General features: G+C 63.4%; 50 protein-coding genes and 4 pseudogenes (2 of these 54 only partly in view). 28 read left to right on the top strand and 26 right to left on the bottom strand.

Translation table 11 applies throughout. The features are described 5' to 3' along the window. Positions 1-120: the 3' portion of a lactonase family protein gene (locus tag AB4118_RS26970; protein ID WP_441492622.1), read on the top strand. It extends 921 nt beyond the left edge of the window; the window shows 120 of its 1,041 coding nt (coding positions 922-1,041); its start codon lies off the left edge, out of view; the stop codon is at positions 118-120. 1,467 nt (positions 121-1,587) lie between these two features. Here AB4118_RS26970 and AB4118_RS26965 read toward each other — a convergent pair. The 5 genes from AB4118_RS26965 to AB4118_RS26945 all read right to left on the bottom strand — a co-directional run bounded on the left by AB4118_RS26965 (position 1,588) and on the right by AB4118_RS26945 (position 7,241). Then, positions 1,588-3,393: an ABC transporter transmembrane domain-containing protein gene (locus AB4118_RS26965; protein WP_441492621.1), complete on the bottom strand. Its 1,806-nt coding sequence runs from the start codon at positions 3,391-3,393 to the stop codon at positions 1,588-1,590. Between the two features lie 415 nt (positions 3,394-3,808). Beyond that, the gene (locus tag AB4118_RS26960) at positions 3,809-3,997 is read right to left on the bottom strand and encodes a hypothetical protein (RefSeq protein ID WP_441492620.1); all 189 of its coding nucleotides are present in this window, start codon (positions 3,995-3,997) and stop codon (positions 3,809-3,811) included. Between the two features lie 499 nt (positions 3,998-4,496). After that, positions 4,497-4,841 (bottom strand): hypothetical protein, encoded by a 345-nt coding sequence (locus tag AB4118_RS26955; protein WP_441492619.1) that lies wholly within the window; start codon positions 4,839-4,841, stop codon positions 4,497-4,499. 443 nt (positions 4,842-5,284) lie between these two features. Next, on the bottom strand, positions 5,285-5,746 hold the full coding sequence (locus AB4118_RS26950) for a CBS domain-containing protein (RefSeq protein ID WP_441492618.1): 462 nt from the start codon (positions 5,744-5,746) through the stop codon (positions 5,285-5,287). A 292-nt stretch (positions 5,747-6,038) separates the two neighbouring features. Continuing rightward, positions 6,039-7,241: an MFS transporter gene (locus AB4118_RS26945; RefSeq protein WP_441492617.1), complete on the bottom strand. Its 1,203-nt coding sequence runs from the start codon at positions 7,239-7,241 to the stop codon at positions 6,039-6,041. A 123-nt stretch (positions 7,242-7,364) separates the two neighbouring features. Here AB4118_RS26945 and AB4118_RS26940 point away from each other — a divergent pair, with 123 nt between their 5' ends. Continuing rightward, entirely contained in the window at positions 7,365-8,273 is a 909-nt protein-coding gene (locus tag AB4118_RS26940; RefSeq protein WP_441492616.1) for a LysR family transcriptional regulator, read from the top strand. Positions 8,274-9,376: 1,103 nt separating this feature from the next. Here the strand turns inward: AB4118_RS26940 and AB4118_RS26935 are convergent. The 8 genes from AB4118_RS26935 to AB4118_RS26900 all read right to left on the bottom strand — a co-directional run bounded on the left by AB4118_RS26935 (position 9,377) and on the right by AB4118_RS26900 (position 16,766). Next, positions 9,377-10,168 carry an amino acid ABC transporter ATP-binding protein gene (locus AB4118_RS26935; RefSeq protein WP_441492615.1) on the bottom strand — a complete coding sequence of 264 codons (792 nt, stop codon included), beginning with the start codon at positions 10,166-10,168 and terminating at the stop codon, positions 9,377-9,379. 82 nt (positions 10,169-10,250) lie between these two features. Further along, positions 10,251-11,072: a transporter substrate-binding domain-containing protein gene (locus AB4118_RS26930; protein WP_441492614.1), complete on the bottom strand. Its 822-nt coding sequence runs from the start codon at positions 11,070-11,072 to the stop codon at positions 10,251-10,253. A 47-nt stretch (positions 11,073-11,119) separates the two neighbouring features. After that, positions 11,120-11,770 (bottom strand): amino acid ABC transporter permease, encoded by a 651-nt coding sequence (locus tag AB4118_RS26925; protein WP_441492613.1) that lies wholly within the window; start codon positions 11,768-11,770, stop codon positions 11,120-11,122. A gap of 10 nt (positions 11,771-11,780) precedes the next feature. Then, the gene (locus AB4118_RS26920; protein WP_441492612.1) at positions 11,781-12,449 is read right to left on the bottom strand and encodes an amino acid ABC transporter permease; all 669 of its coding nucleotides are present in this window, start codon (positions 12,447-12,449) and stop codon (positions 11,781-11,783) included. A 108-nt stretch (positions 12,450-12,557) separates the two neighbouring features. Further along, positions 12,558-13,319: a 3-ketoacyl-ACP reductase gene (locus tag AB4118_RS26915; protein WP_441492611.1), complete on the bottom strand. Its 762-nt coding sequence runs from the start codon at positions 13,317-13,319 to the stop codon at positions 12,558-12,560. Position 13,320: 1 nt separating this feature from the next. After that, entirely contained in the window at positions 13,321-14,094 is a 774-nt protein-coding gene (locus AB4118_RS26910) for an enoyl-CoA hydratase/isomerase family protein (RefSeq protein WP_441492610.1), read from the bottom strand. Then, positions 14,091-15,683: an acyl CoA:acetate/3-ketoacid CoA transferase gene (locus tag AB4118_RS26905; RefSeq protein WP_441492609.1), complete on the bottom strand. Its 1,593-nt coding sequence runs from the start codon at positions 15,681-15,683 to the stop codon at positions 14,091-14,093. Before AB4118_RS26905 ends, AB4118_RS26910 begins: the two co-directional genes overlap by 4 nt. Positions 15,684-15,707: 24 nt before the next feature. Then, positions 15,708-16,766, bottom strand: a complete 1,059-nt coding sequence (locus AB4118_RS26900) for a LacI family DNA-binding transcriptional regulator (RefSeq protein ID WP_441492608.1) — start codon at positions 16,764-16,766, stop codon at positions 15,708-15,710. Positions 16,767-16,936: 170 nt separating this feature from the next. Between AB4118_RS26900 and AB4118_RS26895 the strand changes: the two genes are divergently transcribed. Together AB4118_RS26895 and AB4118_RS26890 are read left to right on the top strand one after the other, a co-directional pair. Further along, positions 16,937-18,100, top strand: coding sequence for a dihydrodipicolinate synthase family protein (locus AB4118_RS26895; RefSeq protein WP_441492607.1), 1,164 nt, complete (start codon positions 16,937-16,939; stop codon positions 18,098-18,100). A gap of 15 nt (positions 18,101-18,115) precedes the next feature. Then, positions 18,116-19,270, top strand: a complete 1,155-nt coding sequence (locus tag AB4118_RS26890; RefSeq protein ID WP_441492606.1) for an acyl-CoA dehydrogenase family protein — start codon at positions 18,116-18,118, stop codon at positions 19,268-19,270. 252 nt (positions 19,271-19,522) lie between these two features. Here the strand turns inward: AB4118_RS26890 and AB4118_RS26885 are convergent, their stop codons facing one another. Further along, positions 19,523-20,731, bottom strand: a complete 1,209-nt coding sequence (locus AB4118_RS26885) for an extracellular solute-binding protein (RefSeq protein WP_441492605.1) — start codon at positions 20,729-20,731, stop codon at positions 19,523-19,525. 330 nt (positions 20,732-21,061) lie between these two features. Here AB4118_RS26885 and AB4118_RS26880 point away from each other — a divergent pair, with 330 nt between their 5' ends. Beyond that, positions 21,062-22,201, top strand: coding sequence for an AGE family epimerase/isomerase (locus AB4118_RS26880; protein ID WP_441492604.1), 1,140 nt, complete (start codon positions 21,062-21,064; stop codon positions 22,199-22,201). A gap of 548 nt (positions 22,202-22,749) precedes the next feature. Here the strand turns inward: AB4118_RS26880 and AB4118_RS26875 are convergent. From AB4118_RS26875 to AB4118_RS26850, 6 genes and pseudogenes are all read right to left on the bottom strand, one after another. Then, a pseudogene (locus AB4118_RS26875) lies at positions 22,750-23,024 on the bottom strand (transposase); the annotation flags it as partial. An 87-nt stretch (positions 23,025-23,111) separates the two neighbouring features. After that, on the bottom strand, positions 23,112-23,471 hold the full coding sequence (locus AB4118_RS26870; RefSeq protein WP_441492603.1) for a DUF7957 family protein: 360 nt from the start codon (positions 23,469-23,471) through the stop codon (positions 23,112-23,114). Between the two features lie 47 nt (positions 23,472-23,518). Then, positions 23,519-23,677, bottom strand: a pseudogene (locus tag AB4118_RS26865) (IS6 family transposase); the annotation flags it as partial. Between the two features lie 162 nt (positions 23,678-23,839). Beyond that, positions 23,840-24,249 (bottom strand): annotated as a pseudogene (locus tag AB4118_RS26860) (universal stress protein). Positions 24,250-24,513: 264 nt separating this feature from the next. Next, entirely contained in the window at positions 24,514-24,741 is a 228-nt protein-coding gene (locus tag AB4118_RS26855; protein ID WP_441492602.1) for a hypothetical protein, read from the bottom strand. 7 nt (positions 24,742-24,748) lie between these two features. Further along, positions 24,749-24,976, bottom strand: a complete 228-nt coding sequence (locus tag AB4118_RS26850; RefSeq protein WP_441492601.1) for a helix-turn-helix domain-containing protein — start codon at positions 24,974-24,976, stop codon at positions 24,749-24,751. A 741-nt stretch (positions 24,977-25,717) separates the two neighbouring features. Between AB4118_RS26850 and AB4118_RS26845 the strand changes: the two genes are divergently transcribed. The 8 genes from AB4118_RS26845 (at position 25,718) to AB4118_RS26810 (ending at position 33,675) form a co-directional block, all read left to right on the top strand. Further along, on the top strand, positions 25,718-26,434 hold the full coding sequence (locus AB4118_RS26845; RefSeq protein ID WP_441480493.1) for an IclR family transcriptional regulator: 717 nt from the start codon (positions 25,718-25,720) through the stop codon (positions 26,432-26,434). Positions 26,435-26,576: 142 nt separating this feature from the next. Beyond that, positions 26,577-28,172: a hypothetical protein gene (locus AB4118_RS26840; protein ID WP_441492600.1), complete on the top strand. Its 1,596-nt coding sequence runs from the start codon at positions 26,577-26,579 to the stop codon at positions 28,170-28,172. Further along, positions 28,169-28,879 carry a hypothetical protein gene (locus AB4118_RS26835; RefSeq protein ID WP_441492599.1) on the top strand — a complete coding sequence of 237 codons (711 nt, stop codon included), beginning with the start codon at positions 28,169-28,171 and terminating at the stop codon, positions 28,877-28,879. Before AB4118_RS26840 ends, AB4118_RS26835 begins: the two co-directional genes overlap by 4 nt. A 12-nt stretch (positions 28,880-28,891) precedes the next feature. Next, positions 28,892-29,857, top strand: a complete 966-nt coding sequence (locus AB4118_RS26830; RefSeq protein ID WP_441492598.1) for a dipeptidase — start codon at positions 28,892-28,894, stop codon at positions 29,855-29,857. 12 nt (positions 29,858-29,869) lie between these two features. After that, the gene (locus tag AB4118_RS26825) at positions 29,870-30,931 is read left to right on the top strand and encodes an ABC transporter substrate-binding protein (RefSeq protein WP_441492597.1); all 1,062 of its coding nucleotides are present in this window, start codon (positions 29,870-29,872) and stop codon (positions 30,929-30,931) included. Beyond that, complete coding sequence (locus tag AB4118_RS26820) at positions 30,928-31,803, top strand: ABC transporter permease (protein WP_441492596.1); 876 nt, start codon at positions 30,928-30,930, stop codon at positions 31,801-31,803. Before AB4118_RS26825 ends, AB4118_RS26820 begins: the two co-directional genes overlap by 4 nt. 1 nt (position 31,804) lies before the next feature. Further along, positions 31,805-32,590, top strand: a complete 786-nt coding sequence (locus tag AB4118_RS26815) for an ABC transporter permease (protein WP_441492595.1) — start codon at positions 31,805-31,807, stop codon at positions 32,588-32,590. A gap of 17 nt (positions 32,591-32,607) precedes the next feature. Continuing rightward, the gene (locus tag AB4118_RS26810) at positions 32,608-33,675 is read left to right on the top strand and encodes an ABC transporter ATP-binding protein (protein WP_441492594.1); all 1,068 of its coding nucleotides are present in this window, start codon (positions 32,608-32,610) and stop codon (positions 33,673-33,675) included. A 491-nt stretch (positions 33,676-34,166) separates the two neighbouring features. Here the strand turns inward: AB4118_RS26810 and AB4118_RS26805 are convergent, their stop codons facing one another. Beyond that, positions 34,167-34,628: an Lrp/AsnC family transcriptional regulator gene (locus tag AB4118_RS26805; RefSeq protein ID WP_441492593.1), complete on the bottom strand. Its 462-nt coding sequence runs from the start codon at positions 34,626-34,628 to the stop codon at positions 34,167-34,169. A gap of 60 nt (positions 34,629-34,688) precedes the next feature. Between AB4118_RS26805 and ehuR the strand changes: the two genes are divergently transcribed. The 13 genes from ehuR to AB4118_RS26740 all read left to right on the top strand — a co-directional run bounded on the left by ehuR (position 34,689) and on the right by AB4118_RS26740 (position 48,268). Then, on the top strand, positions 34,689-36,143 hold the full coding sequence (gene ehuR / locus AB4118_RS26800) for a MocR-like ectoine utilization transcription factor EhuR (RefSeq protein ID WP_441480484.1): 1,455 nt from the start codon (positions 34,689-34,691) through the stop codon (positions 36,141-36,143). Positions 36,144-36,277: 134 nt separating this feature from the next. Next, a complete protein-coding gene (gene eutB / locus AB4118_RS26795) occupies positions 36,278-37,306 on the top strand; it encodes a hydroxyectoine utilization dehydratase EutB (RefSeq protein WP_441492592.1) in 1,029 nt (342 codons plus the stop codon). After that, positions 37,303-38,316 (top strand): ectoine utilization protein EutC, encoded by a 1,014-nt coding sequence (gene eutC / locus AB4118_RS26790; RefSeq protein WP_441492591.1) that lies wholly within the window; start codon positions 37,303-37,305, stop codon positions 38,314-38,316. Before eutB ends, eutC begins: the two co-directional genes overlap by 4 nt. Then, positions 38,313-39,491 (top strand): ectoine hydrolase DoeA, encoded by a 1,179-nt coding sequence (gene doeA / locus AB4118_RS26785; protein ID WP_441492590.1) that lies wholly within the window; start codon positions 38,313-38,315, stop codon positions 39,489-39,491. The genes eutC and doeA overlap by 4 nt, the downstream gene beginning before the upstream one ends. A 4-nt stretch (positions 39,492-39,495) precedes the next feature. Continuing rightward, positions 39,496-40,509 carry a N(2)-acetyl-L-2,4-diaminobutanoate deacetylase DoeB gene (gene doeB / locus AB4118_RS26780; RefSeq protein WP_441492589.1) on the top strand — a complete coding sequence of 338 codons (1,014 nt, stop codon included), beginning with the start codon at positions 39,496-39,498 and terminating at the stop codon, positions 40,507-40,509. Between the two features lie 105 nt (positions 40,510-40,614). After that, the gene (gene ehuB, locus AB4118_RS26775) at positions 40,615-41,466 is read left to right on the top strand and encodes an ectoine/hydroxyectoine ABC transporter substrate-binding protein EhuB (protein WP_441480479.1); all 852 of its coding nucleotides are present in this window, start codon (positions 40,615-40,617) and stop codon (positions 41,464-41,466) included. Positions 41,467-41,545: 79 nt separating this feature from the next. Beyond that, positions 41,546-42,211, top strand: a complete 666-nt coding sequence (gene ehuC / locus AB4118_RS26770; RefSeq protein ID WP_441480478.1) for an ectoine/hydroxyectoine ABC transporter permease subunit EhuC — start codon at positions 41,546-41,548, stop codon at positions 42,209-42,211. Positions 42,212-42,221: 10 nt separating this feature from the next. Then, entirely contained in the window at positions 42,222-42,914 is a 693-nt protein-coding gene (ehuD, locus tag AB4118_RS26765) for an ectoine/hydroxyectoine ABC transporter permease subunit EhuD (protein WP_441492588.1), read from the top strand. Next, positions 42,911-43,690, top strand: coding sequence for an ectoine/hydroxyectoine ABC transporter ATP-binding protein EhuA (gene ehuA / locus AB4118_RS26760; protein ID WP_441480476.1), 780 nt, complete (start codon positions 42,911-42,913; stop codon positions 43,688-43,690). The genes ehuD and ehuA overlap by 4 nt, the downstream gene beginning before the upstream one ends. A 135-nt stretch (positions 43,691-43,825) precedes the next feature. Then, on the top strand, positions 43,826-45,334 hold the full coding sequence (locus AB4118_RS26755) for an NAD-dependent succinate-semialdehyde dehydrogenase (RefSeq protein WP_441492667.1): 1,509 nt from the start codon (positions 43,826-43,828) through the stop codon (positions 45,332-45,334). 35 nt (positions 45,335-45,369) lie between these two features. Further along, entirely contained in the window at positions 45,370-46,752 is a 1,383-nt protein-coding gene (locus tag AB4118_RS26750) for an aspartate aminotransferase family protein (protein WP_441492587.1), read from the top strand. Positions 46,753-47,391: 639 nt separating this feature from the next. Further along, entirely contained in the window at positions 47,392-47,820 is a 429-nt protein-coding gene (gene parS, locus AB4118_RS26745) for a type II RES/Xre toxin-antitoxin system antitoxin (protein ID WP_441480474.1), read from the top strand. A 1-nt stretch (position 47,821) separates the two neighbouring features. Next, positions 47,822-48,268 carry an RES family NAD+ phosphorylase gene (locus AB4118_RS26740; RefSeq protein WP_441492586.1) on the top strand — a complete coding sequence of 149 codons (447 nt, stop codon included), beginning with the start codon at positions 47,822-47,824 and terminating at the stop codon, positions 48,266-48,268. Positions 48,269-48,512: 244 nt separating this feature from the next. On the opposite strand, the pseudogene scpB reads toward AB4118_RS26740, so the two are convergent. From scpB to AB4118_RS26715, 5 genes and pseudogenes are all read right to left on the bottom strand, one after another. After that, positions 48,513-49,051: pseudogene (gene scpB / locus AB4118_RS26735) on the bottom strand (SMC-Scp complex subunit ScpB). A gap of 242 nt (positions 49,052-49,293) precedes the next feature. Continuing rightward, entirely contained in the window at positions 49,294-50,907 is a 1,614-nt protein-coding gene (locus AB4118_RS26730) for a hydantoinase B/oxoprolinase family protein (protein ID WP_441492585.1), read from the bottom strand. Then, complete coding sequence (locus AB4118_RS26725) at positions 50,907-52,958, bottom strand: hydantoinase/oxoprolinase family protein (RefSeq protein ID WP_441492584.1); 2,052 nt, start codon at positions 52,956-52,958, stop codon at positions 50,907-50,909. The genes AB4118_RS26730 and AB4118_RS26725 overlap by 1 nt, the downstream gene beginning before the upstream one ends. Before the next feature lie 18 nt (positions 52,959-52,976). After that, positions 52,977-53,816, bottom strand: a complete 840-nt coding sequence (locus AB4118_RS26720; protein ID WP_441492583.1) for a PfkB family carbohydrate kinase — start codon at positions 53,814-53,816, stop codon at positions 52,977-52,979. Between the two features lie 34 nt (positions 53,817-53,850). Beyond that, positions 53,851-54,864 (bottom strand): SIS domain-containing protein, encoded by a 1,014-nt coding sequence (locus AB4118_RS26715; protein ID WP_441492582.1) that lies wholly within the window; start codon positions 54,862-54,864, stop codon positions 53,851-53,853. Positions 54,865-55,074: 210 nt separating this feature from the next. Between AB4118_RS26715 and AB4118_RS26710 the strand changes: the two genes are divergently transcribed. Together AB4118_RS26710 and AB4118_RS26705 are read left to right on the top strand one after the other, a co-directional pair. Then, positions 55,075-55,821, top strand: a complete 747-nt coding sequence (locus AB4118_RS26710) for a GntR family transcriptional regulator (protein WP_441492581.1) — start codon at positions 55,075-55,077, stop codon at positions 55,819-55,821. 67 nt (positions 55,822-55,888) lie between these two features. Then, positions 55,889-56,969, top strand: partial view of an NAD(P)/FAD-dependent oxidoreductase gene (locus AB4118_RS26705; RefSeq protein WP_441492666.1) — the 5' portion only. Its footprint extends 245 nt past the window's final position; the window shows 1,081 of its 1,326 coding nt (coding positions 1-1,081); the start codon lies at positions 55,889-55,891; the stop codon falls past the right edge of the window.

The raw sequence follows: 56,969 nt of genomic DNA, 5'->3' as shown, positions 1-56,969 counted from the left end.
GGACAGTCGACCGACCACGCTACAGTTTATGTGATCGACGAGAGCGGCGGGCTCACTGTTACCGACCGAGCCATCGTGGGGAACAGCCCGGATTGGGTGGAGATGGTTGAGTTGGCTTGAGGTCAGCTAGGAGAAAAGGCAGGGTCCTCGCTTGGACGCGAACGCGGGGCCTTCTCAAAATCCCTCATGTCATACTCTGCGATTGCATCCGTGAGGACAGTGAGCTCTCGCTCTCCGTCGCTGCCAGGCTCATAGCGAAGCAGCGCCGCGGCCCGCTTTACTGCAAGGCTGCGATCCTCGTCATTCGTGATCTCGAAACCATTCTCACCTTGCAAAGCTGCCCCTCCTGCAAGAACTCGTGATCTGAAACCTAGACCGACTTGCGAATCAGCCTTCACGATCACCATGGATTGCGGTGGCTTTCGGGCAGCGCGATTTACGCGACCGGCCGGCAACTCGTCGTCATACGAACCAAGCCATCATCCAACGGAACTGAGCCTGAAAGGCTTTATTCCTAACCCGAACGGCGGACGACCTTCTCACGCGGGTGCGGTGTGAGACCGCCGCCTAGAAACTCCAGGGGCAGACAGACAGGCAAAACGGGCTCCAGCCTACCCAAGTCGGCGCTGCGTGATACTCAGCTTGTTGGTGTCCGAGTTCGCGAACCCGTGCGGTCGCTCTCCATCCTATCGTGCAGATCGAGCTTGAGAATTTGGCCCTCGCATCCACACATGAGAAAGTTATGGCGCAGCGCCAAATGAGGACGGCGGGCACCCGAGTGCTCCAGAGCTACGACCTCGGTCCGATCTGGCTATAGTTTGCCGCAAACGATTGGCGCCGAATAGCAAGACGCCTGCGGCAGCCTCGGGCATCCTGCTGTGATGCGCAACTCGCCCAGGCCCCACGACCTCAACGTCCCCTTTCTGCCGCGATATCGCTGGCGGCCAATTCCGGTCGTGACTGTAATTCCGATGATCGTCATCTGGCTTATGGTCTTGTACTGGACCGTACCGTTATAGTCTTGCTCGAAAGCTGAGGGCCAGAATTCTGGCTTCGCGAGACCTCCACAAACGCATCAGGCTCGCAGGTACAGCTCCACAGGGCTCGCCCGGCCTTGTTTATACACAACGGATTTCGAACAGATTGGCTTTGCTAGAACACTCGCGACAGGACCAATCTTCATCAACAAGCTGGAAGCGCTTCAGTTCTTGGAAACGATTGTTACGAACCATTTATTATTGCGGCTGGGGACGCCCGTCCGGAGCGGAGTAGCCCTTACTTCGCCCGTCGCAGATCCATAGTTTGATCTCATTGCCAAGATCGTCGCCTTCCTTTTCACGACTAGCAGCATACTCCAAGCGCTGTTCCCTCTCCAGCTTCTCTAGGTGCTTCAACCATTCGGGGTAGCTGGCTTTCGTCATCTCGTTTCCCCTTCGCGCCCAACAATCGAGACTGCAAACTTCTGATGAGGCCGATATGATTTGGTCCTTCGAGGTTCCCGAACTTCGGTCTTTGCCAAAAATTCACGTTGGTCAGACCGACGAATTCCTCGGCCCAATTCTGGTTATACCGTTGCCAGGCCGCCCCCTACTCTGCCGCACTCAGGAAAGCTGTTGCTCCGGTATGGAACTGCAGTTTGGCCACGCGCGCATACACGCCGCCGTTAGCCACAAGGCTCCGATGAGTGCCTTCCTCAACGATCCGCCCCTCGTGCATGACTAGAATCCGGTCGGCTTTGAGCACGGTCGCCAGGCGGTGGGCGATGACGATGGTCGTGCGGCCTCTTATCGAGCGTTCGACCGCAGTCTGCACTAGCATTTCGCTTTCCGCATCGAGCGCGGAGGTGGCCTCGTCGAGCAACAGGATGGGGGCGTCGCGCAGGATGGCCCGGGCGATCGCGATGCGCTGACGCTGGCCACCGGACAGCATGACGCCGCGCTCGCCTACCTGGGCCTCGAGGCCCGTCTCCAATCTGGCGACGAATTCGTCGGCGACCGCTTCGCGAGCCGCTTGTTCGATCTCTGGGCCAGATGCCTCGGGCCTGCCAAAGGCGATATTCTCCCGCGCCGAGGCCGCGAAGATCGTTATGTCCTGCGGGACCAGGGCGAGGCGGCTACGGACATCCTGCGGACTGGCCTCGCGAATATCGACGCCGTCGATCAGAATTGAGCCTGCCTGGGGATCGTAGAACCGCATCAGTAGGGAGAACACCGTACTCTTGCCTGCGCCGGAGGCACCGACGATTGCAACCGTCTCGCCGCACCCAATGGAAAAGCTCAACCTGTGCACAGCCGGCAGCTCCGGGTGTGCAGGGTAGGAAAACGACACCTCACGAAACTCGACGAGCCCCTGGGCCGGTGCCGGCAGAGGCTTCGGATTGGCAGGTGCCGTAATTGCTGGCTCCTCAGCAAGGATTTCGGTCAGCCGCTCGGCTGCACCGGCCGCCTGGCTGAGTTCACCCCAGACCTCGGAAAGAGCGCCGAGCGCGCCGGCAGCGAATACCGAATAGAGCAGGAACTGGCCAAGGGTGCCAGGCGAGAGCGCTCCCGCAAGTACGTCGCGCGAGCCGAACCAGAGCACGGCGACAACAGAGGAGAAGATGGTAAAGATCGCAAAGAAGGTCAGGAAAGAGCGAGCAAATACCGATGACCGTGCGCCCCTGAACGCGGTTTCGACGGCGCCCGAAAAGCGCTCCGTCACCAAGCTTTCGTTGGTGAATGCCTGCAAAGTCCTGATCGAACCGATTTGCTCGCCGGCATAGGCCATGGCGTTGGCCAGCATGGCCTGAGCCGTCCGCGACTTCCGCCGCACCGATCGCCCGAAGCCGACGAGGGGAACGACGATCAGCGGAATCGCGACGATGACCAGACCCGACAGTTTCGGACTTGTAACGACCATCATCGCGATGGCGCCGATTAGGAGAATAACGTTGCGAAGTGCCACCGATGCCGTTGCGCCGATCGCCGATTTCACTTGCGTGGTGTCGGCGGTAAGTCTGGTAACGATGTCGCCCGATCGAGTCGCGTCGAAATAGGAAGGCGAAAGCCGCGTGACATGGGCGAAGACATCCCGGCGGATGTCGGCGACGACGCGTTCGCCAAGCGTGACTACGAAGTAATAGCGGCACGCCGATGCCAGCGCCAACACTGCGGCGATGGCGCCCAGCACCATGAAATAATTGGCGACCAGGGAGGAATCAAATGCTGAGAAGCCTCGGTCGATCATCCGGCCTACCGCCGGCGGCAATGCCAGCGTCATCGCAGCCGCCAGCATCAGGGAAACAACAGCGCCGGCAACCATCGCGCGATAGCGGGTGACATAGGGCAGTAGATCCCGCAGGGGCTTCAGCGAACGCCCCCGCGCCCCTTTGGCGGTACTACTGGTCGCTCCCATACCGTCCCCCCACCCTGGCATCCCTAGATGTGCCTCGTTATTCTACGAACCGAAGCGCTGTGTTCATCCGACCTATGTCTGAAAGAGTGTGGGACCTTTGTGTCCCGATAGCGCGGCTTCGTCTCGTCACGCCATTCGCCTTGAAGAAATCCGGCGCGGTTTCACGCAGGCCGTGGGGACGATCACTACAGCCTTTCGTCCCTTGCAGCCTGCCTTGCGCAGGCGGAGACTTCCGCGCGAACTCCTCAGCGCCTGAAAGTGGCCCGCCATAGTGGCGCTCGGGCATCTATCCCAATGACAGATCGATCGACGAACTCTTCGTCCGCCTCCGTGCCAAGCGCCGATTTCTCCTGAAGACTTCGGTCAGACGGTTTTTCGGCTTCGGCGGCCTATTCGCCCCAGCGCAAGGAACGCCTTATTCCATCGCCTCGCGCTGTTTCAGCAGCTGGTTCAGCAGCTCTTGTTGATGGTTGATCCTGTTCGCGATTGCTTCTTCCGCAGCAGATCCAGTGGTTGCGGTGGCTCGTTCCATCAGATCGGCTATATTTCTTCGGGCGACCGCAATCTGGTTATCAAGATTCTGCTTGGACCCATTATCAGGCATTGGCTCATTCCTCAGTGGGATCTAGCGTCGATTACCAGAGGTGATGCAGCAAAAACGTTTCGGGCTATACTCAACAAATCATTCGGGGAACTTGCCCGAATTAGCGGAAACAATCTGATATAGAATGCGATATCGCGCCAAATATTTGCTGATTTCTGCCAACGGAATTGAACGTCCTGCATCCGGGCAGCAAGCAACCTATGCGATCATCGTGCGAATGATGCCAGCTACCGGCGCCCGTGACTTGCCTAAGCAAGGTCTCGCCGCGGAAGCAGCTGAGCAAGCGGTCGAAGCATAGGAAAACCATAGCCGCTATGCTGCGGATCGCCAGGATCTCTACCTAGAGTGCGCAGATAACGCGGACGGCAGGCCCCCGGGGCGGCGTACGTGCAGTGGGCCGCGACCAGCGACGCCGCGATGCTGCATGGTGATTGAACCTAGACTGCGCCAGCCGCTCGCCTACCAGTGCAAGCACGGGTTCTGTAGATGGCACGGGCGCTCAGTCGTCGGCGTCGTGCCCGTGTTCGTGACGGTGGGCGTAGCGCTCGGCCGGGTCTTCTTCGTCCTCGTCCGGGATGTCGTCTTTGTTCAATAGCCGCTCAAGCCAGAGCAGCGCGGCGGCCTTGGCCTCCTCGACGCTGTCCTCGGCGCAGACCGCCCGACGGTTTTCCTGATCGGTGCCGATAAAGCTCCCCTCGGAAAACCGGCTCGGCCTGATTACAAACCAAGCCTTGTCCGGCTGGTCATTCGGGTCGGTGTGCCAAAGGCTGACGCCATCGACGCTGGTCTCGTACCAGGCCACCTTCTTCGGAGTCTCCGGCATATTCCCGTTCCAATGGGCCATGGTCGGATGTCCTCAAGTCGAGAGGTAGATGACAATGCCGGATTCCTGGAATTGCCCCACTGGTCATGCCATCGCCCAGCGACCCATGGCGATTGGCGGTTCAAGGCGCGACGCTAGTCAACGACAATAGTCGTCGTCGTCTTCCTCGTCGTCATCCAACTTGTGGTCGCCGTCCCGTGCAGTGAAGTCAGCCTCAAGTGCCGCTTCCGCGCATGCTGTTTATCGGCACAGCGCAGTAAACAACTCGTCGCACATATCGGGCGTCACGACCATTAACAGAAGCAGCATCGTGAGTGCGCCGACAGCCGTTCTGGGCTGTGTCGACGATCAGCAGAGTCGGATGCCGCCCCACATCATCAGGATGAGCGCAGGCGCCAATTCGCCTTCGCGCGAGAAAGCCCGCTTGCGCGATCTCGCGCTGCTCACCCTGACTGTCGTCGCGATCAGGCCCCATGGAAGCTAGCGGGCCAAGGTGCCGAGGCGTGACGCGATGCGTCGCGTGCAACAAGCTGCGATACCTCAGCGAACAGGTCCATCGGCGCTCTCAGCGCCAAATCCGACAGGGAGAGGATACCGATCATCCGTTTCTCTCTGTTCATCACCGGAACATGATGGATCTGCTCCTCCGCCATGCGGCGCGTCGCATCCCTGACGTCATCGTCCTCGAAGCACCAGGTGATGCCCGCCGTCATGACCTTTCTCGCCTTTGTAGTGTTGGGATCGGCCCCTTCGGCGCAGCCTCGGCAGGCAAGGTCTCTGTCCGTGATCATTCCGATAAGGCGATCATTTTCTCCCACCGGAAGGCACCCGATTTTCGCGTCGCGCATCTTGCGCGCGACCTCGGTCAGCGAGATGTCCGGAGAGATCCATTCTGCATGTGCGGTCATAGCGTCACGAACGAGCATGATAACCTCCTGCTCTGCGCGGCTTCGAGTCTGAGGCATGTCGCTCTCTGAAGGGATTGCCTGGTGGTCTCCACGCTGCGCCGGAATGCGCTGCGCCAGCCGAGCGCGCTATTCAGAAAACTGCCTTGGGCGCCGAAAGCGTGGTCCGGGAAAGGACTCTGGCGAAGGCCTGCCCCAGGGAGTGGCATGCTCGTGGATGATAACGGATCATCACGGGGCGAGCCAGCATAGTGTGCGGTGACCAGGCAATTCGGCGCAGCCAGGGCCGACAGCAGGGCCAGCGGACCAGTCCTTACTCGGGGCCGCCGATCCAGTCGACCAGCAGAGCTGCGAGGCCGAATACAGCGCCGGCGGAGCAGACAGCTGGCCAACCATTCCAGGCCCAAGCGATGCCGGCCAGCATCGATCCGGTGGCGCCACCGATGAAGAAAATGCCCACGAACAGCCCATTTAAGCGTCCGCGCGCCTTGGGCTGTAGTAGGTTGATGGCGCGGCGGCCGAGCGTTTGGTCGCCGGTTACGCCGATGTCGAGCAGCACGGCGCTGACGACCATTAGTCCCAACGGAACCCATCCGGTTGCGGTCGCGGCTGCGGCGGAGCCTGCCCACGCCGACAGCGCCATCGCGCCGATCAGCACGAGGTGGCAGGCGAGAGTGGCGGAGCGCGTCAAACCACGATCTCCAGCGCGGCCGAACAGCGGCGTGACTGCAGCACCTCCGACGCCCGCCAACGCAAACAGCGCAATGCCGCGCTGGCCGAGGTCGAAGGGCGACTGTGCAAGGCGCAATGCCACCGCCGTCCAGAACAAGCTGAACGCCGCCATTACCAGCGCCGCTGTCAGGGCGCGCCGTCGAAGCATCGGTTCGTCGCGCAAAAGGCCGAGCAGCGAGGCGATCAGCGCGCCATAGGATGTTCTCGCTACCGGGAGCCGTCGCGGCAAGCTGAAAGCGAGGACGCAGGCGAGCAGAATCAGAGAAGCAGCGCTGAGGCCATAGAAGGCTCGCCAGCCCCAAGCATCGGCGACCAGGCTGGCCAGCGGACGCGCCAGCAGGATGCCGACCATCAACCCGCTCATGACGTCGCCGATAACGCGACCATCCTGTCCAGGTGGGGCCATGGATGCGGCGATCGGCACAAGGATCTGAATCGCGGAACAGGCGGCGCCCAGGACGAACAGCACTATCAGCAGCGCGCTTGCCGTAGGCGCCAGTGTGGCAATACCAGCGGCCATTGCTGCCGCGATTAACATACGCAGGATTAGGGCGCGATTCTCGGCGAGATCGGCGAGCGGCACGAGGAAGAATAGGCCGGCGGCATAGCCAAGCAGGGTGGCCATGGCGACGAGGCCGAAGCCTGCGGCATCGGCGCCGAACGATGGCCCGATTAGGCCAACTAATGTCTGCGGCGCGAACAGATTGGTGACGATGATGCCGACAGCGGTGGCAAATAGCACAGTCTGCGGGCCGGTAATTGTGGCGGCCGGCAAATGCGTCATTTGTCCGTCTTTCGTTCCTCGCATGGTCGATCCTCAACATTCCGCATATCGTTTTTTGCTTTTATGCGAAACCGTCACCATGCTACAATTCAATAAATTCGATAATGATTATGCGGGTCTATTATGAACATTCATGACCTCGAAGCCTTTATCGCCGTGGTGGAAACCGGTTCGATCGTCGGTGCGTCAGCGAGACTTAATCTTACCCAGCCGGGTGTAACCCGCCGCATCCAGAACCTTGAGGACGCGCTGGCAACGGCGTTGCTCGACCGCCAGTCGAAGCCGCTGAAGCCGACAGCCTCCGGCCGTGAAGCCTATGAACATGGCCGGCGCGTGCTACGTTCGCTTGAGGATTTGAAGGCCGGCGTGTCGCCAGAGGGCGAGGTCAGGGGCGAGTTCCGGCTGGGCATTATGCCCTATCTCTCCGATGCCGCGCTGGCGATGCCGCTCGATGGCCTGCGCGCCGCGTTCCCGCAACTGACTTTACGCATCACCTCCGGCTGGTCGCCAAGGCTGGTCGAGCAGGTGGCGCGCAGCGAGCTCGACGCAGTGGCGGTGTGTCTCGCGGAGGGTTTGGCGCCGCCGCAGGAACTGATCTGCGACGATCTCGGCGCGCAAACAGTGCTGCTGGTTGCGTCATCCGACCTTGGTGTACCGCGGGAAGCCGACCTTGCCACGCTGTCGCAATTTCCCTGGGTGATGAACGAAAATGGCTGTGGCTTTCGTGCCTATATCCGCCAGAGCTTCGAGGTGGCGCGGCTGCCTTTCCAAGTTGGGGTGGAGGCTCTCAGTGTCGATCTCAGAATGTCGCTGGTGGCGCGCGGCCACGGCATCGGCATAGTCACCCCGGCCGCCTTCGCCGACGGCCGCTGGCGCGAGGGAGTTGAGGTCATCGACTGCCCAAACTTCAAGCCGCAAGTGCGCGCTTGGTTGCTGCACCGCCCCCCGGCAGGCAGGCTCGCGCGGCCGATTGAAGTGTTCCGCAATGCCTTGATCGAAGGGCTTCAGCTTCCGATGCCGCTGTTATCGTAACACGGTGCTCAGAGCAGTGCTTCACGAGGCCTTATCAGTCCCCGATTGGCGCCTTGTGATCGAAGCCGTATAAGTATACTTGCCGGCTCCAAACTTCAGTTTATTTTCCATCGCGGATTGATGCGGTCATTTCCGCTTGGCAGTGCGTTTGACTCGCGAGATCATTGCTCCGCGGCTTATGTTGCTTTGGGTCTGGGGAAACGAGCGTCATCGCCATGCTTTATGCCCTTATCGGGCTTACGGCCCTGTTTGTCGTGGCTGTCTTCGCACACGCGGGGGACAAGAGCCCGCTTCAACGCCGGCTTTACGATCAGCGGCACCGCAGCACCGAGCAGGCGTTTAGACGGAGGAGCCGTATTTGACATAATTAGTGCCAGTTGTCGGCTCGCGCTGGTGGACGTCCTAGGCAACGATAGGCGGCTGTTCCTTCGGCCAAAGCCGCCAGATATTCGTAAGATGAGTTGACGATCTTCGTCTCAAACGCGCGAACCCTCGACTCGGGGATCTCAGAGCGGACGGATCATGGTCCCCGATAGCGATCCAGGATGGACACCGAACCTTCGACCGATTGTCACCCAAACAATTGGTGCCCGTATCATCGGTTCCGATCACGCCGCGGCATCAGTAGTTCACCTAGCCTCGCTCCCCCGCCAAAAATTCTTGGGAGGCGAGCGATGTCGGAAAGGCTCTCCACCTTGCCTCAAATGAACGGTTTCACGGGCGAACTGGTCGAGCCATTGACCAGCAAGGCGGTGTTCCAGTCTAGCTTGGCACACCGATATGCACGGCGCGCTCGAACCAAGAAGATCCTGCGCTCGCTGAGCGATGAGCAACTCCGGGACGATGCGCCGCTGCCCCGGCGGGACGGTCCGGGACATGTGAGCACCGTGTTGTGGCCGGAGCTGACGGGTAGTCGAACTGGAACGCCAAGAGACTACAAGTGCAAGCGCGCTGTCGACGGATAATGATCGCCCACTTAAAGCGCGGGCCAGCCCAATCTAGCAACTGGGGCTCCAGCACGTTCCCCATTAGTTGCCTCCCCCTCAAGCACCGAGCCTCTCCCGAGGTGAAGCTGCCAGGCGAGAGATCGCCCTCAGCGGAAGTCAGTGCTGATTAGAATGAAGAATCTGGCCGAGAAATTGTCGCGTGCGTTCATTTCGAGGTGTTGAGAAAAATTCTGCAGGCGGCGCGACCTCGACGATCTCGCCTGCATCCATGAAGATTATCCGGTCAGCAACCTTGCGGGCGAAACCCATCTCATGAGTGACGCAGATCATGGTCATGCCGCTTTCGGCGAGTTCTACCATGACGTCGAGGACCTCGCTGACCATCTCCGGATCGAGCGCCGAAGTAGGCTCGTCGAACAACATGATCCTCGGGTTCATGCATAACGACCGCGCGATTGCAACGCGTTGTTGCTGGCCACCCGAGAGCTGGATCGGGTATTTCGCGGCCTGCTCGGGGATATGGACGCGCTCCAAGATGATGCGAGCGTTCGCCTCGGCCTCCGGCCTCCTGATCCCGCGCACCTTCATTGGCGCTAGCGTGCAATTTTCCAACACCGTCAGATGCCCGAACAGGTTGAAGCTCTGGAACACCATGCCGATCTCGCGGCGGATGTTCTCGATGCCGCTCAGATGCGCGTGTACGCTCGTGCCATCAATGATAATCTCGCCGCTCTGGTGTTCCTCGAGCTGGTTGAGACAGCGGATCAGGGTCGACTTGCCAGAGCCCGAGGGTCCACAAATGACGATGCGCTCGCCGCGGTTGACCGTCAGGTCGATGTTCCGCAGAACCTGGAAGTCGCCATAGAATTTGTCGACCTTGCGCATCTCGATCATAACGTCGCCCGCGGTGCGGGACGCGCCGGTCTTCTCTGTTGCGGGCATCGTCATGAGCTTCATCTCGTTTTGACCAGAGAATTTGGCGCGCCCGACCCGAGACCGGACGCGCCATGTCACGCGTTTGGGCAGGTTCTCAGAAGGTCGGCATCGGCGGAAGCTTGTTCAACGGAATGCCGAACCAGCGCTGGTTGATGGCGCTGAGTTCGCCGTTCTTCTCGATATCGGCGATGAATTTGTTGGCGAACTCGGCGAGCGCAGTGTCGGCCTTGCGAAAGGCCATGCCATTGGCCTGCTCGCGCAGGGTCAGCTTCGGCTCCATGTTGAGCTGTGGATAGTCCTTGTTGAGTTGCGCGAGGATGGTGTTACTCGCGCCCATGGCCTGGACCTGACCTGAGATCAGGGCCTGCAGCGCCGTGGCATCGTCGTCGAAGCGCTTGAGTGGCGTGCCCTGCGGCGCGATCGCGCTGATGGCCGTGTCCTGCGTCGAGGCGCGCGCGACACTGATCGTCACCGGCTTCAGGTCCTCCGGAGTCTTGATGTTCAGGCTCTTGGGACCCAGCACGTAAATGGTGAGCGTGCTGTAGGGATTGGAGAATAGCACCTGCTTTGAGCGCTCGGCGGTGATGCCGAACGTGGCAATCAGCACGTCAATTTTGTTGGTCAGCAGATAGGGTATGCGGTTTGGCCCGGTGACCGGGACGAGTTCGAGCTGCACGCCAAGCGCCTTGGCCATCAGCTTGGCGACGTCGGCGTCGTATCCGGCCGGCTGCTGCTGGGCGTCGGTGCCGCCGAAAGGCGGATAGTCGGTCAGTACGCCAACCAGCAGCTTGCCGCGCGCCTTGATCTCCTCGGGCGTGGCTGCGCTCGCCGGGGCGGCGCCGAGAGTTGCGGCGGCGACGCCGGCGAGAAGCAGCGCGCCGAGGCTGCGGCGCAGGATGGACTTGAACAGTGACATGGGACGTTTCTCCTCGGGTGGACTTGGTAGGCCTTGCGTCGCCGCGCTTAGCGCGCGGCGACCAGGAGCTTTTGCTCCATTCGCTTGCTGTAGGCCGATAGCGGCCGGCAGATCAGGTAGTAGATCAACGCGACGAGCGCGAAGATGGTAAAGGGCCGGAAGGTGGCGTTGTTAATCACCTGCGCCGCCCGCGTCAGTTCGACGAAGCCGATGATCGAGGCGAGCGAAGTGCCCTTAATCAGCTGAACGAGGAAGCCGATCGTTGGCGGAATGGAGATTCTGACCGCTTGTGGCACGACGACCAGCGCCATCTTCGGCCAGTAGCGCAGACCGAGTGAGGTCGCCGCCTCCCATTGCCCGCGCGGCACGACCTCAATAGCGCCGCGCCAAATCTCGCCCAGGAAGGCGCTGGCATGCAGCGACAAGCCGATCGCGGCTGCGGTCCAGGGATCGACTGACCAGCCAAACAGACCGGGCACGAAGAACGCGAGGAAGAGCTGCATCAACAGCGGCGTGCCCTGGAAGACCTTGATATAGCCGTTCGCGACCAGCCTGAGCCATTTGAACTCACTAGTTCGAGCGAGCGCGACAAGGGCGCCGCCAATCGCGCCGCCGACAAAGGCAACGACCGAGAGCAGCAGCGTCCAGCGCACCGCGGCGATGATGTAGAGGATCTCGTTAGGTCCGAGTGTGCGCATCGTCTGAAACCTACCGGGTTGGCTTGCGCAGGAGGGTGCGCTCGATTCCGGCGAAGGCGCTCCAGAAGAACAGCGACAGGCCGAAATAGATGCAGGTCACAACGAAATAGACCTCGAAGCTGCGGAAGGTGCGCGACTGGATATCGCCCGCGACCGCCGTGAGCTCGCTCGCCGCGATCGCGGAGCAGACGCTCGAATTTAGCATCAGCAGGATGAACTGGCTGGTCAGCGAGGGATAGACCGCCTGGATCGCCGGCTTGAGGACGATGTAGCGAAAGATTTGCAGCGGCCGCATGCCGAGCGACTTGCCGGCCTCGACCTGGCCCTTGTGAATGCTCTCGATGCCAGCGCGGATAATCTCGATGCCGTAGGCGCCGACATTGACGACGAGCGCGATGAGCGCCGCCTCGTTCGATGAAAGTTTGATGCCGAGCGTAGGCAGACCGAAATAGATCATGAAGATCTGAATCAGGAACGGCGTATTCCGGATCAGCTCGATATATTCGTCGATGAGCCAGCGTAGCCATCGCGGACCCGAAGTCTTGCCGAGCGCCCCCGCGACCGAAACGACCATGCCGATCGCCATTGCAAGTGCCGAGAGCACGAGCGTGTTGATCAGTCCCTGCAGTAACTCTGGCCACGCCGCGAAGACGTCGGCGAAATCGAATTCATAGCTCATGCAAAACACCCGATGCGGCGGGTGACCAAGCGTCCAGCCATCCGTCTCCTCCTATGCCCTCACCGGCCGGTTCGATATCGGCTCTTTGTCTTACAACCATTGCGCCAATTACAGACGCGGGATCATCAATCCACCATCAGCATTGATCACTGTGCCCGTCGCGTAGGCGAAATTGCCGCTCGCCAGACCGACCACGCAACGCGCCACGTCCTCGCCCTCGCCCCAGCGCCCGGCTGGTATCATGCCGTCCGCGATACGGGCATCGTATTTGGCCGCGACCTTCGCGGTCATGTCGGTGCGGATCACGCCCGGTCGGACCTCGAAGACCGGGATGCCTTCGGGCGCGAGCCTGACCGCGAGCGCCTTCGCCCACATCGAGAGACCGAGCTTCGAGACGCAATATTGCGCCCGGTCGATCGAAACCAGCTCCGTGCTGGCCGACGTGATGAAGACGATCACCGGCCGCTCTGCCTTGTCCGCGAGCATCGCCTTGGCGACTTCCTGGCTCAAGAAGGCGGCGCCGCGCAGGTTGACATCCATGACGACGTCGAAGCTTTCCGGCGTAATCTCCAGCATGTCACCGCGAACCGGCGCGCCGATCCCGGCATTCGAGACAAAGAGATCGAGCCGGCCGAAAGCCCGCTTCACATCCGCGTTTAGGGCAGCATGGCTTTCGACTGCGGCGACGTCATGCTTGAAGAACCGCGCCGCGGCGCCGGCCTCCTCGAAGAGCTTCAGCGCCACGGCGACCGCCTCGTCCTCGACAACGTCGGTGAAGGCGATGTCATGGCCTGCCCTGGCGAGCGCGACACCGATCGCGCAGCCGATGCCGCGCCTTGCGCCGGTAATTAGTGCGACGGGGCGGGTCATCTTATTCCCCTCGGTAGAGCGGTGTGCGCTTTTCCTGGAAGGCGGCGACACCTTCCTTGACGTCATCAGTATAGGAGACGAGCGAGCTCGCCAGCGTCTCCATGATCGCTGCCCGGTCCTCGTCTTCCGCGGCGTTGATCAACTGCTTGACGATGATGTTCGCGACCGGACCACGGGCCGCGACGCGCTCGGCCATCGCTGTCGCGGCCGCGAGCGCCCCACCCTTCTCCACGACCTGATCGACGATGCCGAGAGCAAGCGCTGTCTCGGCGGTGACGACCTCGCCCGTCAGGGCAAGGCGACGCGCGACACGCCCGCCCAGGCGCTTGACCAGGCGTTGGGTGCCTGACCAGCCCGGAATCATACCGAGGCCGCTCTCGGGCAGGCCAATCTTGGCCTGAGCTTCACAGATGCGGATATCAGCGGTAACGGCGAGCTCCAGCCCGCCGCCGAGTGCGTGGCCGTTCATGGCGGCGATAACCGGCGGTTTCATCCGCGCGAGCTTGTCGAAGACACGGTGGCCAGAACGCACCCAGCCCTGCCCCATCTCCAGTGCCGAAAGCTCGCCCCAGGCGACAATGTCGCCGCCGGCGCAGAAGGCCTTGCCTTCACCCGTAAGGATCACCGCGCGCACCGTTCGATTGGCATCGATCCTATCGGCGAAGCTGCCGAGCAGCCCAACCATGACGTCGTCGAGCGCATTGAGCTTTTCTGGCCTGGCGAGCGTGATCGTCGCGATGCCGGAGGCGATGTCGAGGCGGACGGAGTCGCTCATGCTGCCCTCATTGGAACTTCAAGGCCGATCAACGCCTCGTCGAACAAGGCCGCATCCATCAGCTTTGGCGGCCGCGGCACCAGAAGCGGAAACTCGCTCTGGGCGAGGATGTCACGCTCCAGATCCACGCCGGGCGCGATCTCCGTGATGACGATCCCCTCCGGCGTCAGCCTCATCACACAGCGTTCCGTGATGTAGGTCACCTCCTGCCCCTGTGCGACTGCGCGCGGCCCTGAGAAGGAGATGTGTTCGACGGCCTCGACGAGCTTCTTCACCCTCCCCTCCTTCTCGATAACCAGCTTGCCATCGGCGATCGCGAGCTTGGCCGCGGCGCTAAAATAGCCGGAGAAGACGATGCGCTTGGCCCGGGCGGTAATGTCGATGAAGCCGCCTGCGCCGGCCGTGACATGCGGCCTGACCCCGAGCTTGGAGACGTTGACACAGCCCTGCCGGTCGATCTGCAGGAAGGAGAGCAGCGACATGTCGAAGCCCGCCCCCTGGAAGTAGGTGAACTGGTAGGGCGACGGCACGATCGCCTCCGCATTGGAAGCGCAGCCAAACTGGAACTCGAGCAACGGCACGCCGCCGACGGCGCCCTGCTCGATCACCCAAGTCACCGCGCCGTGCTGCCCCTCCTCGATCAGGATGCGCGGGACGTTTGCTGAGATGCCGAAGCCGATATTGACCGCATCGCCATGGCGCAGTTCCTGCGCCACGCGCCGCGCGATGACCTTGGCGACGTCGAAGGCCGGCGTCTCGAAGCTCGACAGGGGCCGCGACACCTCGCCCGAGATCGCCGGATCATAGGCCGTCTGCGTCGTCTGCATCTGCTCGGGCGCGACAACGATTGCGTCGACCAAAATGCCGGGCACGAAGACGGCTTGCGTCTTAAGGCTGCCGGCGGCGACCACGCGCTTCACTTGTGCAATGACAATGCCGCCATTGTTGCGAACCGCCAGCGCTTGATCGAGCGGGCCGAGCAGGCCTCCCTCATGCTCGTAGGAGAGGTTGCCGCGTTCGTCGGCGGTCGTGGCGCGGATGATCGCGACCTGAGGTACGATGCTCCGGAAATAAAGCCAGTCGTCGCCATCGAAATCGACGCGGCTGACGATCGGCTCAGCCGCGGCGCGCGCATTCATGGCACAGCCCTGATGCCTGGGATCGACGAAAGTGTCCATGCCGATCTTGGTCAGCACGCCCGGCCGCTTGGCGGCGGCCTCGCGATGCATGTCGAACAGTATGCCGCTCGGGATGTTGTAGGCCGGTATCTGGTCGCCTGTGACCATCTTCCAGATTTCCGGTGGCTCGGCCGAGGACGGGCCGGACGGATAGGAGCCACCCATAATCCGCGCCAGTAGGCCCGACTTCGCCAGATGGTCGATGCCCTTGATGCCCCACATGTCGCCGGCTGCGATCGGATGCAGGGTCGTGAGATTGCGCGGATGGCCGCAGGCGTCGAAGCGTCGGCCGATTGCCGCCAGCACGGCGTCGGGACAACCCAGACCGGACGACGAGGAGACAGTGACAATCGCCTCGTCCGGGATCAGGGCCGCGGCTTCGTCAGCGGAGAGAATGCGAGGAAAGGCCATGGTTTTGTCTCTGGATGTGAATTGTCAGCCGGCGGCGGCCAGTGCGCGCTGATAGGCGCCACAGGATTCTCGGATGACGAGGTTGGCGGGGCCTATGTAGCTCTCCGATTCCGCGGCTGAATCGGCGATCTGCTTCAGCAGCAGCGCGGCGGCGCGCTCGCCGAGCCCGACGGGATCAACAGCGACGGTGGTCAGTGCTGGCGAGACATGACGCGCCTCGCTGGTGTCGTCGAAACCGACGATCGCGATGTCGCGCCCGACAACGAGACCGTGCCGCGCCGCGGCGAGCATCGCGCCGATTGCGACGACATCGTTGTAGCAGACCACCGCTGTAGGCCGATCATTTAGCGATAGTACAGCGCTCATTGCACCGAAGCCCCCGTCGCGTGTCGGCATACTTTCAAGGTTGAGGGTTGGATCAACTTTGCGGCCGGCCGCCTCCATAGCCGCGAGAAAGCCGCCGTGCCGCTCCTGTCGGACGACCATCGAATGCATGCCGCCGAGATAGGCGATGCGCTCATGGTCAAGATTGATGAGATGGCGGGTGATCCGGCTGGCCCCGGCGACGTTTTCCGGCACGACGTGGCTTACCTCGGCGCCCGGAAGGCGCCGGATCGCCACCACGAGCGCAGTATCGGCTGCTTTGACCCAATCGAGATGCTCAGACCGCGTGTCCAGCGCCGGACAAAGGATGATGCCGCCAGCACCATGCTCGCGCATCATCCGCATCACCTGGTCCTGACGCACCACGCTTTCGGCTGTGTTGGCCATGAAGGCGACATAACCTGCCATCTGCAGGACCTTTTCGACGCCAATCGCAAATTCGGCGAAGAATGGGTTCGAGAGGTCGTTGAGGACCAGGCCCACGATGCGGGATTGCGCATTTCGGAGGTTGGCAGCGCCGCGGTTGTAGACATAGCCCAGCTGGTCCATCGTCTGCAGAACCTGCTGCCGAGTCTCGCGCTTGACGGTGCCGCGCCCGGTCAGGACGAGCGAGACCGTCGATTTCGAGACGCCGGCGGCGTCCGCGATCTCGATGATCGTCACCTTTCGCTTGCCGCTTTTCGACTTCGGCATCGGCATCGTTTCATCCCTGAACCGTCTGCGTCACTTCTTATTATGGAACGTTCCATTATCATACTTGCGCGAGTGAGGCAATCACCCTCTTTCAAATGATTTTATGCATCTATATAAGGTTATTGAGGCGTTCATGAAATGGAACGTTCCATTAAACCGCACTCCCGGAGGAAGCGATGGCTGAAATTTCCCTGCCCCGTGCGGACGGCAGCAGCGAGCGCTACCCGTTGGCGGCGCCCTCCCCTTATCCCCGCACCGCTTCCGCAAACGGGGTTCGCACCGTCTATGCGGCAGCCCATGTCGTGGCCGACCCGCTGAAGCTGCAGGAGCCCTGGCGCGTCGCGGCGGTGGACTGGGACGCCACTCTGGCTTTCCGCCACCATCTTTGGGGCCTCGGCTTCAAGGTTGCGGAGGCGATGGACACATCCCAGCGCGGCATGGGGCTGGATTGGCCGAATGCGGCTGAGCTGATCACCTGCGTTCTCGCTGAAGCCAAGGCGACGCCCGGCGCCGATCTCGCCTGCGGCGCCGGCACCGACCAACTGGATCCGCACGCGGCGCGCAGCCTCGACGACGTGTTACGCGCCTATGAGGAACAGATCGCCCATGTCGAGAAGCACGGTGGCAAGATTATCCTGATGGCGAGCCGCGCGCTCTGCCCCGTCGCGAAAAGCCCAGACGATTACCTCGCGGTCTACAGCCGTCTGATCGGCCAGTGCCGCGGCAAGGTGATCCTGCACTGGCTCGGCGAGATGTTCGACCCCGCGCTCGAAGGCTACTGGGGCAGCCGCGACTTCCGGCAATCCATGGAGACGGTGCTAACCTTGATCCGCGAGCACGCGGCCAAGATCGACGGCATCAAGGTCTCGCTGCTCGACGCCGGCAAGGAGATCGAGATGCGGCGCCTCCTGCCCGAAGGCGTCGTCATGTATACCGGCGACGACTTCAATTATGCCGAGCTGATCGCCGGCGATGAGCAGGGCTTCTCGCACGGGCTGCTTGGCATCTTCGATCCGATTGCGCCGGCTGCGGCAGCCGCCTTCGCCAGGTTGGAAGCTGGTGACAGAGCCGGCTTCCACGCTATCCTCGACCCGACAGTCGCGCTCTCTCGCCGGCTCTTCGAGGCCCCGACACAGCATTACAAATGCGGGGTGGTTTTCCTCGCCTGGCTGAATGGCTTCCAGAAACATTTTCGGATGGTCGGCGGCGCCGAATCCGCCCGCGGCATCCTGCACTATGCGGATCTCTTCCGCCTCGCCGACCAGTCCGGGCTCTTCGTCGAGCCGGAGCTTGCCGCACGCCGCATGGAGCATCTGTGCGCCCTTAACGGCGTCGCCTGAGGAAAGGGCCGTACCATGCACGCTCCATTGCTTGACACCGAGATCTACGAACAAATTCGCGAAACCGCCCGGCGCTTCGCGGAAGATGTCGTCAGGCCCGCCGCTGCCGATCTTGACCGTGACGAAACCTTTCCGGCCGAGATCTACCGCCTGATGGGCGAGATCGGCCTGTTCGGTATCACCGTGTCGGAAGAGCATGGCGGCTCCGGCCTCGACACGTTCGCCTATGCAATAGTGATGGAGGAGTTGTCGCGCGGTTATGCCTCGATCGCTGACCAGTGCGGCGTCGTCGAGCTGATCGGCACTCTGCTCACCCGCTACGGCACGCCCGAGCAGGTGAAGCTCCTGCCGGACATCATTTCCGCGAAGACCCGCATCGCTTACTGCCTGACCGAGGCGGAGGCCGGCTCCGACCTCTCTAATGTCCGCACCACCGCACGCGAGACCGCCGCCGGCTACGTCATCGATGGCAACAAGCTATGGATCCACAACGCGCCGGTCGCAGATCTCGGCTTCGTCCTAGCCTCGACCGACCCTGCCGCGGGCCATCGCGGCATGAGCATCTTCTTAGTCGATCTCCATGCATCGGGTGTCTCGCGCGGGCCGAAGGAGCACAAGATGGGCCAGCGCGCCAGCCAGGTCGGCGCACTCAACTTCGACGGCGTCGTGGTGCCGCGCGAGGCGCTGCTCGGCCCGACGGGGCGCGGCTTCCACATCATGATGAGTGTACTGGAGAAGGGCCGCGTCGGCATCGCTGCGCTCGCGACCGGCATTGCGCAGGCCGGGCTGGAAGCGGCTCTGGGCTACGCGCGAGACCGCCGTCAGTTCGGCAAGCCGATCCTCGACAATCAGGGACTGCAATGGATGCTGGCGGACATGGCCAAAGACATAGCAGCCGCCCGTGCCCTGACAGAGAGAGCCGCATTGCTGATAGACCACGCCAGACCCGCGACCGCTGCCGCGTCAATCGCGAAGTGCTTTGCAAGCGATATGGCAGTGGCGCAGACGGCCAATGCCGTCCAGATTTTCGGGGGCGCCGGGTATATCCGCGGGTTTGAAGTTGAGCGGCTCTATCGCGACGCCAAAATTACCCAGATATACGAAGGTACTAACCAGATTCAACGAACTATTATCGCCAAGGAACTCATTAAGAACGGGGCCGCGGCTTAACTCCTTGCCAACGACTTGCCGAGCTCACTTGGCATGATTGGCTGCAAATCGGCGGCCCCGAACAGAAATAGCATCTCAAGCCGGCGGCCGGCTACTCCGCTCCTGACCGCGGGAGCCGGGTAGCTGACCTTCGGCGACGCAATTACGGTCGGCGGACGACCCCAGGTCGCAGTGCTCTGGGTTAGGCCGCAAGCAGCAAGCAGAACGGCGGCCTGGTGGCGCGGAGGAAGGGCGCGCCACCGTCCTCCCTGCCTATTTCGTCCGTTTGGCGCCGATTTCCTCGTCCCAACGCCGAAACGCGAGGACCATCTTGTCCGGCGTCAGCGGCACCTCGATCGGGTTGTTGGCGATCAGGTCGGCGTATTCGGGGCGCCCGAATTCCTCGATCGCCTTCTGGCTCTCTGGCGGCGCCATCGAGAGCGGCACATCCTTCACGGCCGGCCCCGGATAGAAGTAGCCTTCATCATAGGTGAACGCCTGCTGCTGCGGCGTCAGTGCGAAGCTGATCAGGTCGAGCAAGACGGCGAGCTTCTCGCTCGAGACGCCTTTCGGGATGTACATATACTGGGCATCCGAGACCCAATGGAAGCCCTTGAGCGCCTGGATCTTCGCTTCCTTCGGCACGATACCGAGGACGCGCGGGTTGATGTCCCATCCGGTGGTGGAGATGATAATGTCGCGCGAGCCGTCGCCGAACTCTTTCATGGTCGCGGCAGTGCCCGTCGGATAGTACTCAATGCCGTTGCCGAGCTCCTTCAGATAGGTCCAGGTTTTGTCCCAGCCATTGGCCGGATCCTTCGGGTCCTTGTCGCCGAGCAGATAGGGCAGGCCCATGATAAAGGTGCGGCCCGGGCCAGAATTGGCCGGTCGAGCATAGAGAAAACGGTTCGGGTTCTGCTTGGTGTAGGCAAGCAGTTCGTCCGCCGTGGTCGGCACGGCCTTAACGCGTGCCGGCATGTACTCAAGCAGCGGACCGGAGGGATAGTAGACCATGCACATGCCCTGGCCGGAACCGAGGTTGTGCATGTCGAGCGCCGGCTTCATCAGAACTTTGGCTGGGTCGGGGAGTGAGGCGGCATGCTCGGGCAGCAACGTCACCCAAAGTTTCTGCTCAATACCCGCGGCGAGTGCGTCGAGGCCGCCGATGACAAGGTCTATATCGACGCGATTGGCCTCCTGCATCGCCTTGATCTTGCCGGGCAGTTCCGGCGCCGGTGCTTTGACGAAGGTCATGCGCGAGACGAGGTTGGGCTTGGCCGCGCGATAGTTCTCCAGCGGCTTCTGTAGCAGGGCGAGGGCGCCGCCGACATCGATGATGTTCAGCGCCACCGGCGACTTCGGCAGCGGCAGGCTCTGCGCCAACGCGCCCGTGGCACCGGTAGCGCCCAGCGTCAGCGAAGCCACGCTACCCTCGACAAATTGTCGGCGCGATGGGCCGGTTTTGTTGGTCTGGTCTGTCATTGGTTCCCCTCCCTGGCATTGCCACAACTTCACTCGATCAACTCGAGTGTAGGTTCCCGCACCACGAGACCGGGCACGAAGATTAGACTCCTTGGACCGGGGCTTAAGCCCTCACTTCTGGCAACAATACCTGCTGAAGCGGTGGGCCGCATCAGGTCGATGATGTCGAATTGGCCTGTCTTGAACTGGCGCGACAACGGAGCTGCGAATAGGGAAGTCTCTGATCGCTTGCTCCCGCTGTGTTGCGTCGCTAAGGCCATCAAAGGCGCTGGTAGAACGTTACACCATACCGGTTGGCAGACAATCTGGATTTAAAGGTGGGGCAAACATATGGTCGGGGTATCGGCAGAAGAGCTTTCGGCCTGGCTTACTGGGAGCCTACTGCCGGCTTGGCTCGCGCGGGCCTATGATCCGGAGCGCCGAGGCTATGCCGAATGGGTTCAGCCTAATGGAAGCATCATTGAAAGTGAGCGGCGCACGACGCTGGTTACGGCGCGAACGCTATACGTCTTCAGCCATGCCCATCTTCTCGGCGTACCCGGGGCGCTCGAAGCGGCGCGCCATGGCCTGTCCTTCCTGCTTAGTGCCTGCCGGGACAGCGATGGCCGGTTCATACATGCCTGCACGACCCAAGGTGAGATCATTGACGGCAAATCCGATTTGTACGATCTCGCCTTCGTCATCTTCGCGCTCGCCTGGTGCGCTCGTGCAATCGGAGAATCCGAACCGCTCGACCAAGGGGAAGCGGTGATGCGTTTTATCGAGACAGCCCTAGTCTCACCTTCCGGCGGCTTTCGCGAGGATACGCTCGGAACCCTGCCGCGCCGCCAAAACCCGCATATGCACCTGCTCGAAGCCTGCCACGCCATGGCGCAATCGTCCGGCGAAAAGCGCTGGCTTGAGCGCGCCGAGAGGATCGTGTGCCTGATGCAAGGGCGCTTCGCCGCGGACGGAACGCTCGGCGAGTTCTTCGACGACGAGTGGAAGCCCTTTGCCGGCGAGCAGGGTCGGATTCGCGAGCCCGGTCATCATTTCGAATGGACCTGGCTGCTCTATCACCACGAGCGCCTGACCGGTTCGGGCACTGCCCGGATGAGCGCACGGCAACTCTTCGCCTTCGGTGAGATGTTCGGCGCTGAAGCCGCCGGCAAGCCGGTGATCAACGAGGTCGATCAAAAAGGCGCGGTGCTCAACGGCGGGGCCCTGCTCTGGCCGCAGACTGAGTATCTCAAGGCGCTGGCGGCACGGCTCGAATTCGAGGATGACAACGACGCGACAAATCGGCTCAACGGCCATTTGCGCCTGATGTTCGAACGCTTCGTCGACGCGGATACCGGACTGTGGAGCAATCAGATCGATCGCCAAGGCTGGAGGGTGGCCGAGCCGATCCCGGTACGCGTACTCTACCATTTAGTGCTCGCAGTTGCAGATGTCTGCAGGGTGAAGCAGTCGCACAGTGCGAAATCGTGACCACGCGCACTATGTGTCCACCGATGAGAGTCGGCCGGCCCGGGACCGGCACCAAGCCGAGTTTAAGAGTGTTGTATTCGCCGACGGCCCGCAAGCCGAAGAGTAGGCCGGATACATATGAGCGACTTCCACCAGCCGAGAACGCTCGGGCGCGGCCGAGGTGAACGCCAAATATGACGGTGACTTGCCGCTCTCATTTTACAGATTTGTCCTCGAAACCTCGACGGAGATCACTTAAGCGCCGGGAACGTGATCAACTTTGCTCTGGCTCACGCTGCCCGAGCCGATCCCCCTTGTGTGGCAACCAGAAGGGGCGCATCTGCCGCCCGCGAGTTTCGGCCCGGAAAATCGCATCCATCAGAAATGCGATAACCTGCGGACTGGGATCCGGCTGTTGACGCCACCCACGACCTGATCCTCGCCTATGTCCCGCGCAGCGTCTGCAGTGTTCCCGTGCTGCCCGATACGCAATGGGCGAAGACCTTGTACCTCACGCTTGAAGGCGTGATGTTGGCACTTATAGAGCTTGCTCCCCGGTATCGAGCGCGTTTGTCGAACGTCAGGTCGGCGACGGCGCGGCGCAGCCGGGCGCTCTCCGCCTCGAGTTCGTCCATCCGCTTCACCTGATCCCTCTTCAGGCCGCCGAATTCACGGCGCGAGCGATAGTAACTCACCTCCGTCACGCCGATCGAACGGATCGCGTCGGCGACGGACTGGCCCTGCGAGACCAGCACATCGACCTGGCGCAGCTTCGCGACGATTCTTCAGGCTTATGGGCTTCTTCGCCATGGCGGGTACCGGCCAGGTCATCGTCGCGACCCATCACCGTCACTTGATTGATATCGCCCACCGGACGTGTTCCGAGGTCACCGTGCATGAGCTCCCGGCCTAACTTCGGGCTCCTCACCGCTTACTTCACGAAGTCTCTTCGGATCTCGCCGCCCGTCGCGGGATCAATCACCAGGCAATAGCCGCTCAGGCTGAGCGCCAGAATTCCGGCCTCACTTAGGCTGGTCTCGACAAACGTATCAGGCATGCTCGGTAAAGCTGCCCGCCACAACGCTCGGCCGGTTTTACCTATACAGAGCAAGTTCTCGAAGAGATTCGCCTTGCTGGAATCGGGCTCTATCAGAATGATGCATCGTTCGAGGCCGATGGGTATCGCCGACTTAATTGGGGCACCTCGATACAAGCCTTTCACCGCCAAGGATCCATCGCCGTTCCTTATGACGATGAAATTACCATTCGCTGTGAAAACGATCTCACCCATTGACTGCCACTCACGTCGCGACTGCGCCTCGATCGCGAGTATAACGCCCAGCGCCGCACCGTCTCATAGGAGACGACAATGCCACGCTCCAACGACATCTCTTCCGCCAGGCGAAGACTCAGGGGAAAGCAAAAATACAGCCACACCGCACGGACAATGATCGCTGGTGGAAACCGATGGCGCTTGTAGCTGCAGGGCGGACTCATGCCCGCGCTCTACACCGCTTACCGCCCCGCCGAAGTTAACGTGACAACGCCTCTGAGCACGTTGTACCCGCCTACTGAAACAGCGAGCTCAACGCTGCTGGCTCGCGGGATCAGAGACGCAGAGGAGGCACTGCGGATCGGAGCTATGGCAGGGAGGATCCACTACCGGATCACCAGTACAGGAATAGTCGTACTTGCCAACACCGCTGAAGTTTGGCTCCCGAGCACGACCTTCTGTACGCCACGCCGGCCGTGAGAGGACATCACGATGAGATCACAGCCCTTGAGCTTGGCAAATCGAACGATTGCCGCGGCTGGGGAAACATCGATCTCCTGTTCCAGATCTACCGAGACGCCGTGTTCGGACGCGCGTTGCTCAATGGAGGTAATGCGCTCCTTCATTAAAGCATCAATCTGCTGGCGGGCTGCACGCGCCATCTCCGGGCGCAGGGGCTCCGAAACGGTCAGCACGTGACTTTCGCCCCGAGCGGTTTGGCGAGCGCCAAGCCATGTTCGAGACCCTTGCGGGCGAGTTCGGGGTCGTCTGTGGCGATCAGAATGTGTTTGTACATTTGCCTCTCCGGTAGGAATTGCGCCGGCATCCTGGATGACATTGATCCGAAGACAATCGATCGCCGCAGTTACAAAAACCACAGTATCGAGCAGTTACAGCAGCACGAGGACTAGCAGGGTCACTATCAAAACCATCAGGTCGACGGCTATAACGACCATCCATTCCAGCCGTACTCCCACCAGCCGGTTCCACCGGGGCCTCAAAGCCGCAGATCGGAGAGAAACCTAGAAGTGGCTGGAGGCGCTCTGCTTGGCCTGAATGGCTATGCCAAGTTCCGTTCAATTGCGGATCGCGCAGCCTTGAAGGTCGCTTCTGCGTCCGGCACAGCGCCTTGCTGCTGTTCAAGAATGAGAAGGGCGATTTCGTAGATCTCCCTTATGTCGGCGGCCTGCAAAACGCCTTTTTGCACCAGGCAACGCAGGAGGCCGGCCATGGTTGCGGTGGAGACGAGGTTTGCTGCGGCGATGCCATGCGACGAGGCAACGGACATCGCGCGCTCATTGGGCCGCTGGATGTGCAGGTTCCGGCACGGTGTAACCGTCCGCTGCGTACAACGTAATTTTGTTACGCAACGTGCGGATGGAGATGCCGAGCAGAAAGGCGGCATGGGTGCGGTTGCCGCCGGTTTCCCGCAGCGTGGCGAGGATCAGCTGGCGTTCGACAAAGGCAACTGGCAGGCCGACGAACTGATCCACGACGGATCGCACAGCATCGAGCAGTTGCATGGTCACGGTCCTTTCCGAGCCCCCCAACCCTGATGGACACCTTAGAATGGCGCCCGCCGCGGTTAAGAAGCGGTAAATCGGCATGGGGCGGTAAGAGTGGACGCCGAGGGGATCGGCGCTCTCCGCCTCCCGTAGAGCTCCTGCCTGATCGTTATGGTCGGATGTTCACTGCAATAACCCGCGTGGGCAGTGGGGTTGCACGTGCGATCGCGATGGGCGCACGACCATCCGGCCGCCGCTGGTGCATCAGAAGCCTGGTGGACGCGCTCAACCGTTGCCCTGGCCATCGTATGCGCCGATGTCGCCGGCTGTTCCGGCCTGATGAGCGCCGACGAGGAGAGGACCTTTACTCGCGTACCGACGCTCATCAGCAAGATGGTTCAGCCGAGGCAGCGGAAACAAGGCGCACCGTCAAGACCATGCGCGACGGGTTCCTGGCGGAACTTACCAGCGTCATCAAGGCGGCCGAGTGCGCGGCGGAAGTCCGACAAAAATGCGCTGTGGCTGACCGGGACACGCGTTTCCGGAGGGATCCATGTGGCGACGTCATCGCTCAAGGGGCGACGTCTTCGGTGACGGCGTCAACATCGCGGCGCGTCTTCAGGAAGCTGCCGAACTGAGCGGATCCTCGGTTCCCGCGCGGTCCGCGGCGCGGATACCGAAGTGGATCGGCGCTGGCCTTGACACAGATCAAAATTGTATGATGCTATTAACATACATCGTATTCATATAGAAGACAACTTGGCTGTTCGCTCTCTCTCCACCACGCTCAAGACGCTCGCGGTCTGCGATGTCATCGCGGCATCCCCGAAGCCAATGCGACTGCCCGATGTCGTCAAGGCGACAGGCGACCAGCGCGCCGCGGTCTATCAGCGGCTGCGTACGCTGGTGGATGCAGGCTTTCTCGAGCAGACGGTCGAGGGCGCGTTCCGGCTAGCGCTACGCTTTCAGTTCTACGCAGTGCGTGCCCTCGAGCAGGCCAATCTCGGAGAACGGACGACAGAATTGCTTCAGGAGATCGTAGCCGAGAGCGGCGAAACGGCGACGATTTCAGTGCTCGACGGCTATCATGCGGTCATTATCAACCGGGTCGAATCGCATCAGGTACTGCGTGCCGATCTCCGGGTCGGCGCACGCATGGCGCTGGGCGCTAGCGCGTCGGGCTCCGTGCTCGTCGCCTTCGGCTCGCTGGAAATGCGTGAACGGCTGCGCGAGCAGGGCATCGCGCTCCCTGACGACATCGCGCTGGCAGAGGTTCGCGAACGCGGCTTTGCCCTCTTCGCACCGACGGACCCGCAATTCGTCGCGGCGGTTGCTGCACCGGTTTTCGACGCGGCCGGCCAATGCATTGCCGTCATCGCGATCTCCGGCCCGACCACGCGGTTCGATCACGCGAACTGCGCGCCGATTGCGGTCAGCGCGGCGCAACGCTTCAGCGCTCAATTCGGGAATGCATGACATGTCGGCCCTGCCATTCTCCCTCGCCTCCAAGCCCGGTCCCTGGCAGCCGCGGGCCCTGATGCGATCCCCCTCCACGCTCATGCGACCGGAGATATTGGCCGCGATTCAACCGTCACGGATCAGTGCATCGCGGACCCTGATGGCTCGCGCCTCACATCAGCGCTGGCAGATCACCTGTCAGGATTTCGATATCGACGCGCGCGGTCGAGGCACGGCGCGCTACGGCATCGAGGCCGATGGCTGGCACTTCACCTTCCCAATCTTTTCGTTCGAGCCCTCAGGTCGCGAGCGCACTGGCCGCATCATCGGCCGGTCCTGGGACATGATGGGCGGTTTGATCGAAGGCAAACTTTCGGCCGCCGGCATCGAGCAACTTAGACAGGAACTGCCGAAGCTCTATGAGGGCCGCGCTACCCCGCAGACCTTGACCTGGGCGCGCTCGAACCGCTCGGGACGGCTGTTCGACCTTGCCGTCGACCATCTCGCATCCGGGCAACAGCCGCCCATCGCCGAGCTCGGCCGCACCTGCTACTTCATGCGCAACACCGGCATCGACGGCAACGGCACCTTCGGCACCAAGTCCTTCCTTGCCTTCGCGCCGGACCATCCGCTGCGAGCCTCGCTGCAAGCGCAAATGCTCACCGCCTATATGATGCGCGTCTTTGCCGGCGATCTCGTCCAGCATTTTGCGCGGATGAAGGGCGGCCCGGCGGCAGTGGCGATGCAGCCCGAGTTGCGCCGCTTCCTGGGTGTCGGCAACGGCTCGGCGCTGGGGCTGATGTTCTTCGTCAATAACCATCCTCGCCTGATCGACCGTTGGCTGACGATCCACGAGGAGGCCATCGCCCATGGCCGGTTGCTGCGTGTCGGTCCCGATGCTGCCCCGCTGGTTCAATTGGCGGCACTGCTCGACAAGGCAATCCTGGCGCGGCGCCAGGATCGGGCCGAATATGAAGCCTTCGCGCCAAGCAGCATCGTCGCTGACGACCTCGCCATCATCCGCCGCGAACTCGGCCAGTTGATCGAGCGCGTGCGCGCCGGCTGCGCCGAGGCGACCCCACTCGTCGACTTCACCGCTTCGCTCGACGGCCGCGTCAATCGCGAGGCCCACGAAACGCTACTGTCTCTCATCATCGAACTCGTGCCCGAAATCGCCGATGGCCTGGCACAAACTCTCGTGATCGATGAGGATCTCGCCGGCCGCCCCGAAATGCCGATCGGACGGCTACAAGAGATCCTGAGGGCCGATTACAGCTGGGCCTTCGATCTCGATCTCGTCTCCGAGCGCTCACAGCGCTACGTCTGGTACAAATCGCGCACGGCCGAGGAGCCGCGTCGTGGACCACGCGAAGAGATCGGCGCGGCTCATAATCTTGGCCTCGATCTGCCGCGCCTCGTCGTTGCACTCGATCGCGATCTCGCTGCCGCCGATCCCCGCCTCAGCGTCGCGCGCTTCCTCATGGCGCACCCATTGCACCGGCAGATCGTGATCCGCATCCAGGCGCTTGCTGGACTGCCCTATCATTCGCCGCATGCCGACATCATGGGCGAGGACTTCGTTCCGGCGCATATCACCCGGCTCTTGAACGTCGGCATCCACGGTATCGACAAGGCCCGCGACTTCCTGAACCGCAATCTGCGCGGCGTGATCTTCCACGGCGCCCCGACCCCCGAAGATCTCGCCTCGGGGAGCGCCGCTTCCCATTGGTTCTATCCCGCGGAGCCTCAGGCATGATGCTATCCGAAACGCTGATCCTGTCCGTGCGCGAACTCCGGCTCATTCTGGAGCGACTGGTTCAGGCCGCCGGCACGCCCGCTGGGCTATTACCCTCCGTGCGCGATTGCGCATTCTATTCCGCCGTGCTGCCGGGGCCAGGTCTGTCTGGCATCGCACAGCAGATAGAGCACGTGCGTGCGAGCGGCGTTGCCCCGCTCGCCGATGTCAGCACTGACGGCGAATTGACGATAGACTGCGGCGGCCAGCATGCCTGGATGGTGGCCGAGACGCTGCTTGACTTGGCTGTCGAGCGCTTTCGGTTGACCGGCCGGGGGGAGGTTTTGGCGCTCAATCTCACAGAGCCCCCCGAATTGCGCGTCGTATCGGGGCTTGCTGAGCGTTTCGGCCTCGCGGCTATCGTCGAGCCGAAGGGCAACGGTGCCCAAGTGTCGTTGATGGACCGCCCCGCGGCGAAGCGCCGTGCCATCGACATGGTTCGCCATGACGGCCTCTCCGCTGCGGCGTCGAGTTGGTGGCCGCTCTACAAGGCATCGCATGATGCCCTGATGCCCGATTCCTTCGAGAGCCGCCGACATGCTGGCACCGTGCGGGTAGAGGCAGACGGACGCGTCGTTGGTCGCAATGACGAGGACGAGACCGATCTATCGATGCTGACCGCCGATCCGTCCCGGCTTCAGCCCAATCCTGTTTCCTCCGCTTCGTAAAGGCGCGCCCCGATGCTGATAGACGGTTTGCAATGTGGTTTCTTTGACCGCGGCGTATTCGAAGATCTCAAGGCCGGCGGGTTCAGTTGCGTCACACCGACGCTCGGCTTTTGGGAGGGCGCGATCGAGTCCTTTGATTCTGTCGCGAAATGGCGCGATCTCGAGCGCGCCAATGCTGATCTGATGACGATCGTGCGGAAGACGGACGACATTCTCGCGGCCGAGCGCGATGGCAAGGTCGCGATGTTGCTGGGTTACCAGAACACCAATCTGCTCGATGGCCGGATCCGTTATGTCGAGCTCTTCGCCGATCTCGGCGTCAAGGTCTTGCAGCTGACCTACAACAACCAGAACGAGCTCGGCTCTAGCTGCTACGAGAGGGTCGATCCTGGCCTTGCACGCTTTGGCCGTGAGGTTGTCCGGGAGATGAACCAGTGCGGCATGCTGATTGATCTCTCACATGTCGGCGACCGGACCACGCTCGATACGATCGAATGGTCGCAGAAGCCGGTCTCGATCACCCATGCCAACCCGGCCTCCGTCTTCCCGCACAAGCGCAACAAGACGGATGCAATCATCAAGGCACTCGCTGAAAAGGGCGGCGTCATCGGCTGCGCAGCCTATCGCAACATAACGCCGGAGCCGGCCTGCGACAGCGTCGATGCCTGGGCCCAGATGGTGGCGCAGACCGTCGAGATTGCCGGTATCGACCATGTCGGCCTCGGCACCGACTTTAGCCACCATTCCAATCAGGTCTACCTCGACTGGATGCGCTCGGGCCGCTGGACCCGCTCTGTGCAGTACGGCGCCGCCTCGGCGGCCAAGCCCGGCCCCAGTGAGAAGCCGGCCTGGCTCAAAAGGATCAGCGGCCTGTCCGATGTCGGACCGGCGCTGGCGCGGGTCGGTTTCCACGCAGCCGAAGTCGAGAAGATCACCTCCGGCAACTGGCTTCGCCTCTATCGCGCAACGATCGGTTGAGAGGACAGCACCATGGCTAGGACCGTACTGACTCCACCGCGGACCACGCGCCGCGCCCTGCTATCGATGCTTGGGAGCGGCATCGTCGCGATGCCCTTCATCCGGAAAGCCCGCGCCGCCGACACCCTCTATATCAACACCTGGGGCGGTCCCTGGGAAGAAGCAGCGCGCGCGATACTCTTCAACCCGTTCACGGCGGAGACCGGAATCGAGATCCGCACGATCGCGCCGGTCTCCTTCGCCAAGCTGGCGGCGCAAACGCGGACTGGTATCTATGAATTCGACGTGACGACGCTCGGCGTCGCTGAACTCGGCCGCGCCAATCACGCCAAGCTGATCGACACCTATGACGAGAGCAAAATTCCGGCGTCGTCGCTCTGGCCCGGCGCGGTGACACTGAACGGCATCAACTCCCATGCCTTCGCCAACATCATCGCCTACCGCCGCGATAAAATATCCAATGGCGGCCCGAGGAACTGGGCGGATTTCTGGGACACGACCAAATTTCCGGGTTCGCGCAGCCTGCAGAACTATCCCGCACGCGTGCTTGCCTTCGCATTAATGGCTGATGGCGTCGAGCCTGCGAAACTGTTTCCCTATGATCTCGACCGCGCCTTCAAGTCGCTCGACAGGATCAAGAAGGATGTCCGCGTCTGGTGGAGCCAGAGCCCGCAATCCCAACAATTGCTGCGCGATGGCGAGGTCGAATTGATCGGGATGTGGAACACCAGCGCGCAGACGATGGTCGACCAGAAGCAGCCAATCGAACTCGTCTTCGACCAGGCCGTGATCGATGTCGCGACCTGGGTGGTAGCGCGCGGCTCTCCGAGGGCGAAGAACGCTTGGCGTTTCATCGAGTTTGCCGTGGGGCCAGAGCGGCTCGCGCAGTTCGCGCAGAAGAACAATTACGGCCCGATGAACCCCGCTTCGTTCAAATACCTGTCGCCCGAGGTCATCAGCCATATGCCGACCTCCCCCGAGAACCTGCCGAAATCCGTCATCCTCGATGCCGAGAAGCTACTGCCTCAGCTCGACACAATGGCCAAGCGCTTCGAACAATGGCTCTCGACTTGACCCTATCCCCCCCTGCGCAAGGCCGCGCCTGGAGCGCGGCTGGATGGGGCAAAGCCCTGTTCCGGCCGCCCTTCCTGCTCTATGCGCCGGCGACCCTGTTCCTGGCAGTGTTCTTCCTCGCACCGCTGGGCCTCGTCGTCTGGATGAGCGTGAGCGAACCGACGGTCGGCTTCGACAACTACGCTGAGTTCTTCGCCTCGAAATACGATCTCAACGTCCTGATGCGCACCTTCCAAACGGCACTGATCGTCACGATCACCAGCCTCGTCTTCGCTTATCCCGTGGCTTACGTCGCGGCCCGAAAGGGTGGCGCAGTCGGCTCCTTCCTACTTGGCATCGTGGCGCTGAGCTTCTGGACGAGTTTTCTTGTGCGAACCTATGCCTGGATGGTGATCCTGGGTGCGCGCGGGCCTGTTGTCGGACTCCTGGTCGCGCTTGGCGTCACCCCGCCGCCGCGTCTGCTCTTCACCACTTTTGCTGCGACCTTCGCCATGGCTCATATGTTGGTACCGTTCATGGTCCTGGCGCTGTATGCCGTCATGAAGCGCATCGACGAGGTGTATATGCGTGCGGCAGCCAGCCTCGGCGCCCGGCCGCTCAAGGCATTCCTGACGGTTTATCTGCCGCAAAGCCTGCCCGGCGTCCTCAATGGTGCGACGCTCGTCTTCATTACCTGCCTCGGCTTCTATGTAACGCCGACGCTGATTGGCAGCCCGCAGGACAAGATGATCGCCGGCCGCATCGGCCAGCAAATCGAGCAGCTTCTCGAATTCGGCGCGGCTTCAGCAACCTCGATGGTCCTGCTCGCCGCGGCGGTGGCGCTCTTCGTGGTCTATGATCGCCTGTTCGGCATCGAAAAGATGTGGAGGTGAGATGTCGCGCTCCACGGTGATCATCGCGGTGGCCGTCGCGATCCTGCTAGCCGGGCCGATGTTCATCGTCGTGCCTATGTCCTTCAGCACCGCGCCATCACTTGAGTTTCCGCCGCCTGGCTACTGGCTCGGCTACTATCGGCACTTCTTTTCCGATCCCAACTGGACCGGTCCGGTCTTGAATAGCTTCCTGATCGGGCTCGGCACCATGGTCTTGGCGATGCTGCTCGGCGCTCCCGCTTCCTTCGCGCTAGTGCGCTATCGGTTTCGCCTCCGGGCGCTGTTCCGGCTCATCGTGATGATGCCGTTGATTGTGCCGCATATCGTAATGGCACTGGGCTATTATAGCTATTTCGGTTCGCTCGGGCTGGTCCAGAGCATGACCGGCGTGATCCTCGCCCATGCCTGTCTGTCGATCCCGGTCGTGGTGTTGACCTTGACCTCGGCGCTGGTCAATTTCGATCGCCGGCTTGAGAACGCCGCGGCGAATCTGGGCGCCCGGCCGCTGACGACCTTCCGGTTGGTGACGTTTCCGATCTTGCGCCCGGCCTTCTTCGTGGCTGCGCTGTTTGCCTTCATCCATTCCTTCGACGAGGCAGTGATCGCGATCTTCATCTCCGGTCGCGACAGCGCGACCTTGCCTCGCCAGATGTTCAACAGCTTCCAGATGGAAGCCGACCCCGCCATTTCCGCCGCATCCTCGCTGCTGCTGGCTGCCGTTCTGGCCGCGCTCGGTGCGCAGTTCGCCGCCCGGCTCGTGCGTAAGCAACGGCCTGCGCACTCCTGAGACGCTGGAGCCTTCCGATGGAAACCGCCCGTTCGCTGTCGCTGAAATCGGTGACCAAGAGCTATCTGCCAGGGCAAAATGCGGTCGAGGCCATCGACCTCGATGTCGCACCTGGTGAGTTCATCTCCTTCCTTGGCCCCTCCGGTTCCGGCAAGACGACAACGCTGATGATGATCGCGGGATTTGCGCGTCCGACGCGAGGCGAGATCAGCATCGCCGGGCGCCAGATCGATGCAGTCGAGCCCTACGACCGCAATATCGGGATGGTATTCCAGAATTACGCTCTGTTTCCTCATATGAACGCGGCGCAGAATGTCGGCTTTCCCTTGCGCATGCGTGGCGTCGCCAAGGTGCCGGCGCAAGCCAAGGTTACGGCCGCGCTCGCGATGGTCGGCCTCGCCGAATATGCTGGCCGGGCCCCGGCCGAGCTTTCCGGCGGCCAGCAGCAGCGCGTTGCATTAGCGCGCGCCCTCGTCTTCCAGCCTGACCTCGTTCTGCTCGACGAGCCCCTGGGAGCGCTTGACAAGACTTTGCGGGAACAAATGCAGATGGAGTTGAAGCGCATCCACCGCGAGCTTGGCGTCACGATGGTCTACGTGACCCACGATCAGACCGAGGCAATGGCCATGTCGGACCGCATCGCTGTGTTCAACCGGGGTCGCATTGAGCAGATCGGGACGCCGAGCGAGGTTTACTTCACGCCGAAGACGCGCTTCGTCGCCTCCTTCGTCGGGGATAGCAATCTACTCTCGGGTAAGACACGCGAAAGTGGCCTCGTCGATGTTGCCGGCATCGGCCCGATCGCGACCAGCGCCGAGCACGTTCCGCCTGGCAAAGACGTCAGCATACTCGTCCGCCCTGAAACAATCCGGCTCAGCTCCGAACGTGCGGAACTATCGCCGTTGCGAAATTCAATCACCATCGCGGAGATAGTGAACTATGGCGATAGCGTCCTTGTCCTCGGGCGCAAGGCCGGCCAGGAACTGCGGATCCGGGTCCCCAGCATGGAAATGCCGGACCTGCGTCGGGGCGATGAATGCGACATAGAATGGGCCCCCACCCGCATCCATGTGATCGAGCACTGACGCCGCAACGATTGCTATGTAGCACCGTGTAGCTCGGCTCAGGATCGGATGATCTGCGTATTTTAGGGATGAGAGAGGATGCAGCTGTGCTCATGCCTGTCGTGCGCGAGCAAGTTGGCGCGGACACCTCGGCACTGCCTGCTGCCAGAGGGTTTTTGCTGATGGAGAACCGGGATATGAGTCCTTCGTCGTCTGGCATTTGATCTGCCAACAAAGCCAAGATCGAGGGGAGCGCTCGAGGATCGATCGCAGCTTCGTTGATTTAGCTACGCGTGTGTCGGGTAAAATACCGCAGGGATCAATCTCCGGCTCCAGGCTGAACTTCGCCTGTACCAATGCATTGGTCCGGATCGCGCTAATTCCGGTCATTGAGAGATCGCCCGGAATATTTATGCGCCATTTGATTTGCGAACTGAAGCCAAAGGGAAAGAGAAGTGACTATTTGTCGCTTCTGACGGAAGCGGATATTCGTTGGATCCTTGGCCGTGCTGCTATGCACGTGAATGCGCTTCGACGAGCGGGATGCTCTTGGTCACGACAAAGGTGTAGTATCGCTCGATCCCGATCGCGGGGTCGAGCAGCCTGTCGATCAGGCGCTGATAGCTGTCAATGTCTGGCACGACCACGCGCATGATGTAGTCGATGCCTCCGCCGGTGGCATCGCAAGCGACGATCGCCGGTTCCCTCGCCACCGCCTCCTCGAAGCGACGGAAATCCGCCTGCTGATGGCTCTTCAGGCTGATCTCGACGATCACCGTGGTGCGCGGCGCCGCCACCCCGAGATCGACGATGGCGGTATAGCCCTTGATCACGCCGGCCTCTTCCATCCGGCGCAACCGCTCCCAGCAGGCCGCCGGCGACAGCGCGACCGTTTCGGCGAGTTTGAGCTTGGTCATGCGGCCGTCACGCTGCAGGGCTGCGACGATCTTGAGATCGATGGGATCGAGCTTCATCTTCGGTGACCGCACGTGCATAATGTCATGAATTCTGACTCCTAAGAACGAGACAATCCCATGTTCCGTCAAGCCGCGCGGCCTTCCGGCAACAGGCTTTCTCCGGTTGTGGAGAAGGCCGTCGAATGGCACCCGGTCCTGACGAAGCAGAGGGGCGCGACCAAGCATGCCGCGCTGACCGAGCGCATCATCGGCGACATAAGCGCCGGCGTTCTGAAGCCGATGGACCGGATGCCAACCCATCGCGACCTCGCCCGCGAGCTCGGCATCTCCGTCCAGACCGTCAGCCTCAGCTACAAGGAGGCCGAGCGACTCGGCTATCTCAGCGGCGAGGTCGGGCGCGGGACCTTCGTGAAGAGCCGTGTCACCGAGCAGGCAGGGCGGCTGATGCTCGACCGCAGCCCGACGCAGATCGTCGACCTCTCGATCGTGCGCGGGGTATATCTCGATGCGCATGAGGCGGCCTCGCGCCAGGTGCTGGCCGCGTTGGCCGAGGGCGACACCAGCGCCTTCATGCGGCCGTGCCGGCCGATCGCGGGCCTCGACCGCCATCGCGAAGCGGCGCGGCTTTGGCTCGGGCCGCTCGGCGTGGAGACATCAGCCGAGCGCATCCTGATCACGAACGGTGCCGCGCACGCGCTCTTCCTGGCTCTCGCCTGCGTGGTCCGCGCCGGCGACCTCGTGCTGACCGAGAACCTGACCGATCATGGAGTCATCGGCCTCGCCAATGTTCTCGGTTTCAGCCTCAGGGGCCTGCCGACCGATGAGGAAGGCGTTCGCCCCGATGCGGTCGAGGCAGCGTGCCGTGCTGGCGGTGTGCGTGCGCTGGTCCTCATCCCGACGCTGAACAATCCGACGAGCCATGTCGCTGGCCCCGAGCGCCGCCGCGCCATTGCCGAGATCGCGCAGCGCCACGGCGTCTTCGTCGTCGAGGACGAGGTCTACAAGCCGCTCATACCCGAGCCGCTCCCGTCGATCACAGCGATGCTGCCGGATCTCGGTTTTTTCCTCACCAGCTTCACCAAGACGGTGCTGACCGGCCTGCGCGTCGGCTATCTGGTCGTGCCGCCGCAATACTCGATCCGCGCTGCCTCGATCCTGCGCGTGACGAGCTGGAGCGGCACCTATCTGCCAGCCGAGATCGCGACGCGCTGGGTCGAGGACGGTACGGCGGAAAGGCTGCTCGCCGTCCAGCGCGAGGAGGCCAAGGCGCGCCAGCACATCGTGACGGAGACACTCGGGAGCCACGTCGCCTCGAGCCATCCGCTCTCGCTCTGCGCCTGGCTCAAGGTGCCCACGCATTGGACCGAAGACAGCCTGGTGCGCTCGCTCGCCGACCGGCGCGTGGCGGTGACGCCGTCCGATCCCTTCGTGGCCGGCGTCGGCCATGGCGGCGGCATCCGCATCTGCCTTGGTGGGCGGATGAGCCATGAGCTGCTGACCCGGACGCTGACGAGTGTACGCCAGACTTTCGAGCAGCTTCCGCCGGTCTTCGATATCGGCGCGATCGGCTGAGAGCTGCGGCCGCAAACGGCACGGTCTTCTTCGCGTCATTGCCGCGTGCGGGCTGCTCCCGTTATGATTGAATCATTACAATATAATAATTGACATGAAATTTTCTCCCTCGCAGCATGACAAGCGAGAGGGAAATGAAGGTGATCAAACCGCATCTTGCCACTGCCGAAGCAGATCGGCCGGCCGCTCCGTCGGCCTCCCTGGCCTTGCCCGACATCGAAGCCGCAGCGGCGCGTATCGCCGGCCGGGTGGCGCGCACGCCGCTCGTCGCCTCGGCCTTCCTGAGCCGACTGTGCGGCCAGCCCGTCCATCTAAAGCTCGAAACCCGCCAGCCGATCGGCGCCTTCAAGCTTCGCGGCGCGATGAACGCGGTGCTGGCTTTGGACGAAGATCAGCGCCGGCGCGGGCTCGTGACCGCGTCCACCGGCAATCATGGCCGCGCGGTTGCCTACGCTGCCCGGGAGCTCGGCGTTGCCGCCACGATCTGCATGTCGACGCTGGTGCCGACGAACAAGGTCGAGGCGATCCGCTCGCTCGGCGCCGAGATCCGCATTATCGGCCATTCTCAGGACGATGCGCAGGTCGAAGTCGAGCGTCTGGTCGCCGAGCACGGGTTCACCCCGATCCCGCCCTTCGACGATCCTGACGTCGTTGCCGGCCAGGGCACGATCGGGCTCGAACTGATCGAGGATCTGCCCTCGCTCGCCTGCGCACTGGTCCCGCTCTCGGGCGGCGGGCTCGCGGCCGGCGTCGCGGTGGCAGTCAAGGCGCTGCGGCCTTCCGTCAGGATCGTCGGCATCTCGATGGAGCGCGGCGCCGCCATGGCCGCGGCGATCGTGGCGGGCCGGCCGGTCGAGATGGCCGAGGAGGAAACGCTGGCGGATTCACTCGGCGGCGGCATCGGCCTCGCCAATCGGGTCACCTTCGCCCTGTGCCGCGATCTCATCGACGAGGTCGTGCTGCTGAGCGAAGCGGAGATCGCAGCCGGCATCCGTCACGCCGCACGCGAGGAGGGCGAGGTTGTCGAGGGGGCCGGGGCGGTCGGCATCGCCGCCCTGCTCGCCGGCAAGGTCAGCCCGCCAGGCCCGGCGGCGCTCATCGTCTCCGGCCGCAACATCGATGAAGCCGCGCACCGGCGCATCGTCTCGGGAGCCACCGCATGAGCCGTATGCTCGTCCTCACCGAGGCGGAATTGCGCCGCGTCGTCAGGCTCGATGCGAGCGCGGTCGCTTGTGTCGAGGAAGCCTTCGCAGCGCTCGCCACCGAGCCCGTCGCCATGCCGCCGATCCTGCGGCTCGACATTCCCGACTATCGCGGCGAGGTTGACGTGAAGACGGCCTATGTGCCGGGCCTCGACGGTTTCGCGATAAAGGTCAGCCCCGGTTTCTTCGACAATCCCAAGCTCGGCCTGCCCAGCCTCAATGGGCTGATGATCCTGTTCAGCGCCCGCACCGGCCTCGTCGAGGCGCTGCTTCTGGACAATGGCTATCTCACCGATGTGAGGACGGCCGCCGCCGGAGCCGTCGCGGCGCGTCATCTTGCTCGGCCCGATGCTGCGGTCGCCGCGATCTTCGGTGCCGGAATGCAGGCGCGGTTCCAGCTCGAAGCGCTGGCGCTGGTGCGGCCGATCCGCGAGGCGCGGATCTGGGCACGTGATCCGTGCAAAGCCGGTGAGGCCGCGACGGACCTCTCCCGGAAGCTCGGCTTTTCCGTCACCGCCGTGGCTGATCCTCAGGCCGTCGCGCGCGGTGCCGATGTCATCGTCACCACGACGCCGGCGCCACAGCCGATCCTGCTGGCGGACTGGCTCGAGCCCGGCCAGCATATCACCGCGATGGGCTCCGACAGCGAGCACAAGAACGAGATCGATCCGGTCATCTTCGCCCGCGCGACCTATGTTGCCGATCGCCTCAGCCAGACTCGGCGCCTCGGCGAGCTCGCATCTGCGATCCGCGCCGGTCTGGCTACGAGCGACCAGAGCTTCGCCGAGCTCGGCGAGGTCATAGCCGGCAAGCGTCCCGGCCGGTCGCGTACCGACGAGATCACCTTCGCGGACCTAACCGGCACGGGCGTGCAGGACACCGCGATCGCCAATCTTGCCGCCGCCCGCGCCCGCGATGTCGGCGCCGGGCAGACCATCGACACCAGAGCCGAAGCGGGAGACGCCGCGTGACCGTGACCCTGAATTTCACCCGCGAGGAATATGCCGAGCGCCTCGCCAAGGCCCGCGCCGCCATGGAGCGGGCTGGCGTCGAGCTGATGATTGTCACCGACCCGTCCAACATGCATTGGCTCACCGGCTATGACGGCTGGTCGTTCTACGTCCACCAATGCGTGCTCGTGCCGCCGACGGGCGAGCCAATCTGGTATGGCCGCAAGCAGGACGCGAATGGCGCGAAGCGCACCGCCTATCTCGCCCACGACAACATCATCGGCTATCCCGACCACTACGTTCAATCGACCGAGCGCCACCCGATGGATCTGCTCGCGCAGATCATTGCCGAGCGCGGCTGGGACAGGCTTCCTATCGCGGTCGAGATGGACAATTACTACTTCTCGGCGGCGGCGTTCGCCTCGCTGCGGACGCACCTGCCGAATGCCCGTTTCAAGGATGCCGGCGGGCTGGTGAACTGGCAGCGCGCGGTCAAGAGCAATACTGAGCTCGACTACATGCGCAAGGCCGGCCGCATCGTCGAGCTGATGCACCAGCGCATCGTCGAGGTCGTCGAGCCCGGCATGCGCAAATGCGACCTCGTCGCCGAGATCTACGATGCCGGCATCCGCGGCACGGCCGAGTTCGGCGGCGACTATCCGGCGATCGTGCCGCTGCTGCCTTCGGGCGCCGACGCCTCAGCTCCGCACCTGACTTGGGACGACAAGCCGATGCGATCAGGCGAAGGCACTTTCTTCGAGATCGCCGGCGCCCATAAGCGTTACCACTGCCCACTGTCGCGCACCGTCTTCCTGGGCAAGCCGACACAGGCTTTCCTCGACGCCGAGAAAGCGACGCTCGAAGGCATGGAAGCCGGCCTCGCCATAGCGAAACCCGGCAACACCTGCGAGGACATCGCCAACGCATTCTTCGCGGTGCTGAAGCGGTACGGCATCATCAAGGACAACCGCACCGGCTACCCGATCGGTCTGTCCTATCCACCCGATTGGGGCGAGCGCACCATGAGCCTCAGGCCCGGCGACCGGACCGAGCTCAAGCCCGGCATGACCTTCCACTTCATGACCGGCCTCTGGCTCGAGGACATGGGGCTCGAGATCACGGAGAGCATCGCGATCACGCAGACCGGCGTCGAGTGCCTGTCGAACGTGCCACGCCAGCTCTTCGTCAAGGGGTAAGGGCATGTCGATCGCCTCGCCCCGTCCCTCGCCAGTGACGCCTACGATCGACCTATCGGCGAAGGGCGTTCAGCACGGCCATCTGCGTCTGCCGTATAGCCGCGATGACAGCGCCTGGGGCTCGGTGATGATCCCGATCTGCGTCGTTGCGAGCGGGGAGGGGCCGACCGCGCTTTTGACCGGCGCGAACCATGGCGACGAATATGAGGGCCCGGCGGCACTGTTCGAGCTGGCGTGCACGCTCGACCCGGCGACAATTTCGGGCCGGGTCATCATCCTGCCGGCGCTGAACTACCCCGCCTTCCGCGCGGGGACGCGGACCTCGCCGATCGACAAGGGCAATCTCAACCGCAGTTTTCCGGGCCGCCCGGACGGCAGTGTCACCGAGAAGATCGCCGACTATGTCACGCGCCATCTCGTGCCGCTCGCCGATATCGTGCTCGACTTCCATTCGGGCGGAAAGACGCTCGACTTCCTGCCCTATGCGGCGGCTCATGAGCTGCCGGACAAGGCGCAGGAGGCGCGCTGCTTTGCGGCGGTTGCCGCCTTCTCCGCGCCGTACTCGATGAAGATGCTGGAGATCGACGCCGTCGGCATGCTTGACACCACGGTCGAGGAGATGGGCAAGGTCTTCGTTACGACCGAGCTCGGCGGCGCCGGGACGGCAACTGCCCGCAGCATCGGCATCGCTCGGCGCGGTGCCGGGAACCTGCTCAGGCATGCCGGCATCCTCGCAGGAGCGCCCGAGACTGCGCCGACCCGCTGGCTCGACATGCCCTCCGACGACTGCTTCACCTTCGCGCAGGATGACGGGCTGATCGTCTTCCAGCACGATCTCGGCGAAGCCGTGCGGGCCGGCGAAGTGATCGCCCGGGTTCATCCCGTTGGAAAAACCGGGCTCGCCCCGGCCGAGTACCAGGCTGCCATGGATGGCATCCTCGCCGCCCGTCACATCCCCGGGCTGATCAAGGCGGGCGACTGCCTTTGCGTCCTCGCCGCGCTGCGGGAGGCACCCTGACCCGTTCGGCCGGGCGACCGGCCCAAGCCAAGCCGCCGGCGCGAAGACGCCAGAGAAGCCGAAGCAATCGGCATGCGGAGAAACATCAACCAGAGGAGAATGCAGATGCCGTTTCTGAAGATTGCCGGAATCTCCGCCATGGCTCTCGCCATCGCCCTGTCCGCGGCTGGCGCCACCAGCCTCAAGGACGTCAAGGACCAGGGCTATATCCGCGTCGCGACCGCCAACGAGCTGCCCTATTCCTACATGAAGGATGACGGTACCTCGGCCGGTATCGGCCCCGACGTCGCCAATGCCGTGCTGAAGAAGCTCGGTGTCGCGGAGGCCAACTGGTCCGTCACGCCGTTCGGCACTCTGATCCCCGGCCTCAAGGCCAAGCGCTTCGATTTCGTCGCCGCCGAGCAGAACATCTCGCCGGAGCGGTGCAAGCAGGTCTCCTTCACCGAGCCGAACTCCTCCTATGGCGAGGGTTTGCTGGTGAAGAAGGGCAACCCGAAGAAACTGACGACCTATGCCGATATCGCCAAGGATCCGTCGCTGAAGGTCGCGGTCGTGTCCGGGGCGAACAATATCGACTTCCTGCGCGCCGTCGGCGTCAAGGACAGCCAGGTGATCTTCATCACCGCCAATGCCGACGCGCTCGCCACCGTACAGAGCCGCGCCGACGCCTATGCCGCGACCGAACTCACCGTCGCCTCGCTCGCCAAGGGCCAGGCCAATGTCGAGCAGGTCGCGCCCTTCAGCGACCCTGTGGTCAACGGCAAGCCGGTCCGCAATTTCGGCGGCTTCGCATTCCGGTCCGAAGACAAGGAGCTGCGCGACGCCTTCAACGCCGCCTTGGTCGAGTTCCGCAAGACTGACGATTACAAGAAGATCCTCGGCACTTACGGGCTGTCGGAAGCCAGCATCAAGGCAGCGGCGGAGCGCAAGGTCGAGGACCTCTGCGCCGGCAAGTAAGGCTAGCTGACATCGTTCCGCCCGCCCCGATGGCGGGTGGAGCTCCACACCTCTTAAACGCTTTCGCGGAGCCTACTGGATGGAGTGGCTGTCCTATCTGCCCGCATTGTCGCGCGGTGCCCTCGTCACTGCCGGGATCACCTTGTCGGCGATCGCGATCGGCGCTGTCGCCGCCTTTGCGGCCGGCATCGCCCGCGTCGAGGGCGGGCGCGTGCTGGCGACGATTGCCCTTTGCTACACCGAGCTCTTCCGCGGCACCTCGCTGTTCGTCCAGCTGTTCTGGTTCTACTACGCCCTGCCGCTCTTAGGGATAAGCTTTGAGCCGGTCGCCACCGGTATCCTCGTGCTCTCGCTACACGTCGGCGCCTATGGCTCCGAGATCGTCCGCGGCGCGCTTCAATCGGTCTCCGTCCAGCAGCACGAAGCGGCGCGGGCGCTGAATTTCGGCCGCACCCAGACGCTTCTTCACATCACCTTGCCGCAGGGGCTGGTCGAGATGATGCCGGCCTTCGGCAATCTCGCCATCGAGACCCTGAAACTATCCTCGCTGGTGTCGCTGATCTCGATCGCTGACCTGACCTTCCGGGCGCAATCGATCCGCAACCTCACCCTCGATAGCGCCGGCGTCTACAGCCTGACGCTCGTCGGCTACTTCGCGATGTCGCTGGTGCTGATGTTGATCATGCGGCTGATCGAACGGCTGGTCCGGCGCGGCGCCGCCTTCCCGCGCGCGGCCCATTCGTGAGGCTGATGGCATGATGTACGGCTTCGAATGGGATACGACGACGCCACTGACCTACGCGTCCTCGATCCTGCCGATTATCCTGATCGGGCTGACGGTGACGCTGCAGGCGGCTGCTGCAGGCTTTGCGATCGCGCTGGTGCTCGGCCTTGTCTTCGCGCTGCTGCGCCGCAGCCGTTTTGCGGCCGTGTCCTGGACGACGGCCATCGTCGTCGAGTTCCTGCGCGACACGCCGCTCTTGGTGCAACTCTTCTTCCTCTACTACGTGCTCCCGGACTATGGCGTCACGCTGCCGGCCTTCCTGACCGGGGCGATCGCGCTCGGGCTGCAGTATTCGGCCTATACCTCCGAGGTCTACCGCGGCGGTATCGAGGCCGTGCCGCGCGGGCAATGGGAGGCGGCGACCGCGTTGAACCTCTCCCGGATGCAGACCTATCGCGACATCGTCGTGCCGCAGATCGTGCCGCGCATCTTGCCGGCGATGGGCAACTATCTCGTCGCGATGATCAAGGAGACGCCGGTGCTCTCCGTCGTCACCGTGCTTGAGATGATGGGGCTCGCCAACATGATCGGCGAGCGCACCTTCGAATATCTGGTGCCGCTGACCCTGGTCGGCCTGATCTTCCTCCTCCTCACGCTGATCTGCTCGGCCGGCCTGCACCGGCTGCACAAGGCGCTGCCGAAAGCAGGGATCCCGCTGCGATGACCGAGACCTCTCAGGCGCCCATCATCGAGTTCGCCGGCGTCACCAAGCGCTTCGGAGCCTTGACCGTGCTCGACGACTTCAACTTCAGCGTCGCCCGTGGGGAGAAGGTCACGCTGATCGGCCCGTCGGGCTCGGGCAAATCGACGGTGCTGCGCATCCTGATGACGCTGGAGCCGTTCCAGGAGGGCCGGCTGACGCTTGCAGGCATGCCCTATCACGAGCCGAAAGCCGGCGGACCATTCAAGGCGTCGGACGGGCATCTGCGCCAGATCCGCAGTCATGTCGGTATGGTCTTCCAGAGCTTCAACCTGTTCCCGCATATGACCGTTCTTCGCAACGTCGTCGAAGCGCCAGTGCGCGTGCTCGGCCTGCCGCGCGGCGAGGCCGAATGCCGGGCCGTCGACCTGCTCGCCATGGTCGGGCTCGCCGACAAGAAGGACCATTATCCCGCACAGCTCTCCGGCGGCCAGCAGCAGCGCGTCGCCATTGCCCGCGCGCTGGCCATGCGTCCCCGTGTGCTGCTCTTCGACGAGCCGACCTCGGCACTCGACCCGCAACTCGTCGGCGAGGTTCTCTCCGTCATCCGCGGCCTCGCCAGCGAACACGACCTCACCATGCTGCTGGTCACCCACGAAATGCGCTTCGCGCGCGAGGTCTCCGATAGGGTCTGCTTCTTCGACAAGGGGCGCATCTGCGAACAGGGGGAGCCGGAGCGCATCTTCAGCGCGCCCGAGCAGCCTCGCACACGCGAATTCTTGGCCTCGGTGCTGGGCTGAGCCGGCGCCGACACTCTATCGGCGCCGGCCTGAACTTCCGAGACTTTCTCGGCGCGAAACCGAGACTTCGAAGACAGTCTCGCCAGTCCTTCACCTAACCTCGTCGTCAACTGAGGGAGGATGGTCATGAACGCAATGACGAGCACGGCAAGGCGGGAAACTGCAATCGCCAAGCCTGCCGAGCATCCCGGACTGTCGCGCCTCGCCGATCGCCGCCTGCTACGGCAGCTCGCCTATATCGACGGGCGCTGGACCGCTGCTCGCGACGGCAAGACCTTCCCGGTGAGCGACCCCGCGACGGGCGCCCTCGTCGCGCAGGTCGCAGCGCTCGGAGCGGCTGAAGCGACGCAGGCTATCGAGGCGGCGCATGCTGCCTTCCCGACCTGGAAAGCGCTGCTGCCGCAGGCGCGCGCAGCACTGCTGCGGCGCTGGCATGCCGAGATGTTTGCGGCAGCCGAGGATCTCGCGCTTCTGATGACGCTTGAACAGGGCAAGCCGCTGGCGGAAGCGCGCGGCGAGATCGCCTACGCCGCCGACTTCATCACCTATTACGCGGAGGAAGCGCTGCGCGTGAATGTCGAGAGCGTGACCAGCCATTTGCCGGGTGCGCAGATGTCGCTGTCGCGCGAGCCGGTTGGTGTTGCAGCCTTGCTCACCCCGTGGAACTTCCCGTCCGCCATGCTGACGCGCAAGGCCGCGGCAGCCCTCGCCGCCGGCTGCACCGTCGTCGCTCATCCCTCGTCGCACACGCCACTGTCGGCACTGGCACTGGCGGAGGTCGCCGACCGCGCCGGGCTGCCGGCTGGCGTCTTCAACATCGTTACCGGCGACGCCGCGCCGATCGCAGAAACCTATTGCGCCGATGCTCGCGTGCGTGCCGTCAGCTTCACCGGCTCGACCGAGATCGGCCGGATCGTCGCCCGCAACGCTGCGGCAACCGTCAAGCGCGTGGTCATGGAGCTCGGCGGCCATGCGCCGCTGATCGTCTTCGACGATGCCGATCTCGACCGGGCTGTTGCGATCGCCATCGATGCCAAGTTCGCGACGTCCGGCCAGGACTGCCTCGCCGCCAACCGGATCTATGTGCAGCGTGGTCTCTATGAGCGCTTCTGCGCTGCCTTCGCCGACAAGGTCTCGGCGCTGCGGGTCGGGTCCGGCCTGGAGCGCGAGGTCGAGATCGGCCCGTTGATGCACGCGGCTGCCAAACGCAAAGCCGAAGCCCAGATCGCCGACGCTTTGGCGCGCGGTGCGCGGCGGCTGACGCCGGAGCGCGCCATGCCGGGCCCGCTCTTCTTGGCGCCGACCGCCCTCGCCGACGTGCCCGACGAGGCGCTGATCATGCGCGAGGAGACCTTTGCCCCAGTGGCGGCCATCGCCTCGTTCGGCAGCGAGGACGAGGTCATCGCCCGTGCCAACGACACCGAATACGGCCTCGTCGCCTATCTCGTGACGCGTGACGGCGCGCGGGCCGCACGCATGGCCAGGGCGCTCGAATACGGCATGGTGGCGGTCAACCGGGTCAAGATCACCGGCGCGCCGATCCCCTTCGGCGGGATGAAGCAATCCGGTCTTGGTCGCGAGGGCTCGCGCCACGGCCTCGAGGCCTTCACCGACCTCAAATATGTCTGCCTCGATCTGAACTGAGCCGCCGTTTGCCGTTTCCACGAAGGATTCCTGCGATGCTCGACCATCACGCCCGCACCAGCAACGAACTGGACGCCTGGGACCGCGACCACGTCTTCCATCCCTCGACCCATATGGGCCAGCATGCCCGTGGTGAGACCCCGAACCGCATCATCGCCGGTGGCGAGGGCGTCTATATCGTCGACCGCGAGGGCAAAACGAGCCTCGACGCATTCGCCGGCCTCTACTGTGTCAATGTCGGTTATGGCCGAAAGTCGATCACCGATGCGATCGCCGAGCAGGCGGCGAAGCTGCCCTATTACCACGCGTATGTCGGCCACGGCTCCGAGCCCTCGATCAAGCTGGCCAAGATGGTGGTGGAGCGCGCGCCCAGGGGCATGAGCCGCGTCTTCTTCGGGCTGTCTGGCTCGGACGCCAACGAGACCAACCTCAAGCTGGTTTGGTACTACAACAACGTCCTGAAGCGGCCGGAGAAGAAGAAGATCATATCGCGCTGGCGCGGCTATCACGGCTCGGGCGTGATGACCGGCAGCCTCACCGGCCTTGCCGCCTTCCACACTCTCTTCGACCTGCCCAGGGCCCCGATCCTCCACACCGAAGCGCCGTATTACTACCGCCGCGAGGACCGCAGCCTCAGCGAGGAGCAGTTCTCGCAGCATTGCGCCGACAAGCTCGAGGAGCTGATCCAGGCCGAGGGACCGGAGACGATTGCCGCCTTCATCGGCGAGCCGGTGCTCGGCACGGGTGGCATCGTGCCGCCGCCCGCCGGCTACTGGGCGAAGATCCAGGCGGTGCTGAAGAAGCACGATGTCCTACTGATCGCGGACGAGGTCGTCACCGGCTTCGGGCGACTGGGCAGCATGTTCGGCTCGGACCATTACGGCATCGAGCCCGACCTCATCACCATCGCCAAAGGGCTGACCTCGGCCTATGCGCCGCTCTCGGGCGTCATCGTCTCGGAGAAGCTCTGGCGGGTGCTGGAGCAGGGCTCGGATGAATACGGCCCGATCGGCCATGGCTGGACCTATTCCTCGCACCCGCTTTGCGCTGCTGCGGGCGTCGCCAATCTCGAACTGGTCGACGAACTCGATCTCGTGCGCAATGCCGGCGAAGTCGGCGCCTATTTCAATGCGACGCTGCAGGATGCCGTTGGCGGCCATCGCCATGTCGGCGAGGTCCGCGGCGAGGGCCTGTTGGCGGCGGTCGAGTTCGTCCGCGACAGGGATGACCGCGTCTTCTTCGCTACCTCTGAAAAGGTCGGCCCGCGCATTGCCGCCGCCCTGCTGGAACAGGGCGTCATCGCCCGCGCCATGCCGCAAGGCGATATCCTGGGCTTCGCACCACCGCTATGCCTCACAAGGCAGGAGGTCGACCAGATCGTCGACGCGACCCGGCGCGCCGTGGCGGCAGTGCTTTAGCGCCAATGATCCCATGAACCTAGTCGCGTTGGCGCTGTTGCGCCAGTTAGGGACGTTGGGCCCTCGCCCGGGAGCGGACATTGATTGCCCGTGAAACGGCGGTCGGTTGCGACCAAGGTTGTGTGCAAACGGGCTGACCCGCGGGCGCTGGTCAGCAGTGCCTTGTCCGCTCCGCCCGTCGACCGATCAGCGCCTGTTCCCGGCGTTCGAGGATCAACGGGCGGCCCCCTCCCCGGCCATGAAGCGCGTTTGCGCGCAGGATCTCCAGCGTGACATGCATGGAGCTGACCACAGGTGGCGAACGGATGTTGCTGGCGCGAGCCGGTTGTCGACGCGCTGGCGACGGACGCGCAGGAGCTGGATTTTCGCCGCACCTTCGAGGATCGGGAGGGCGAGACCACGGCGCGCGGGCGGCGGCGCGTTCCTGAGAAAGCTGGCTTGTACCGGGCCCGTGCTCTGCCTGGGTGGCCTCATCGTCTTGGGTCGCCCGAGCCGAACCGGGCCGCGAGGGGAAGGCGATGCTGGGCATCGACGAGAACGCCGAGGGCGCGACCCTGATCCGGCGGCTTGGCGACCGTGCCACTTGTAGCTATGGCGATATGCCCCTATATCTAAGGCATATCGCCAGGGAGATCGGCCATGACCACAGTTACCGCACTCGAAGTCGTTGGTGGGCGCGACCTAATCGGCGCCCCCATCAATAGCAGCCGCGATCTCATTAGCGCAGTTCGGCGAGGCTTCCCGGTCCAGACTGTGGAGTACGTCATCAGCAGCGGCCGCATGTCCCTCGCCGAAATTGACCTGGTTGTCATTCCTCGCAAAACGCTCAGCCACCGGCGCAAGATTGGCACCCTGACATCCGAACAATCTGACCGCCTGATCCGGGCTGCGCGCGTCCTTGCCGAAGCTGAGGAAACGTTCGGATCTCAGCAGAAGGCAGCCAAGTGGCTGCGCCGACCAACAACCGCACTCAGCGGCGAAAAGCCCATCGACCTCCTCGACACCTCGGAGGGAGCAGACCAGGTCGAGGCGCTGCTCGGCCGCATCGGCCACGGCATCGCCGCCTGATATGAAAGTCTGGCGTGTTTGCCGTTTACCGTTTGCCGATTTGAACGGCGAGGGGGCTCGGATCTACGGCGGACGGTGGAACACTCCCGGACGCCCCCTGCTGTATACGGCCGAAAATCCGGCGCTCGCGGTTCTTGAGGTAAGAGTACATCTCGACCTCGAGCCTGACCTGATCCCAGACGATTACGTCCTCATGGAAATCGAGTCAGGCTCAGCTGTAATCAAAGAGATTTTGGACCCAATTGAAGCACCGGCAACTGTCGGTGACCGCTGGCTCGCCTCAATGGAAACCCCGATCCTTAAGGTTCCATCCTTTGTGGTGCCAAACAGCTTCAACTTGCTGATCAACCCGGCGCACCCCGGAGCCGCGAGCATCAGCATCCAAAGCACAAAACCATTTGATTTCGATAGGCGGCTCTGGCTCCCCCTCACATACATGCCTCCGTGAGGAGAGCCTGCCGATCGGCGGGACAGATCTCAAAAATGGAAGGGTGGCAGGTCTCATGACAGCCGCCCTTCTTCATGTCGGCTCACCCATCTGGTTGGTTGAGGCGCGGGCTGCTCGATCCACTTCTTCATCTCATTGAAAGACCCATCGGCCGAGCCCGCGCGCCTGGTTGAACTCATCGATGAAAGGCCTCTTCGCTGGCTCGGCTCATCATGCTGGCTCAATTCCGCCCGTCGCGCCCCGATCATTGGCGACGCCGTCGCGTTCCGCGTGCCCTCCCGTCGTCGGCGCCGCTCGTCGGGATCTCCTCAGCCAGGAGCGTGTCCTTGGTCAGCAGGCCGGCATCCTCGAGCTTTTCGAGATCCGGCAGGTCGCGCAGGCTGGCGAGACCGAACGCCGACAGGAATCTGTCGGTCGTGACATAGGTATAGGGCGCCCCCGGCTCCGGCCTGCGCGGTCCGGCCGTGATCACGCCGGCGCGTTTTAAGCGCCGCAACGCTGTCGCGACTCGTCTCCTTGCCAAAGACTTTACCGAGCTCGCTGCGGGTGATCGGCTGCAGATAGGCGATCCCGGACAGAAACAGCATCTCGGTCTGCGACAGGCTGGCGGCCGCTTGCGGCGCTCCCGACACCGCCCGGATCGCCGGGGCAAAGGCGCCGCGCGTCCGGTGCGGCCAGCCCCCCGGCGACAGCGACCAGGTCATAGGGGCGGCCGCGCAGCTCCTCGCTGATGTCGGCAATGATCAGATCGATCGCACAGTCGCGACCGACCACCTGCGCCAATTACGGGAGCGCCCATGGGCGTCGACCTCTCGATAGGGGCGGTCCACTGATCATCTCACCAAACGCATGTTCAGCCGGCGCGAGGCGAGGCACTCGCTCCCGCCATTGCCGGCGATGCTCTGGCGTGCTCTTGCGGGTAGGGCGGGCCGCTCGCCCGCGGACGAGCCTCGCGCATCTTTGGCGCAACGTTCTCGGGCGGAATCGGCGCAATACGGGCACCAGCTCCGGGAGATCTCCGCCCGTTACTGCTGCGCCAGGCGCCCTTCGGCAAGGTCGCGCGCCTGCGCCTCCGGATCGCGCTCCGCCGGCGGACCGTAGCCGCCGGCACCCGGCGTGATGATCTCGACGATCTGTCCGGGTTCGAGTGCACCATCGCCCCTTGTGAAAGGCGCGACACCCTCGCTGAAGGAGAAGGAGCCGCCCTGTCCTGGCTCGCCGCCGGCGATGCCCCAGGGTCGCGACTTTAGGCGCGAATTATCCACGTTGAGCCGGCAGGGAGCCTCGGCCCGGTAGACGCGGCGAAGGCCCATGCCACCACGCTGGCGGCCGCGCCCGCCCGAGCCATCGACCAGTTCATAGCGCAGCAGCGTCAGGGGGTACTCGACCTCGAGCGCCTCGACCGGCAGGTTCGAGGTATTGGTCATGTGGACATGCACGCCGTCGAGACCGTCCTTGCCGGCGCGTGCGCCGGAACCGCCTCCTATCGTCTCAAGATAAACCCAGAGATCACCGCTATCCGGCATCGCCCCCATGAAGGTCGCCGATGCCACGGCCCCGGAGCAGGCCGCGATGACACGATCGGGCACCGCCTGGGCGAGCGCCCCATGGATCAGGTCGACGACCCGTTGGCAGGGTGCGATGCGCCCGTTCACCGCCGCCGGATGCAGGCAGTTCAGCACCGTGCCTTCCTTCGCTGCAACGGTGAGTGGTCGTGCGAGGCCGGCATTGGGCGGGATGGTCGGGTCGGCCACTGTCTTGACGGCGTAATAGACGGTCGAGAGCAGCGCGGTATAGACCATGTTGAAACCCGCGCGAGCCTGTGGCGGGCTGTCGAAGGCGAGCGTCATCTCCTCGCCAGCGACCGTGATCGCGACCGAGAATTCCATCTCGTCATCGAGCTCGGGATTGTCGAAGCGGTCGCTGAACCGATAGACGCCATCTGGAATCGAGGCGATGCCGGCGCGCATCTTGCGCTCCGCATAGTCCTGCAGTGCCTTGCCGGCCGCGAGCACGGTGGTGCGGCCATATTTGTCGCAGAGCGCCCTGACGCGCTCAACGCCAAGGCGGTTCGCAGCCATCTGGGCGCGCAGGTCCGAGAGTCGCTCGCGCGGAACCTGGCAGTTGAGCAGGATCAGCTCCTGCACATCCTTCATCAGGGTGCCGCCGTCATAGAGGCGGATCGGCGGGATGCGCAGGCCTTCCTGATAGATATGGGCGTGGCCGCGATCGGCGAAATCGGAATGATGCGCCGTGTTGACGGCCCAGGCGACCATCTTGCCGTCGTGGAAGACCGGCTCGGCCAGCACGATGTCGGGAAGGTGGGTGCCCCCGCCCTCATAGGCGTCGTTGCCGATGAAGACATCGCCCGGCTTCATCTCCGAGACGGCATGGCGCTTCAGGATATGCGGGATGATGCCGATGAAGGAGCCGAGATGCATCGGGATATGCTCGGCCTGGCACAGCGTGTTGCCTTCAATATCGAAGAGCGCAGTCGAGCAGTCGCGGCGTTCCTTGATATTGGTCGAGTAGCTCGCCTTGACCAGCGCCTCGCCCATTTCCTCGGTGATGGAGGCGAAGGCGCTGCCAATGACCTCGACGGTGATCGGATCAACGGTGACGGGTGTAGGCGCGTTCATCACGGCGTCTCCAGGATCAGGTTGAGATAGGGTTCGACACGGGCGGTCATGCCGGGCAGCAGCACCGTGGTCGCATCCATCTGCTCGATGATCGCCGGGCCCTCGATCAGATTACCCGATTTGAGCTTTTCGCGGTCGTAGAGCGCACAATCGACGAAGCCTCCGGTTTCCGGAAACCAGACCTCCCGACGCCCCATGATGGCCGCGGAAGCATCCGGGCCGGCGTCGGGCTCGGGCCGAAACTCGGCCTTGAGCACGAAACCGATAGCCTCGACGCGGTAGGTCACAAGCTGGACCGGTTCGCCTTCGGCCACGAATCCGTAAAGGCGCTTGTGGGCTTCGGCAAAGCCCTCCGCCAAAGCCCTGATGGTTGTAGGCGTGATCGGCCCGTCCGGGACGTCGATGGCGAGCTCGTAGTTCTGGCCGTGATAGCGAAGATCGGCCGTGCGCTTCAGCTCGCGATCGGCAGGCGCGACATTCTCCTCGGCAAACCAGTGCTCGGCCTGGGCTTCAAGGCCTGCGAAAATCTCGGCCATGTCGGGGACGAGCCCATCCCCCAGCGTCGCGAGCCGGGTGGTGGCGAAATTGGCGCGCAGGTCGGTCAGAAGCAGGCCGAGTGCACAGCCGATTCCGGGATTGCGCGGCACGACGATGCGCTTCATCTCCAGCTCGCGCGCCAGCCGCGCGGCATGGAGCGGCCCCGCGCCGCCGAAGGCGACAAGCGCGTAGTCGCGCGGATCATGCCCGCGCTGCACGGAGATGACGCGGATCGCCTTGGCCATATTGGCGGTCACCACGGAGATAATGCCCTGCGCCGTCGCCATAAGGTCGAGGCCGAGCTGTTCCGCAAGCCGGCCGATCGCCTGTTTGGAGAGCGCCTGGTCGATCGGCATGCGGCCACCGAGCAGATGGGTCGGGTTCAGCGTCTGGAGCACGACATTGGCGTCGGTGACCGCCGGTTCGGTCGAGCCGCGGGCATAGCAGACCGGCCCGGGGTCGGCGCCGGCACTGCGCGGGCCCACCTTGAGCAGGCCGCCGGAGTCGATCGCCGCAATCGAGCCGCCGCCGGCGCCGACGGTGTGGATGTCGAGCATGGGCGCCTTGATCGGGTAGCCATGGACATTGGCTTCGCTGGCGAGCTTGGCCTCGCCGCCACGAAGCAGCGCGACATCGGACGAGGTGCCGCCCATGTCGAAGGTGATCAGGTTCTCGATGCCGGTCATGCGGCCGATCGCCTGCGCGGCAACCACGCCGGTCGAGGGGCCCGAGAGCACGGTGCGCACCGGCAGGCGCGCCGCCATGTCGAACCCGATGACGCCGCCATTGGACTGTGTCAGATGCGGCGTGGTGGTGACGCCGAGTTCCTTGAGCCGCTCGGCAAGACGCCGGATGTAGCCCTGCATCACCGGGCCGAGATAGGCGTTCACTACCGCAGTCGAGATGCGCTCATACTCCCGGAACTCGGGCGCGACCTCATGCGAGGCGCAAATGAAGGCCTCCGGAAATTCCTCTGCGACGATGCGCCTTGCCGTTTCCTCATGCTCGGGCCTGACGAACCCGTAGAGGAAGCCAATGGCGACGGCCTTGACGCCGGCCGCTTTCAGCTCCCGCGCGGCCTGGCGCACGCCCTCCTCGTCGAGCGGCGTCTCGACGGAACCGTCATGGCGCAGCCGTTCCGCGACGCCGAAGCGCAGGTCGCGGGTGACCAGCGGCGCCGCCTTGTCGACCTGAAGATCATAGAGATCCGGCCGCTTTTGCCGGCCGATCTCGATCAGATCGCGGAATCCATCGGTCGTGATCAGCCCGGTCCTGACGCCGCGGTGCTGGATTAGGGCGTTGGTGCCCACCGTCGTGCCGTGGCCGAAATAGGCGACATCTGCGGGCTTGGCGCCGACGCGCTCCGTCCCCTCCTGGGTACCGCGTGCAATGGCGCGGGAGGGATCGTCCGGGGTCGAGGGAACCTTCCAGACGGCAACCTGGCCACTCGCATCATCGAAGAGGCAGACATCGGTGAAGGTGCCGCCGGAGTCGATCCCGATACGCCAGGCCATGAGCTCAAACCCTCTCCATCAACAGGCTGCGATCTCCGCAGCCGCGGACCATGGCGTGCCATGGCCAAAACCACCCTGATAAGCGCAGATCGCCGCCGCGTGGGCCGCGCCCGCAGCCAGGGCGTCCGGAACCTCTCTCCCCTCCAGCACCGCCAGAAGGAATGCGGCGATGAAACCATCTCCCGCGCCCAGCGTATCGACGATTTGGGCAGGGGTGATCCCATGGCGATGGAATACCCCACCTGCCAGCGCGAGCGAGCCGCGCTCGCCGCGCGTCACCACCACGAGACCCGGACCGGTCTCGAAGCAGCGACGGGCGAGGTCGCTGCATTCCGCGTCGGAACCTGAGGGGAAGGAGAGGAAGGCGATGTCGAGATGGGGGAGCGTGGCGGCCAGATTGGCCTCAGTCCAGCGCTCGGAGAAATCATAGGAGAAACGGCGTATCGAGGGGCGCAGCGCCGCGAGATCGGCATCCAGTTCGCTGTAGATGCTCGAATGCACCAGGTCGAAGCCGGCGATATAGGTGAGATCCTCAGGAAGGAAACCGCCCCATTCTCCGCGGACACCGCGTTGCGATCGCAGGAAATGGCGGTCATTGCCGTCATGGCCAATGAAGGCCCGGGCATTGTCGCCGGGGAGCACCCGGCAGCGGCCCGTGTCGACCCCCTCCTCGCGCAAGGCGTTGACGATCAGTGTCCCGGCTTCGTCGGAGCCCAGGCAACCCATGTAACCCGTCTCGGCGCCGAGACGGTGCGCCAGCACGGCGACATTGACAGCATTGCCACCCGGAAACTGCAGCGCGCGATCGACATAGGTGTCGACCGTGTTATCGCCGAGTCCGAGCAGCCTGCAGGTCATGGACGTGTCCCTGGCCGATTTCCCATGCGCCTGATCAGTAGGCGACCTTCCACATATAGCGGCGGGTCGAGAGCGGCTGGTTGTGTAGCACCGAGAGATGCGCCGCCATCCGCTTCAACGCCGACTGCAGGATATAGGGCGCGACGATGGGGCGGATTTCCGGCGCGACACCCGCCATCGCGAAATCGCGGGAATCATATTTCATGACGCGTTCGGCATAGGTGTCGCAGAAGCTGGTGACACGCTCCATCAGTGGCCGGCTCGGGTCCTCTCCGCTGATCAGGATCAGCGGTGTCTGGCGATCGATGATCTCGAACGGGCCGTGGAAGAACTCCGCCGCCTCGATCGGATAGCTGTGCAGCCAGAGCATCTCCATGAGGATGCAGACGCCGAAGACATAGGCCGTGGTGAAGCCCGGCCCCGAAGCGACATGGTAGAAGTTGCGATCCTTGGCATAGAGACGGGCATCGGCTGCGGCCCGCTCCTCGTTCTGCTCGGCCGCATCGCAGATGGCGGCTGGGAGCGCGTCCAGCGAGGCAACGAGCTTGTCGCCGAGCGGCCAACCTTCCTTCGCGCTCATGATGCCGCCGACCAGCGCCTGCATCAGCATGAACATGGCGGCGAAGGATTCGCTGGTATCGCCCACCACGAAGCTCTCGGGGGCCGCGGCAGCGAGCGGCTTGTCGGCATATTGGCTGAAGGCCACGACCTTGCAGGGCTTGCCCATCAGGGTTGCCGCGGCCGCGACGGTCTCGGGTGTCGTGCCGGACTTGGAGGCGAGCAGAACCAGCGTGCGCTCGTCGAGGCGCGGCGGATTGATCGCCATGAACTCGGCCGGGAAGTAGCGTCGCACCTCGATTCCAGGGGAATAGTGCTCGAGCCAGTACTTGATGCCGAGCATGGCGCGGTTCGCCGAACCGCAGGCGACAAGGTAGATCCGGTCGATCTGCGGGGCGAGGCGGCGACCGAGCGCGTACGCCTCGGGCACGGCGGCACGAGTCTGGGCGAAGCCCTCATGAACGCGGGTGCGGTCAAAGGCGATGGACATGGGAGGAACCGATTCCGTAAGCGGAGAATTGCGAGGTTCAAGGAATTGGTATACACCAATCACCTATACCAATTCGTGTCAAGCATAGTCCAACTGACTTATGGCCACCTCGCCGACAATGGATTCTCGTGTTTCAGTGCCTCCGGGGATGTGGAGCCGGCGCAATCCTCGCTATATGCGGGAACGGGAGAGGCCCGAGAGACACCAGCCATGCGCGAACCCGTGAAACGGGCCAAGCCGATCTATGTCGAGGTTCAAGACTACCTGCTCGACCTCATCAGCGGACCGGATTACGGCCCCGGCGACCGGGTGCCGTCCGAGCGCGCGCTGGCCGACACGCTCGGCATCAACCGCATGACCGTGCGCAAAGCGATCGACAAGCTGGTCGACCGCAATGTGCTGGAGCGCAACGGCACCAGTGGGACGCGCGTTCCCCTGGTTCAGGTGACGCGCCCGATCGACGTGCAATCGACGCTCGGCATCACCCGGATCATCCGGAACGCTGGCGGCAACCCGGGCAGCAAGCTGCTGCATTTCGGAGAAGAGAAGGCGACCGAGAGCATCGCTCGCCGGCTCGACATCCCGGTCGGCGCCGAGTTGGTCATGTTCCGCCGGCTGCGCAGCGTGAACGACGAGCCCTTCTGCATCGAGACCAGCCATCTGCCGGCCTCGCGCTTCGCCGGGCTGCTCGCGGAAGACCTCATTGGTGGGCAATCGCTCTATGAGCTGCTGCGAGAGCGCTATGGCGTCGAGGCCAGCGCCCGCGACCGCGAGATCGGCGTTGGCATTGCAACCGATCTCGAAGCCCGGCTTCTGCAGCTCAAACCCGGCTCGCCCACGCTCGTGTTGCGGCTGATCGCCCGCGACGGTGAAGGCAAGCCGATCGAATACATGAAATCGGTCAACCATCCGCATCACGTCGTCTTCCGCAGCTCAACGCCCGCCTCACAGGACTGACCATGCCGCTGCCCGCCTCCCGTCCCCGGCCGGAGGCCGGTCTGTCCTCTTCGAGCGCGGAGCAGGCCTGATGGGCATCACCATCGAAACCGTCGACCCGGACGCGGCTCTCCCTGCGAGGAGCGATGTCGTCATCATTGGTGGCGGCATTATCGGGATCATGACCGCGCTCTTCCTGGCCAGGGACGGGATTTCCGTCACGGTCTGCGAAAAGGGCGAGGTCGGCCATGAGCAGTCCGGCCGAAATTGGGGCTGGGTCCGGATCATGGGCCGCGACCCCGGCGAGATCCCGCTCGGGCTGGAAAGCATGCGGCTCTGGTCGGAGATGGACAAGCTCGTCGGCGGCGATACCGGCTTCACCCGCTCAGGCATCGCCTATGTCGCCGATACGCCCGCTGCACTCGCCCAGCATGAGGCCTGGCTCGATCATGCCAGGCAATATCAGCTTGACTCCCGGCTCCTCAGTTCGCGCGAGATCGAGAGCGTTCTGCCCGGCTGCAAGCGCGCCTTTACCGGTGCCCTGTTCACGCCGAGCGATGCGCGGGCCGAGCCGCAGAAAGCTGTGCCTGCCATGGCGCGTGCGCTGCGCCGGCATGGTGGCACCGTCCTGACACGGTGTGCGGTGCGCGGCATCGAGACCAAGGCCGGCCGGGTCAGTGCTGTGGTGACGGAGCGCGGCACGATCGCCTGCTCACAGGTCGTGCTGGCCGGCGGCGCGTGGTCGCGGCTCTTCCTCGGCAATCTCGGTATCGATTTTCCGCAGCTCAAGGTGCTCGGTTCGGTGCTGCGCACCCAACCGCTGGACGGTCCTCCGCCCTATGCCGTCGGCGCCTCGGATTTCGCCTTCCGCAAGCGCCAGGACGGCGGCTACACCGTCGCCCATCGTGGCGCCAGCACAGCCGAGATCGTGCCGGACTCCTTCCGCCTTTTTGCCGATTTCCTGCCCTCGCTGGTGAAGCAGCGGCAGGAACTTCGATTGCGCCTGAGCCGGCGCTTCCTGGACGAAGCGCGGACGCCGCGACGCTGGGGGCTCGACGAAGTGACGCCTTTCGAGCGCATGCGCGTGCTTGATCCGACCCCCTCGACGGCGATCCTGGACGAGGCGAAAGCCAACCTGATCAAGGCGTTTCCGGCCTTTGGGGGAATGA

The sequence above is a fragment of the Allobosea sp. 2RAB26 genome (genome assembly GCF_052115465.1).
Classification (GTDB): domain Bacteria; phylum Pseudomonadota; class Alphaproteobacteria; order Rhizobiales; family Beijerinckiaceae; genus Allobosea.
The sequence above is the reverse complement of the archived record's forward strand: the minus strand, read 5'-3'. Positions and strand labels throughout refer to the sequence as shown.

Excerpts from the sequence above, each read along its gene's own strand:
- AB4118_RS26965 (WP_441492621.1), bottom strand. The coding sequence starts at position 3,393 with ATGGGAGCGACCAGTAGTACCGCCAAAGGGGCGCGGGGGCGTTCGCTG.
- AB4118_RS26960 (WP_441492620.1), bottom strand. The coding sequence starts at position 3,997 with ATGCCTGATAATGGGTCCAAGCAGAATCTTGATAACCAGATTGCGGTC.
- AB4118_RS26955 (WP_441492619.1), bottom strand. The coding sequence starts at position 4,841 with ATGGCCCATTGGAACGGGAATATGCCGGAGACTCCGAAGAAGGTGGCC.
- AB4118_RS26950 (WP_441492618.1), bottom strand. The coding sequence starts at position 5,746 with ATGCTCGTTCGTGACGCTATGACCGCACATGCAGAATGGATCTCTCCG.
- AB4118_RS26945 (WP_441492617.1), bottom strand. The coding sequence starts at position 7,241 with ATGACGCATTTGCCGGCCGCCACAATTACCGGCCCGCAGACTGTGCTA.
- AB4118_RS26940 (WP_441492616.1), top strand. The coding sequence starts at position 7,365 with ATGAACATTCATGACCTCGAAGCCTTTATCGCCGTGGTGGAAACCGGT.
- AB4118_RS26935 (WP_441492615.1), bottom strand. The coding sequence starts at position 10,168 with ATGACGATGCCCGCAACAGAGAAGACCGGCGCGTCCCGCACCGCGGGC.
- AB4118_RS26930 (WP_441492614.1), bottom strand. The coding sequence starts at position 11,072 with ATGTCACTGTTCAAGTCCATCCTGCGCCGCAGCCTCGGCGCGCTGCTT.
- AB4118_RS26925 (WP_441492613.1), bottom strand. The coding sequence starts at position 11,770 with ATGCGCACACTCGGACCTAACGAGATCCTCTACATCATCGCCGCGGTG.
- AB4118_RS26920 (WP_441492612.1), bottom strand. The coding sequence starts at position 12,449 with ATGAGCTATGAATTCGATTTCGCCGACGTCTTCGCGGCGTGGCCAGAG.
- AB4118_RS26915 (WP_441492611.1), bottom strand. The coding sequence starts at position 13,319 with ATGACCCGCCCCGTCGCACTAATTACCGGCGCAAGGCGCGGCATCGGC.
- AB4118_RS26910 (WP_441492610.1), bottom strand. The coding sequence starts at position 14,094 with ATGAGCGACTCCGTCCGCCTCGACATCGCCTCCGGCATCGCGACGATC.
- AB4118_RS26905 (WP_441492609.1), bottom strand. The coding sequence starts at position 15,683 with ATGGCCTTTCCTCGCATTCTCTCCGCTGACGAAGCCGCGGCCCTGATC.
- AB4118_RS26900 (WP_441492608.1), bottom strand. The coding sequence starts at position 16,766 with ATGCCGATGCCGAAGTCGAAAAGCGGCAAGCGAAAGGTGACGATCATC.
- AB4118_RS26895 (WP_441492607.1), top strand. The coding sequence starts at position 16,937 with ATGGCTGAAATTTCCCTGCCCCGTGCGGACGGCAGCAGCGAGCGCTAC.
- AB4118_RS26890 (WP_441492606.1), top strand. The coding sequence starts at position 18,116 with ATGCACGCTCCATTGCTTGACACCGAGATCTACGAACAAATTCGCGAA.
- AB4118_RS26885 (WP_441492605.1), bottom strand. The coding sequence starts at position 20,731 with ATGACAGACCAGACCAACAAAACCGGCCCATCGCGCCGACAATTTGTC.
- AB4118_RS26880 (WP_441492604.1), top strand. The coding sequence starts at position 21,062 with ATGGTCGGGGTATCGGCAGAAGAGCTTTCGGCCTGGCTTACTGGGAGC.
- AB4118_RS26870 (WP_441492603.1), bottom strand. The coding sequence starts at position 23,471 with ATGGGTGAGATCGTTTTCACAGCGAATGGTAATTTCATCGTCATAAGG.
- AB4118_RS26855 (WP_441492602.1), bottom strand. The coding sequence starts at position 24,741 with ATGTCCGTTGCCTCGTCGCATGGCATCGCCGCAGCAAACCTCGTCTCC.
- AB4118_RS26850 (WP_441492601.1), bottom strand. The coding sequence starts at position 24,976 with ATGCAACTGCTCGATGCTGTGCGATCCGTCGTGGATCAGTTCGTCGGC.
- AB4118_RS26840 (WP_441492600.1), top strand. The coding sequence starts at position 26,577 with ATGGCTCGCGCCTCACATCAGCGCTGGCAGATCACCTGTCAGGATTTC.
- AB4118_RS26835 (WP_441492599.1), top strand. The coding sequence starts at position 28,169 with ATGATGCTATCCGAAACGCTGATCCTGTCCGTGCGCGAACTCCGGCTC.
- AB4118_RS26830 (WP_441492598.1), top strand. The coding sequence starts at position 28,892 with ATGCTGATAGACGGTTTGCAATGTGGTTTCTTTGACCGCGGCGTATTC.
- AB4118_RS26825 (WP_441492597.1), top strand. The coding sequence starts at position 29,870 with ATGGCTAGGACCGTACTGACTCCACCGCGGACCACGCGCCGCGCCCTG.
- AB4118_RS26815 (WP_441492595.1), top strand. The coding sequence starts at position 31,805 with ATGTCGCGCTCCACGGTGATCATCGCGGTGGCCGTCGCGATCCTGCTA.
- AB4118_RS26810 (WP_441492594.1), top strand. The coding sequence starts at position 32,608 with ATGGAAACCGCCCGTTCGCTGTCGCTGAAATCGGTGACCAAGAGCTAT.
- AB4118_RS26805 (WP_441492593.1), bottom strand. The coding sequence starts at position 34,628 with ATGAAGCTCGATCCCATCGATCTCAAGATCGTCGCAGCCCTGCAGCGT.
- ehuR (WP_441480484.1), top strand. The coding sequence starts at position 34,689 with ATGTTCCGTCAAGCCGCGCGGCCTTCCGGCAACAGGCTTTCTCCGGTT.
- eutB (WP_441492592.1), top strand. The coding sequence starts at position 36,278 with ATGAAGGTGATCAAACCGCATCTTGCCACTGCCGAAGCAGATCGGCCG.
- eutC (WP_441492591.1), top strand. The coding sequence starts at position 37,303 with ATGAGCCGTATGCTCGTCCTCACCGAGGCGGAATTGCGCCGCGTCGTC.
- doeB (WP_441492589.1), top strand. The coding sequence starts at position 39,496 with ATGTCGATCGCCTCGCCCCGTCCCTCGCCAGTGACGCCTACGATCGAC.
- ehuB (WP_441480479.1), top strand. The coding sequence starts at position 40,615 with ATGCCGTTTCTGAAGATTGCCGGAATCTCCGCCATGGCTCTCGCCATC.
- ehuC (WP_441480478.1), top strand. The coding sequence starts at position 41,546 with ATGGAGTGGCTGTCCTATCTGCCCGCATTGTCGCGCGGTGCCCTCGTC.
- ehuD (WP_441492588.1), top strand. The coding sequence starts at position 42,222 with ATGATGTACGGCTTCGAATGGGATACGACGACGCCACTGACCTACGCG.
- ehuA (WP_441480476.1), top strand. The coding sequence starts at position 42,911 with ATGACCGAGACCTCTCAGGCGCCCATCATCGAGTTCGCCGGCGTCACC.
- AB4118_RS26755 (WP_441492667.1), top strand. The coding sequence starts at position 43,826 with ATGACGAGCACGGCAAGGCGGGAAACTGCAATCGCCAAGCCTGCCGAG.
- AB4118_RS26750 (WP_441492587.1), top strand. The coding sequence starts at position 45,370 with ATGCTCGACCATCACGCCCGCACCAGCAACGAACTGGACGCCTGGGAC.
- parS (WP_441480474.1), top strand. The coding sequence starts at position 47,392 with ATGACCACAGTTACCGCACTCGAAGTCGTTGGTGGGCGCGACCTAATC.
- AB4118_RS26740 (WP_441492586.1), top strand. The coding sequence starts at position 47,822 with ATGAAAGTCTGGCGTGTTTGCCGTTTACCGTTTGCCGATTTGAACGGC.
- AB4118_RS26730 (WP_441492585.1), bottom strand. The coding sequence starts at position 50,907 with ATGAACGCGCCTACACCCGTCACCGTTGATCCGATCACCGTCGAGGTC.
- AB4118_RS26725 (WP_441492584.1), bottom strand. The coding sequence starts at position 52,958 with ATGGCCTGGCGTATCGGGATCGACTCCGGCGGCACCTTCACCGATGTC.
- AB4118_RS26720 (WP_441492583.1), bottom strand. The coding sequence starts at position 53,816 with ATGACCTGCAGGCTGCTCGGACTCGGCGATAACACGGTCGACACCTAT.
- AB4118_RS26715 (WP_441492582.1), bottom strand. The coding sequence starts at position 54,864 with ATGTCCATCGCCTTTGACCGCACCCGCGTTCATGAGGGCTTCGCCCAG.
- AB4118_RS26710 (WP_441492581.1), top strand. The coding sequence starts at position 55,075 with ATGCGCGAACCCGTGAAACGGGCCAAGCCGATCTATGTCGAGGTTCAA.